This is a genomic window from Sivoneniella epilithica UHCC 1019 (assembly GCF_040830845.1).
Taxonomy (GTDB): Bacteria; Cyanobacteriota; Cyanobacteriia; order Leptolyngbyales; family Leptolyngbyaceae; genus ULC077BIN1.
Genome location: NZ_JBFPDP010000031.1, coordinates 1 through 57,671 on the forward strand (window position 1 = coordinate 1; position 57,671 = coordinate 57,671).

Genomic DNA, 57,671 nt, shown 5'->3' on the forward strand with positions numbered 1-57,671 from the left:
CATGATTGGTTCAGAGGTAGCTGCCGCTCTATTCTCTCCCATCTATCCACCAAAATAAAGTTGACAGCCTACTAGGGCGGGATCGTAGTTAAGCGTCAGCAGTGGGTTTTGAGTAGATGGGCGCGAGGATTCAGAGTCAGGCATGGATCAGTTGCGTTCAAGGGTGCCTTCATCCTACCAATCGGATTAGATTTGCGATCGCCCTTGAGGATAGTCCGCAACCTATGATAGATAGGCTGGATAAATGATTTGATCGCAAAACCTCTATCCCGTCATAAAAAGCGGTAAAATAGTACAAAAATATTACAGTAGAACTTATTACAGTAAAATCTATGGTGCAATATACATTGGCGCAAAGTCCAGAAACCGTCTTCACAGTCGCTGGCAAAGATTCTGTCAAAGCCCGCGAAAAAGCAATGGATCAGTTGATCGAACTAATGGATGCGGGCACATTGCCAACTGAACTCACTGAAGGTTTTAGTCCTCAACAATTTATTGAAGTGAAAGAAACAACGCTTCCTGCCACAACCGATGAAGATGCGGTAACTCATGCCGTGCAAGTTCTCAGCAATCTAGCAACCCTCAAGCTAAAACTGCAAGATTCTCGTACAGAAGCACTGCAAATTCGCGCTCAAATAGACATTCTGTTTAGCGATGAGCCAGTTAGCGAGGAAGAAATTGCTACGTTGAAAGAGGGCTTTAAGGTGCTGAAGACTTACGCCCAGTCAAATTTGCGCTATAAGGAAGCTCGGATTCAGGCAGAGCAAGCCCGAATTGTGCTAGATCAGGCGTTAAATTCGGCTGAACCAGAAAGTAAAACCGCTAAAGCAAGTGCGAAGAATACGAATTAGAGCTTAGATGGGCGGAAATCCTAGCTGATCGGTGAGTTCTTGGCGGATGCGGTAGGTGATGGTGCTGGTGTCGAGTTGCTTCAAGATATCTTGGATGACGATATTGGCTCCTTGAGGTCCCCAACTGCACCCTTGTTCTAAGTAAACCTGAACGGCGCGACCGACAGAATAGGCACCCACTCCGGCGAGGCTGGCTTGGGCGATCGCGGCTCCCGCATAAACCGCCAGACTGCTGGAGCTATCCACGCCTGAAGTAGCAGCAGCAGCACTTTTGCCCATTCCTAAGACTAATCCACTGCCAATTTCCGTTAGCATTACGCTACCAGAACTAAGGATAATTGTTTTCCACAGCTTGCCTGCTTCGTGACGAGTCACGGGTAAGCCGTAAAGCTCTGAGAGGGCGCGAATCATGGCGAGATCGGAGACGGCACCGCCCACGAGGTCTAGAACGGCGATTGGGTTAAGGGCAACGGCGATCGCTTTATATCGCACAAATTTCCAGATTAAAGCTTCGGCTTCCGTGTTGTGCAATTCCACTAAGTTACTTGCCAATCGGGATTCCGCCTGCTGCACTTGCACTAACGCATTCAACGCCATCAGCGATCGCCCTTCTTTGCCCAAGATCGACAAAATCTTTTGTTTTAAGGCGGCAATCTGCACCGGGGGGGATTCCCACTCGTAGGTCATGCGTCCATCGGGTTGCTCGACTCGCACCTGTAGGGGCGCAGGTTCTGCTGCGACTAGAATAATTTCATTGGCAGATAGGAACCGCTGCAAGGATTCACTTTTTCCACCCCTTGCCGTGCTTTTTGCGGCAAACTGCTGCAAGCTGTGATAAATTTCCTGCCGACTTTGATCGGGATACAAATCAACTTTGTTGAACACCAGCAAAATCGGCTTCTGGGCTTGGCGCAGGTCGCACAACGCCTCATATTCGGTGCGAGTAATGTCTCCCGACACCACAAATAAAATCAGATCCGCTTGACGTGCGATCGCTTGCGCCATGTCTGCCCGTCCTTGCCCGTCAATTTCATCTAAGCCGGGGGTGTCAATTAGTTCGATCTGGAGGTTGGCTAAGGGGTGGAGGGGTGGAGGGGTGGAGGGGTGGAGGGGTGAAGAGGGGGAGGCGAGTAAGGCGAGGTCTTTGGGAGTGGGTGACCAGATGATCGCGTGGGGGGTTTGGGTCACACCATTGAGCGGTCCGGTTGGCAATACTTTTTTGCCAAGGAGGGCATTGAGAACCGCCGATTTGCCCCGGCTGACTAATCCAAATACGGCAACACGGGCAATGTGATTTTCTAGCTTGTTGAGGGCGATCGCCAGTTGATCCATATCCACTTTCATCTGTGCTTGGGTGGAGGCTTCAACCGGACGAGTTTTAGCAGCGCGAAAGTAGGCAGTGTACCGATTGAGCGCTTGACGTAAGCTGACACGGGCGCGCTGTAAATATACGCCTTGAGGATCGGCAGGCGACGTAATGGAATTAGCGATCGGAGGGAATTGAGTCAAGGTCGGCAAGGGCAACATGAACACTAGATCCATTGTGATCTAGAAGTTGGAGTTCTGGCTGAGGTAATGTCATGCGCGCCAGGGGAATTGGCTGGAGCAAAACTGGAGCAGCCGTTGGAGGAATGCTTGGAGCCGCGATCGCAGGCGTGACTGGAGTTGGGATTTTAGGTGAAGCAGGCTTTGGCACCAGTCGGTCGATCACCTGACTGGCTAAGGTTTGCAAAAATTTGGTTTGCTGGTTTTGCTGAAAAACAGTTTGCAACACTTGGCTAAACCGCTCGATCGCCAATGGTTTTGCTTCAGTCATCATCAGGTTAGGGGCTTGAGTATGAAAGTATTCCACTAATGCTAGTCCCACCATGCGAGTTAGATAGGCAGCACTCACCGCCTGAATGCCGCCGCCAGCAATGTAAGTGACTGCGTTCGTTTTCAGCAAGCTAGAAGCGGTACGAGTCGAAAGTTCCACTAAGCCCAACTTCAGGATTAAGCCACCCAGAGCCGTCACAACTTTTTGGGCTTGATCGAGGGAAAAGTTTTGTTGATACAGCTTGCCTAAATCTAAAATCATTTGCGTATTGATAGCAGCCGTGGCTAGCACATCCAGGGTTGGAACTGGGCTAGCAAAGGCAGTTGCCGCCGCAATCCATTGAAACTGTTCAATAATAGGCAGGGCGCGAGTTTTACGAACACTATTCAAAGTATTGACGGCTTGAGCTTTGAGAGCGATCGCGTCGTTTAGCGAACTGCTCATCACCAGTTGACGGCTTTCTGCCTGCACAATGCTCGTCAGGCGTTGGGTTAGTTCATCTAGATTCGGCACTTGATCCTCTAACCATTCCCGCACCGTGCCATCGGGCTGATGTTGACGCACTTTTAGAGGTTTAGGAGCAGTCGCGATCGCCACCACATCTGGCAACGCAATACTCCGTGCCCAGTCTTGCATTCGCGCCAAAATCGCCTGCCTATCCTGCGGCAAATATAAGTCCTGCTTGTTGAAAATCAAGACCGTCCGCTTGCGAACGGCTAACTGTTTCAGCAATTGAAATTCTGACTCAGTCAGATCACCCGTAACCAAAAAAAGCAGCAAATCTGCGGTTGTCGCTTGCTTCAACGCCACGGCTTCAGCGCCGACTTCAGCACTACTCACTGCAAAACTGGGGGCTTCAAACAGGACCACGGGGCTAGAAGCATGAATCGCCCAGTCCTCTTGCAACTGCTGAATCAATGTTGTTTTGCCGCTGCCTTTACTGCCCATCACCATTAGGCGTAGAGCGTCTCGATGCATTTCAGTCGAAATCTGATGGGCTTGGGCTTGTAGAAACGAAAGATGCGGCGCAACGGTTTGCAAGGCGGGTTCCGCATCGACAAGCTCTACTTGTAAACAGGTGATCACCTGACTGGCTTCATTTAGCGCCTGCTTCACCGCAGTAGAATCGGCTGTGCGGAGGGCAATTGGCTCGATCGCCAAAGGCTGAGATCGCCGCTGTACCCACCAAACTCCGCCACTGATTCCTAACGCTACAACGGTATAAATGCCCCACTCTCCCATGCTTTGCTGGAGAAACTCCAACACCCATAGCGCGATCGCTAGGGTAATGCCACCAATAACAAGCGGACGTTGCAGTTTTTCAGCCATAGCAGGGGTTCAGAACATCAGTCAAAGCATTCCCATTCTACCGAGGTGGAGGGTGCTTCAGCGCAATTCTGTCTATTCCCACAGATACAAAAAGCAACGCCTCGACAACACAGGGTTTATCAAGGCGTTATTTCTACTTGGTGGCGGGGCATGGATTTGAACCATGGACCTTCGGGTTATGAGCCCGACGAGCTACCAGACTGCTCTACCCCGCGTTAGCCTATTGAGTATAGCGTTAGATTCGAGAATCGTGCAACTGATTTTTGAAATTAATCGGGAATTGGGGCGATCTCACCTAACTTCAGATTTAACGATAAAACTCTCATAGTCTGAATTCGTAGTTATAGTCTCGCAACAACCGCATTCCCATAGCGGCTATTCCTTCCCTTGGGCGGCATTACGATCGCGCGAGACTGGCTGTTTTCGGCTCATATCGAAATTGCTCAATGGTTCCGTCCTTGATTTTTTCAATCACCTGCTCGATCACCTCCAGTGGAACGAGGAACCACTCTCTCGGCTTTACGGGTATACCAAAACGATCCTGCAATTCCAAATCTAATCGAACACTGCTGAAAAAATTCTGAAGGAGAGCCTCAAGTCCCTGCCGATTGATATTCGCCAATTTGAATGTGGCGACGATTTCCACGTCCGCTAACAGATAGGTGGGATCTTTCTTCGCATTGGCAACTCGCTGGTTCACGTCTCCTCCGGTTACGCCGATTTTGTGAATGACCGACCGATGCTCTGCAACGACGGGGTGATCTGATTTGCTCCTCAGCACGTAAATATAGCCAGTCGGCAAGTCGTCCGCTGCTTCAACGTGGGAAAAAAGTGGACCGAAATCTGGGGTGGTGATACGGCGACTGACCTTATCTTTGTTTAAAGCACGCTGGAGCGATCGCAACAACAGGTCGCTCTCGGTGGCGTTGTCGTAAATCACCCGTAGCCTACAGTCTGGACGACCATAATCACTGACAAACGGGTCACCCATATCGACCACCATGACCTTCTGCCCATCGAGGATAAACAGATCGCCTTGATTGACTGCCGCATTATCCTGATATTTGATGGTTTGCCGAGTCCCTATCTCCAAATCACGCTGCACTTGGTCAAAGATGGGTTTGAATTCATCGAAGTCTGGGCAGAGACTCCGTTGGGCGATTTCCTCCGCTGCTTTGATTTCGCTGCGCGAACGACTTTTGTCGCGCAAGCTCCGCACATGGGTGAGATGGGTAACATCGTTCTCTGAGGTCGCATCAATGCCAAGGGAGGCTAGCAGCGTTTCATCGTCTAGGTCTGCTTCGGGGGTGAGGCTGGTATTCGCTTCAGCAGCTAGCAATCTGCGAGAGTCTAGGGGTTCCAAGACGGCACGACATTCCGCCGATTCTCGCAGGCGATCGAGCCGCACGGCATAAAGCCGCTCGAAAATATCATGCTCCTCGACCTGCTGGGGCAGTCTGCCCTGTTCCTCCACAAACCGCTCGATCTCCTCGAAGCCTGCGATGATCCGCTCTTCCTTGGCGGAACGCTGACCGGATGGTTCGGGGGCAAGGTCTACACCCAATTCGCCGAGCAATTCCAAATCATCATCGGTGGTGTATTTAGACGTAGACTTAGGCATTCGTTTCTTCCTTCACTTTGCGTTGTAGGAAGGCAACCCCTTCTGCCATCCGTTTTTCCCAGGGATCGACTGCTGTGAGGCAGGGCAGCCGTCCTTTCTCCTGTTTAAACCGCAGCGCCCGTTTGGTCAATTCCCGTGCTTCTTCCACGCTGAGGGTGATCCGTTTGGCGGCAATCACTTCTGCCACCTGCCGCAGCCGTTCTTCGCTCATGGACTTGGCGAGGACAGCATAGGCTTCGCCAAAGGGATTGATGCGATCGATTAGATCCATGTCTAACTCGGTAACAGATAGGGCAAACTGCCGCACCCCGTCAATGAGGGCGGTGTTTTTCGCCGATTCGCTATTACTAGGGTTGGTGGCAGCAGGGTTGGTAGTATAGGTTCCATCACTTTCATTCACGGTTTGCTTTGCTTGTTGGACGAGGTTGAGGGCAGCGATCGCGTGCTGGCGGATGGCTTCTTGATCCTCTTCCTCTAGATTGGGGAATTTCTCTTTGACAATTTTGCCCATGCGAACTTGGGTTAATTCCTCCGGCACCAGTTCCTCATCGAATAGACCCCGTTCGATCGTGGGTTTGTCTTGAACAAAAGCGGTCACCAGTTCGGTCAAGTCTTCGCGGCAGATGCGCTCGGCTTCCTGGCTCTTGGGTGCGGCTAATCCCTTGATTTCCAGTTGGATTTGACCCGTTTCGGGATTCACGCCCACGTTGCACTTGCTCGGATCGTAGCCACCTTCGCCGTAGTCAAAGCCCGGTGTGGGTTGATTGTCAGGGCGCTTGGGTTTGAACTCGAAGCGCGGTGCGAGTACCTGCTCCATTAGTAGACTGGCGGCGATCGCCTTTAGAGTGTCATTTACGGCTTCGGTAACGGCGGCTTCGGTGGCATCGGGTTCGGCAATCAGGTTGGTGAAGCGAGCGCGAGTTTTGCCCGGTGCATCGCGGGTGGCGCGACCGATGATTTGGATAATCTCCGTCAAGCTGGATCGGTAGCCGATTGTGAGGGCGTGTTCGCACCAAATCCAGTCGAAGCCTTCTTTCGCCATGCCGAGGGCGATGATGATATCGACGCGATCGCGATCGTGCTTGTGGGTGGGGTCTTTGAGGGCGTTGGCGACTTTATCCCGCTTGGTTGAATCGTCGTCTACCAGATCAGCGATTTTGAGTACCTTTCCATCGGGGGTTTTGACAAGTTGAAATCCCGTTTTGGGATCGGTGCCTTGCCATTCGCCCAGTTCTTCGATGATGTGTTCGACCTCGCGGATCTTGTCCTTTGTACTCTCGCGGGAGTTGACGTTGGGAATGTGCAGAATGGTTTTTTCGTTGGGGTTGAGTACCTGCATGATTTCGTCGGTGTAGCTGCCAGAGTAAAAGTAGTAGCCGATGTCGAGTTGCTTGAGGTGTTGGTAGCCGTTGAGTTGTTCGTAGTAGGTGTAAGTAACGGTGTCAAATTTGGATTCGTCTTCGGGGTGCAGCACGGCTTCGGCATCGCCGCGAAAGTAGGAGCCGGTCATGGCGACGATATGCGTTTTGTCGCGGGTCATGATCTGGCGGATGTGATCGCCAAGTTTGTTGTCGGGGTTGGCGGAAACGTGGTGAAATTCATCTACGGCGATCAGGCGATCGTCCAAAACTTCGATGCCAAACTTGTCTACGGCAAAGCGGAAGGTGGCGTGGGTACAGACCAGCACTTTGGCATCACTATCGAGGAATTTTTTCACTGCGTCCACTTTGCCGCCATTGTCTCCCCCTGGTGCGTCGCAGAGGTTCCACCGGGGTTCGACTTGCCAATCTGTCCAAAAACCAAATTGGCTCAGGGGTTCGTTGTGGAAGCTGGAGCCGATCGCTTTCTCTGGCACAACGATGATGGCTTGTTTGAGTCCCTGATTCTCCAGTTTGTCTAGGGCGATAAACATCAGTGCCCGACTTTTGCCAGAGGCGGGGGGCGATTTGATCAGGAGATATTGTTCGCCGCGTTTTTGGTAGGCGCGTTCCTGCATCGGGCGCATCCCCAGGGCGTTGGCGCTTGTGGAGGTGCCATCTTGAGCGTAGGTGACGGAAACGGAGGGAATGGAAGTGGGTTTACTCATAGGATTATTAATGGGTTAGCTGGATGTTGCAGCGATTTGAGTCAACAACTCTTTAACAGTTAGTGTTGATAGGGGCGAATTCACAAAGCCGTGAGCATCGCGAGTCACAATCGCATCCAGTCCTTGAGCAATGGCACTGAAGATCTGAACCGCATCTTCAAAATCGGCGCAATCAGAACTCAACGCTGATTCTAAAACATCCCCATCTACTGGACAAACAGCCATAGCAATTAGCGTCTCTGAGACGGCTTGCCGTGCTTTCTCCAAGCTTTGGGTATGTCTGCGAGCAATGTAACGCGATGTGCAACTAAGAACCCTCACCCCAAACCCCTCTCCCGCAGGAGAGGGACTTTCAAGAGATCTCTGGTTCCCTCTCCTGCGGGAGAGGGCTAGGGTGAGGGTTCTTTTAGGCGGTTTTAAGAAAGTCGCACATTGCGTAATGTAGAAAATATCTGTCAGGGTTGTGGCTGTGACGTAGCCTATAACTTGACCTTTGCCGACTGCTTGAAATAGGTGTTCTGCATCTTGAAAGAATAGCTCTCGCTGCAATAGAAAATCTAGAACGACGTTTGTATCAATCAGAATTTTCATGGGAGATACTTTTCCAGTCGTCGCTCTTCTAACATGTCGGCTACATCTTGATCGGTGGGTGCGGGTTGATCTGTTTTGAGCAATCCTCGCATCTTCTGAATTGCGTCAGCACGTTTGGCGATGCCCCGGAGTCCGGTGAGGGTGTCGGAAGGGATAGCCTGTTGAGGGGAGGTAAATTGTTTTTGGTGGAGAAATTCGGCGAAGTGGAGGACTTCGTTAATTTGGTTCTCTGGGAGGGCTTGGATAAGCTGATAGAGCTTTTCGGCGGCTGTCATGGTTTTATGGGGATGAATGGTTTTTTCTCTGTATTATGGCTAAGTTTTGCGTTTGGCGGGTTACTTTGGCGATGCCTGTTGGCTGGTCATCTTTGTATACAGTTCAAACAGTTTTTCGAGGCGTTCGGTGTCGTTTTTGAAGCGGCGACCGATGTAGATGCGCTCCAGGATTTCGTCGTTGAGATCGTGTGCCTCGCGCAAATTTTCGGGCATGGTGGCGGGGTTGTAGAGATCGGCGATCGTGGCTGGGAAATGGGCTTCACGGGCGAGGAGGATGTCTTCGGCGCAGCGGGTGAGGTCGGCTTTGTTTTGATCGGTGAGGGTGGGGACGGGAAAGGTGTTCCAGCCGAAGGTGTTGGAGTAGCGAAAGTCGGTTTTTAGTTTGCCGCAGACGGTGGCGATCCAGACTAAGTGGATGCGGGAGGCGATCAGTGCCATGTTCCAGAGCGGCGCATCGTAGAGAGCGAAACAAAGGTCGGTTACTGTGGATTTGGCATCAATTAACCCGACCGGAAGATAGTTCCGACTTTCGGACGAAACGCGGGGCATTGAGACGGTCTGCTTCTTCCCGATATTCATCTCACGCATTTGGTGGGAACGCGCAGCCATATCATTCGCACTCTTATCACGGCTTGCCAGTCGCATTGTCCGCACTCCTTCAATGCGTTGCCGGATCGGTTCGATGGTTAATGCCTCATCTAGATCTTCATCCTCAATCCATAGACAATAGCGAGATAAACCGCGAATAAATTCAGCCGATCCATAGATCCGCCGAATGAAGCGATCGCGTTGTTCTTTACTAAGTCCAAGCATATCCACCTCATCAGTGGAAAGGAGCAAGTTTCCACCGTCATAAGGCATATTGCCTCGCAGCATTTCGGTTGTATTGGATAAAGGCTCTACTTGCTTTGAAATCTGAACATTGGAGCTTGCCACTAAATAGGCATTTATATTTGCGGCTTCCTTTGCGATCGTCTCACCGTTATTCTCAACGGAAATCAAATATCGAACTTTGTCAGCATGATTGGAAATCCCGACGATTACTACCGTCACCCCAGCATTGTGACTTGCAAGGTTTGCCCACTTAAAACTGGTGTGCGCGAAAGCGATCTCGTGCGCCGTCTCAAAAATCAGCGTCCACAGAATCGGCACCTGCTGCCCCTGACAAATCGAGTTAGTAGACACAAACGCTGCGGCTGATGTCGTTTGCGTCCCATAATCCGCCGCTTTCATAAACCAGCCCGACACATAATCCAGCGACTTCCACAACTTAGTGCGTCCATCGAAAATGCCTTTTAGATCATTCTTCTGTTCGCTCGATTGCCAAGTCGATCCGAGATAGGGCGGATTCCCACAGATATACGTTTCCCCGCCCTCATTCTCAAAATCGATCTCCGCCTGATCCAGCGGCGTACCAAACAAATCATTCGCAAATAACTTCACCCCCGTCCCCGTCGGCGGACAAAGACTCAACCAATCCAGCCGCAACGCATTGCCACAGGTAATCCAGTTATCCGCCTTCAGCGGCAGAAACTCCGCCAGCGCCAGTTGCGCCCCCCGATACAGCACATCACACTGATACTCTGCAATGATCAACGCCAACCGCGCAATCTCCGAAGAGAAATGTCGCAATTCAATTCCCCGAAAATTCGTCAGCGGAATCTCGGATTTACGATCGCTCTCACCCCGACGACAATTAATCTCCGCCTCAATCTTCCGCATCTCCTTATACGCAATCACCAAAAAATTCCCCGACCCACAAGCCGGATCAAACACCCGAATCCGCGCCAGCCGCGATCGCAAATTCAGCAGCTTCCGCACATTCTCCCCTGCGGACTCAAGCTGCGATCGCAACTCATCCAAAAACAGTGGATTTAGCACCTTGAGAATATTCGGCACACTGGTATAGTGCATCCCCAACGCCCCCCGCTCCTCATCTTCTGCGATCGCCTGAATCATCGACCCGAAAATATCGGGATTGATCTTCGTCCAGTCGAGATTGCCCACATGCAGCAGATACGATCGAGCAATCTTGCTAAAACGGGGCACCGCCACGCCACCCGAAAAAAGACCCCCATTCACATAGGGAAAAACATTCGCCCAATTGCGAATCTGAGCCGCTTTCCGCTCCTTCAGCGGCGTACACATCGCCCGAAACAACTCAGACAACACCTCATGCGTATTCGAGGCATCGCTGGCAGTCATCTGCGCGACAGTCGCCGTGAACAGACCATTACTATGAAAAATATTCGTATCTTCGGCAAAGAAACAGAAAATCAGCCGCGCCATGAAGTGGTTCAACTCCTCCCGGCGCTCCGCTTTGTCCCATTCCGGGTTATCTTTCAGTAGCTCAATATAAAGGCGATTAAGGCGACCCGTAGCCTTGATATCAAAGGCATTCTCCCGGATCTGCTTAACCGTCGTAATCCCCGCCAATGGCAAGAAAAACCCGAAGTGTTCATGAAAGTCTGGATAATTGCAGGCGATCGTCTCCCCATCAACAAGATTTTCCGCCTCAAAGCTTTTGCCATCGGTAGCCAGGATAAACTTAGCCTTGTGCCGAGCCGTCGCCTTGCTCTCTCGTAAGGCTGAGAGAGTGTTTGGCACCTCACCTGACTGGCAAACCTGTAAATGGATATTGTTACGCTGAAGTACCCCACCCGGCAGGTCAGATTGGTTCGAGCTATTGCTTCTGAGTCGCTTGATCGTCGTCGGCTTGTTCCCAAACGCTTCGAGAAAGGCAAAGGGGAACTCTTCTGAGTCAAAGGGCGCTTCAGCAAGCCGGGAAACGGCTTCTTCGATTTCGACTGCATTCATAGTTCGACCACGAATCGCTCAGGGGCTTGATTATTGCTTCTCAACGCAATCTGGAAATCTTACCCTGATTTTCAATGATAGAGGTTGCAATGATGCGATCGCGCCTGCAACTGGCTCCTTTACCTACACCTAGTAGTACTTAGCTAAACGGTGAGCGCAGCAAAGGCAGAATCCACTAGCGCCCGAATAAGGCGGCAAGTTTTTTTGCTTCGATCGCCACATTATGATTTTGAGCGACCAGTTTTGCGCCAGTTTTGCCCATTTGTTCTAGCTGATCCAGCGGCGTATGAATGGCGACTTGCATGGCTTCCTTTAATGCGCTCACCGACCCAGAGGGCACTAGCCAGCCAGACTTACCCGGTTGAACCAGTTCAGGAATTCCTGCAATGTAGGTGCTAATCACCGGGCGGCACAGCGCCAACGATTCCATAATTACCACGGGCAATCCTTCTGCAAAGCTTGGAACGAGCATCACTTGGGCTGCCAAAATTTGCTGTTGAACCTGTTCATTCGTTGCCCAGCCTGTGATTTCAACATGATTTTCTAAATGAAACTGGTGAATCATTGATTCAATTTGCGGTCTTAAAGAACCATCACCCACCAGCACCAGTTTGAAATCATGCCCTTCGGCTGCAAGTTGACCGGCTGCTTCAACCAACAGGAGGTGTCCTTTTTGCTCACTCAAGCGCCCAACACAAACAAAACGCGGCTGCGTTGGGAGAGGTGTGTAGGGTTGTTTCAAAAACATTTCATCGACTCCACAACGAATAACCTGAATTTTTGCCCACTGTTGATAGCTACACCAGCGATACAGTTGACTCCGACCAAAGGAGCAAACGGCAACAACAACAGCAGCATGTTCAATTTTTTCTGTTAAGGAAATCGCTTGAGGCTTATCAAATTCCTCAGGACCATGAACCGTGATGCTGTAGGTTGGACCGCCCAACTCACGGCACAACATGGCGACGGTTGCTGAGTTGGTGCCAAAGTGAGTATGAACATGGGAAATTTTTGCTTGGGTGAACCAACGCAATAGAACACAGGCTTCTGCGAGATAGGCAAAGTGGTAAGCTAAGCCGCGATCGGATGAGTGCCCTACGGTATACGCTAATTTGACCGCCTTTAAAAAGCGCAATGGATGCTTTAAAGCCACATTAATTGTGCTGCTCAGCAAGCCAGAAACACCTTCCTTTAGGACATACCGGGTTTTGTTCGCTTCTTGTTTGTCGGCTTCGTCAATAATTTCAGCCGCCAGCGATCGAATGGAAAAACGGGCAATTGGTACTCCAGCAGCTTCTAGAGCCACGATTTCTCGACGAATAAAGCTGTGGCTGGTTTTGGGATATTGATTCACAAGATAGGCAATATTCATTCGCAAGATCGCTAGAAAGGGAATAGAAAAATCTGTATAAGCTTGTCAAATGCTCTAGGAAGATGACTGTATGGCAACGGATAAATAGGTTAGGACACAAAGCTCCTTGAAAAATAGCAAAGAACGGGTGGTGGTTGGCTTGACCTTTCCTTGTACTGTGATAGGCGGTTAGCCAAAAGTTGCTTTGAGAAGTTGCCCAATGTTCTAACAGTTTTTCTTTAAAGTGGCATCGTGAAATACCGAGACTTAAGGAAACAAATATCTAATCCATCGGGAAAGTTACGGAAATTAAATAATGCTGCAACAATGACTCGATTAAATGACTGAATAATTGAGGAAAATCTTTTATGAGGAATCATCTATCGTAGTCTAAGCACTCTCAACAGAAATTTTGGTGACTACTTCTCTGCAACAACGGCGATCGCCCCTTGCATCGGCTGACTATCAACAAACACGCTTAAACTCGCTGCCGCTTTCTACCTCACCGCATCAGGGCAACTTTGCCACAGCCCTGGCTGCCCACAATTGGCAAGCGTTACAGCCCGCAGAACTAGAGATTTTTCAAATTAATCTTGGCAAATTATGCAATATGACTTGCCGCCATTGTCATGTGGATGCAGCCCCCGATCGCAAAGAAGTGATGGATCGAGAGACGGTCAACGCTTGCCTTGCGGCGATCGACCAGATTGCTGTACATACGATTGATTTAACGGGTGGTGCCCCAGAACTTAATCCTCATTTTCGCGACTTAGTCGATGAATGCGCTCAACGGGGCAAAAAGGTGATCGATCGCTGCAACCTTACCGTACTTTTGTTGCCCACGATGCAAGACTTGCCGCAGTGGTTAGCAGAACGCCACGTTGAAATCGTTTGCTCTTTGCCCCACTATCGTCAGCGCAACACTGATGCTCAGCGGGGAGATGGCACGTTTGAAAAATCGATCGCAGCCTTAAAGCGATTGAATGCTGTGGGCTATGGGCAAGGCGATCCAACCCGTTGCTTGACCCTGATGAGTAACCCAGTAGGAGCTTTCCTATCTAGTTCGCAAGCAAGCTTGGAGCAGGAGTGGAAAGCGGGATTATTGAAGCATCACGGCATCACCTTCGATCGCTTGATCAGCTTAAACAATATGCCAATTTCGCGCTATTTGGAATGGCTAGAGTCATCAAATAATTTGCAGCGCTATATGGAACTGTTGGTCAATTCCTTTAATCCAACCACGATCGCCGGACTCATGTGCCGCAACACGCTTTCTGTGTCTTGGGATGGTCGGCTGTTTGACTGTGACTTCAACCAAATGCTGGAATTAGACTGTCAGCCAACAAATGGGCAGCCGACCAATGGACAGAGAATGCATATTCGCGACTTTCATCTAGAGTGGCTGGCGCAGCGAGAAATTGTTACCGGGCGGCATTGCTTCGGCTGCACGGCTGGGGCAGGAAGTTCTTGTGGCGGCTCAATAAAAGAATCGTGACTCTTTTATTGCCCGGATCAATCGCTGAGAAACACGCTAGCCTAGAATCACTGTGCTGTTGGACGAAGCGTTATGAAAATGCTGCCCATTGTGTTGATCTCACTGATTGCGGCTACGTGGGTGGGCGCGATCGCAATTCTTTCTGTGCAAAACTTTACGCCAGTAAAACTCAGCTTGTTAGCGTTTCAGTCGGTTGAAATTCCACTGGGGCTAGTGCTGGCGTTTAGCGTAGGCATTGGCATGGTGGGTATGGCGATCGTTCAACTGATGCTCACTTCTTCTTTGCAGCGTCCTTATGAAGAGGATTGAGTGCTAGTCTTCACTCCCGGTCAAATCATAGACCCGTCCATCAATCAATAAACGCGAAATGCCTTTGGCTTTGAGATGAGAATAGGTTTTCTGTAAGATTCTGCCATCTGGAAGTTTGATCACCCGCTGCGTTCGAGGATTGGAATACCGTTTAGCAATTCGGTGATTGTCAAATACTGGCAGAATTTTGTTCTGGGTCTCTTCTTCAGGAATTTGCCCTAAATCGCCGAAGTCTTGCAGAAGTGGCGCGATTAATTCTGATGCGCGATCAATCACTAGATAGCAAGTGCGAGGAATCAAAGCCTCTGCTAAGGGCAAAATTTGGATGATGGCTCCATCGGCTAATTTGCTTGTTGCAAACAGAGGTTTCGACAAATCATCATCAAAATCATCATCGTCCTCGTCCTCGTCCTCAAGATCATCATCAAGGTCATCGTCCTCGTCTAAGTCAAGAATTTCTTCTGCAAGAATTTCTTTCAATACTTCAGACTCAGACTCAGACTCAAATCTTTTCCCTACACTGACTTTAGGAGAAAGATCGGGCAAAGCAGCTTTTGCAACAGGCAAATCAAATTCGCTTTCGTCTTCGTCAGGCAACGGTTTTTGCGATCGCCGTTTCAAAATAGGACCACTTTTCAGATCAGGTGGCTTAATGGCTAAAGGCGGTTCAATGGACTCGATTCTAGTCGGTTCAACCGATTCGACTATTGCCAAATCCGCTGTAGACTGCCCATCGGTGGGGTGCCTTTGGATAGTTTCAGGCACAACAGGCTGCTCTGCGATCGCCCTTTCCGGCTCAGTAACCGCTATGTTGACCGTTTTTGAAATATTGGGCGATTGAACACTAGGCTCCTGTTGCTCTGCTATGGGTGCTTGCAGCAGCGGCAAATACTCGTTTGAGCGAAGAGCTTGACGCTTTTGCTGAATCAGCACTTCATACTCGTCTGCTGGTAAGGCGCTTTTTAGAATACGGCTAATGGTGGAAGTGCTAACGCTATAGCGACCTGCCAAGGTTGAGGTCGTCTCACCCAACTGCCGATAAAGTTCAATGACTTCGTTTTTTTCAGAGTCGGAAAGTTTTTTAGCAATCATTTAAAGCAAGCTGTGAAGAAGCGGCGATCGCCTGCTTCATTGTATTCCGAATTTACAATCTAACAGGAGGTTGACAAGCGAATCCTACCAAATTTACGGCGGCTTTAGCCGGATGGGTGTTTCGATTAAGCACGGCGGCGAGAACCAGCCCGACGAGAGCGGATGGAGAGATCATATTCTAGCGCAGCCCCGATTCCAAACAGCACACCACTAAACACCCAGAATACTTCTGGTAATCCCCCGCTCTTATAATCCGCCAAGCTTGTTGTCGCATATTTAAACCAAATATCCGCAATGTATAAACAAAAAGCCGCCGCCGCAATCATCCGCCAAGATTGGGAAAACCGTCCGCCCCAAAACGCCAGCAACAAGGTGGTCGCCAAAACCAGCAGCAGCACATCACAGAGCAGATAAAACCAGTTGAGCGGCAGTGCCAAAGGTGTCAACTGTTGTTCCAAACTCAATGCCCACTCTGGTGCTTGCGGTTTTTGGGGCGGTGCGGCTGCTGGGGCTGCCGGGGCTGCTTGTGCCATCACCTTTGCCAAGACGTTTTCAGCGACAGCAGAAAGATTGAAAACAGGAAAATCTAACGGTTGAGCGGTTGAAACGATCGCTAAGACAGATCTTTCCAACGGAAAGCCTGGAATGGCTTCGAGTCTAGGGGCTTCAGCCACATAACCCAGGTCTAGCTGTGCGGCTGGCTGCTCCGCAGGTTTGGCGGTGGATAGCACAATGGCGATCGCGATCCCAACCACTGCGATCGCCACAATCACTCCTTTCTGCCAAAGCTCCAAATTTAACCGCCTAGAAAATACTGCCTGAAACATCCCCCAGACCAGAAAAATGTAAGCCAAGACAAAGAAAAAGTCTCCTGGAGAAACCGCCGCCTCTAGCCCTAAAACTAACTCCCAATAGCTAAACAATAGATTACCAAGAAAGTAAAAAAACGTGCCTAGCCCAATGCCCAGCCAAACCCCGCGCCCACTGACAATTTGCGAACTGCGCCAGTTCCGAAAACACAGCAACGCGGCAACGAGGAAAGCAACTGCTTCAAAAATGGAGGTTCCCCAGGAATACAACAGCGATCGCTCCTCTTGGGGAGCTTTTACACCAAATAACAGGAAAAATAATAAGGCTAAGACCGCCCAGCCAATCTCAGCTAAGACAATAGTTTGAACCGATAGAAATGGTTTGTCCGAGGACTTGTCTGCACTGCTCATAGATTAATTCCTGGGGGTAGCTGCGTCAGAAACAGGACGACTTGCAAAAACAAAGCAAAAATAAAAACATATCCAGCAAGAGTCGCATAAAGTTAGAGGTTTGTAGCACATTAATCAAAGATTCTTTAATCTGTCGCCACACTCTATCGCCAATCTATCGCCACAGTTTGCCCAATGGAGATTGATTTAACCAGGTGGAAACTTGACTTTGCTCGTTGGAGGGTAAATCTTGCAGTGCATCAATTGACCGCTGCGCGAACGTAGTATTTCCAAAATAGGACTTACCGACCCGATGGAGTTCTTGCAACAAAGTATTAAGATGATGCTCTTGCCACGCGGGTAGACTAGCCGCATTCAGGGGATCTACGGTAAGCAAATACTTGACGGCATCGGGGGTCACTGCTTGGGGAAAGCGCCACTGCTTAAACACTTCAGAAATATCTTTTTGAAAAAGACCCGCTTGTCGATTACCTAATAGGTCTTCAATATCGATAAATACGGCTTGCAGCATGAGCAGGGCACCTTTGACATAAGCAGGATTTAGAGAGACTTCATGGTCAGCTTCAGTGGCAAACTGCTCGAGTCGAATTTTGCCCCACACGCTGTAGCGATCGGGTTCTTCCAACAACACACAGGCTTTTCCCTGGTTATCCGTTAGGTCACGCCAAAATGCCTTTGCATCTTCTTCCTGAGCAGCATTAAAAACGCTAATCAATCGGAAAGTTTGCCCCTGATAGGTCAGGATGGGAACTTGCTGATCCCGTTTGGGGTGCTGAACGCTAGAAATCTCAACATCCTGCCGCTTCAGAATAAACATGACGCTAGCAATTACTCCTGTCAGGGCTTCATTTGCTTGTTTTGAGAGATGGGCAATCTTATCATATCGGTAGGGAACTAGTTATCATATCGGTAGGGAACTAGTTAAAAACAACAAGGTGGGTTGAGGCTTATCTCAAACCTTACCTTAAGAATTTGCCGTTTTTCGGCTCAAAACTCAGAACATCCTCAAAATCTTGGATGCATCATGGTGAACCCCTCCAAAATTTTGCTGATTGTAACGTAAGACACTCTCTAGAGGACGCAAAAGACACTCTCTAGAGGACGCAAACTAAACAGCGATATTGTAAGCTGATACTCTAAATAGAGTATGTTTATTCTAACTTTGCTCTAAAGAATGGATCCTTAGCTCAGTGGATAGAGCAATCGCCTTCTAAGCGATCGGTCACAGGTTCGAATCCTGTAGGATCCGTTGAAACTTGCTAATCTCGCACTACAACTGGAGTTCCTACACTTGCCCAATTGTAAATCCAGCGGGCGTGGTTAACGGCTACGTTTGTGCAGCCATGGCTAACAGGAGTTCCAAAGTTGTTATGCCAATTTGCTCCATGGATAGCGTAGCCACGATGATAGAACATGGCATAGGGCACATCGGGAATATCATAATCCTCGCCACTCATGCGAGTGGTGCGATAGCGCGTTTGGATTGAAAATACGCCAGTTGGGGTTGGGGTGGAAGATTTACCTGTGGAGACAATTACGGCATAAACGGGGCGCTTTCCTTCCCAAGCAATGAGGCGCTGCTTGGATAAATCAATCTCAATCCAGCGTTCTCCAGATTGCTTTAACTTTTTAAGTTGCGAGATTGGTGTTTGTTGGGCAAGTTGAAAAGAAGGGTCTTGTGCCCAAATGAGGTTGGATGATAAAGGCTCTAGCCCGATCGCAATCAGTGAACTAATCCACACTCCACAGCAGTGACGAAAAAACTGGCGATTCACAGGCTTAATTGATAGCTTTGTGCCCATCGTAAGCCAAGAAATGAGACAGATGAAAGGGGGCGATCGCAAAGCTTAAGGATTGCTAAACGAGTTGACGGAGAAACGAGTGGGTGGAGTTTTGAGTTTTGAGGTCTTAGTTTTGAGTTGAAGAAATTCATTCAAGGCTTCAGAGGGTTTTGCTGATTATGCTGGGTTCTTTGGATGAGGTTTTTTGCTCTCAGGGCGATCGCCTCCCAGTTTTCTTGTAATAAAGCAGTTTTGGGAAATAAATCGCTGGATAGCCCAACTGAGATCGCGCCAGCTTGCAAAAATGCAGGTGTATTTTCGAGCGTGATCCCTCCGGTGGGAATGAGCGGAATATTACTCAACGGCGCGCGTAATGCTTGAATATAGGCAACTCCACCCATTGCTTCTATCGGGAAAACTTTGACACTCGCTGCCCCCGCTTGCCATGCTTGCACAATTTCAGTGGGAGAAAGGGCACCAGCAACCAACGGGATTTCTTGCTCAGCGGCAGTTTTGATCATGCTGATATCGACGTGTGGGGTAAAAAGGAACTGCGCGCCTGCCGCGATCGCCTCTTGCTGCTGAGCCACTGTTAGCAAGGTGCCTGCGCCAATCCAGCACTGAGGCAACTCAGCACGCAATTGGGCGATTAACTCTGGAGCGCGATCGCTATTCCAGGTCACTTCTATCAACTGAATGCCTCCAGCCGCAACCGCCTTCGCCATTTGAATGCCCTGTTCCAACCGACCACTGCGGACTACCGCAATCACACGCTGCTGCCAAAGCAACGACAACCAAAGTTGAGTATTCATATTCACCCCCTCTCAAATGACAAATTTCCTATTTTTTGGGGAATCCTGGCTAAATCGTCAATTCAGTAAAGCGAGAGGATTTTTCAACTTAGTTCACCAACTTTTAAGGAGCAATTAGTAAAACTTAATAAAATAGAACTATCTTGACCGACTTACTACAAGAAAACGCTTGAATCAAGAATCTTTAATATCATAGTAACTACCTTTAGGAATCATTCCCTGCGGTGACACGCAGATAAAAAACTAGAGAGATTCCACCCATTCATCGACATAAACAACGAACTTAATTGATTTCATTCCAGCCGCTGGTGGACTGACCGTTACCCTCTTTAATAAAGCCGAACAATGACTCATCCATCTTCCCCTAACCCATCGGAATCTTCAGACCTGTTGGAAGGCGATCGCAATCCGCATGACGAAGCCGTTCGCATCACTGCCTTGATGGAAAATCTCAATAATTTGAAAAGTAAGCTAAACAATTTCACGGTAATAGATGAGCTAGGTCAACCCATCGGTGAAATTCAAGACTTAATCTTAGACGACACTCATCAGCTTAATTTAGTCTTTGCACCATTGGGCACAACAGAAAACAATGCATCCGTTTTACTCAATGGTCGTCGGATTAAAAAGGTGAGCGTTCAGACTCATGCCGTCTTTGTGAATATTGTCAAAGCTGATGTTGACTTTTTGCCACAATATACGCCTTTAGAATCCAGCGATTCCTATGGAGATCGTTTCACGAACCGTGCCGAACCAAACCCTTCAGCACCTCTACCTTCTAATCAACCCCCGTTATCCTATGACGCAGCGGCGGCGGCAACCTTGATGGGAGGAAGCGCGATCGCCCATCCTGCACCCGAAGAGACCCTATCACTGCCCGAAGAAACCCTATCACTAGAAGACGATTCATTCACAGCAGATTCACTGTTCACCGAATCCACAGATGATTTCGCCTCCCTAGAAGACAACTCATTCACAGCAGATTCACTGTTCGCCGAATCCACTGATGATTTTGCTGCGACAGAAGAAACCCTATCACTAGAAGACGATTCATTCACAGCAGATTCCCTATTCACCGAATCCACAGATGATTTCGCCTCCCTAGAAGACAACTCATTCACAGATTCATTCACAGCAGATTCACTGTTCGCCGAGCCTGCTGATGATTTTGCTGCGCTAGAAGAAGATTTATTTGCATCCGATTCAGTGATGCCCGAAACCGTTGATGATTTTGCCACCTCCGTCGAAAGATCATCAATGGAATCCTTAGAGTCGCTAGATAACGATTGGCTTTCAACCACTCCATCAACCGATCAAAACGATCTAGCAGCTTCTCTGGAACTCCCTGAACTATCAGAAATAGAACTTTTGCCGCTAGAAAACTTTTCGCTAGACAACGAATCTACTGCCGAATTCATCACCACTAATTCTCCAGAGGATGATTGGTCTGAGTTGGTCAGCCCTACAGACCAGCTTGTTTCAGGCTATGGTTCTTCCTCTGAAAACAGTCCTTTGCCTGATTTGTCTAACGACGAGTTAGAATCTCCAGCATTCTTGCTAGATGAATTAGACGAAACATCAGAACCTGGATTTGCCTTATGGGAACAGGCATCTCAAGATTCATCAACGGCTGATTTATTCACTGATGCGGAAGTTCAAAATGAATTTGAGGACTTGTCCGCTAGTAGTTCCTTGGCAGATAGCTTTTCGGTAGACACCATTCATGAAAATGCCGAAGAGTTTTTGCTATCCGCCGATTCTGGCGAAGCTGAGTCTACTACTGATTTTACGCTTGAGAGTTTGTCCGATCTAGATGCATTCTCAGAAGCAGCGTCTTTGGAAGATTTTGGATTCCCAGATACAGCACTGGCACCTTTAGAATCTTTAGAAGCAGTATCTCTGGAGGATTTTGGATTCTCAGATAGCTCAACCGCTGACTCAGCGAGTGAGTTACCCGATTTGGATTTGAATCTCGGCGAAAATCTGATTGATGCTGACTCCGGATTATCGTGGGTTGACGAAACAGAGGACGAACCAGGATCAAATGAGTTGTTTGAACTAAACCCTGATGACTCTTTCGAGCCGCCTCAAATGGATACAGGCAGCGGGCTTGAGTTGGGATTGGCAGGCGAATTAGCTGATCTAGATTTGTCGCTAAACTCGACAGATTTAGAATTTGAATCAGATTCAACAGAGTTAGGATTTGAATCTAACGAGATCGCTGACCTCCCTAATCTAGACTTTTCTCTTAGCGATGACTTCTCAAATGATCTTGCCGATCAGTCAACAGTTGATCAGTCAAGATCAGACTTAGATTTGAGCGTGGGTGAGATACCAACCTCGTTTATAGAGGTATCCGTAGACGCGATCGCCCCTAGCGTTTCTGAAGACCTTCCATCAGAGACAGAGGCTCTATCTGACTTAGCCTGGGCATCGCCAGAAAATGCACTGAATGCAGATAATCTGGCGAATTTAGAGCTTGATACCGTCTTTGATGTGGATTTATCTCTGGAAGATGAGTTTGGGACAGACTTTGCGATCGCCGAAACCAATAACCTAAGTGAATTCACTCTTCAAGACGATCGCATTGAACGCGAACCAGAAACCACTGCCAGCCTGAGTACGATTGAATTTACCGATGATCTACCTACAGCCGATCTGCCTACAGACAATCTAGCTGACACATTTGGTAGCGTTGCCGATCTATCCTTTGCGGAAGCGGGAGAATTAGAGAACCTGACGAATTTGGGCGGTGAGTTTGAAACTGGAAACTTTGCCCTCGATAGCTTGTTTGATAATCCAGGTGATACTCCACAAAGTGTCTCAGACGAGTTTAATTTTTCTACCTCCACCATGGGATTTGTCGATCCGGCAGCAGGCATGGCAGCAGCATCTGGCATCTTAGCAGGATTAGCCGGATTAGGGGATCGGGCATCCCGCGATCGCTCAACGCTTCCGGTAGAGGAAACATCTGCTTTAGAGGATGCAGATAGTAATGCAGATATTTCAGACCTGAGCAATGTTCCGGCTCAGGACTCACTGGAGTTGGGCGTTCCCCCATTAGATCCCACGGTAGATCTCACAGTCTCAGAAAAACCTATAGTAAGCGGGACGTTTAAGTCTCCTAAAGTGGCGAATGCTGTAATAGACGCGATCGCCCAAACCCTGCGCCATCGCTGCAAAAGTATCCGTATTGAGATTGAATTGGATGACAGTAGCCTCACCCAATCCTATCAAGCTTGGCTGGATGAATGTAGTGATCTCTAGATTCGGTCTAGGATCTGAAGACGGTTCCTTTAGGTTGGTAAATGGCTGAAAATATTGATTGTGCCATGATGCAGCGTTGTGTGATCTTGGCACGGCAAGCAGCAGGCAAAACTGCCCCCAATCCGCTAGTAGGCTGCGTGATTGTGCAGGACGGTGAGATTGTGGGCGAGGGTTTTCATCCCAAAGCCGGTGATCCCCATGCGGAAGTGTTTGCCCTCAGACAGGCAGGCGATCGCGCTAAGGGCGCAACCCTCTATGTCAATCTAGAACCCTGCAATCATCATGGGCGCACTCCTCCCTGCTCAGATGCGGTGATTGCGGCTGGAATTGGGCGAGTTGTGATTGGCATGATCGATCCCAATCCCCAGGTTGCGGGGACAGGCAGCGATCGACTGAAACAGGCTGGCATTGAGGTTTCTGTTGGCATTGAAGAATCTGCCTGTCAAACCTTAAACGAAGCCTTTGTGCATCGAATTTTGCACCATCGACCGTTTGGTATTTTGAAATATGCCATGACCTTAGATGGAAAAATTGCTGCCGTGACTCGACATAGCGCCTGGGTGACTAGTGAAGCGGCTCGTGGCGAGGTTCATCAACTGCGGGCAACTTGCGATGCCGTAATTGTGGGTGGCAATACTGTGCGCGCAGATGACCCCTTACTCACCAGCCGCCAACCGGGTCAAACCCCGCTACGAGTGATTATGAGCCGCACATTGGATCTTCCAATCTCTGCCAATGTGTGGAATACCAGCGTTGCTTCTACTCTGGTCTTAACCCAAGTGGGCGTTCAGCAAATGTTCCAAGCTGACTTGAAGCAACGGGGGGTAGATGTGGTAGAACTAGAACCTCTCACCCCAAGTACTGTCATGGCTCACCTCTACGATCGCGGCTTTTTAACAGTGCTATGGGAATGTGGTGGCACTTTAGCCGCCCGTGCGATCGCGGAAGGGGCGGTGCAAAAAGTCCTTGCCTTTATTGCCCCCAAAATCATCGGCGGGGTGACAGCGCCTTCTCCTGTAGGGGATTTGGGGCTTAAAAAAATGACAGAAGCCCTTACCCTAAACCCAGTTAGCTGGCGCGCGATCGGCTCAGATTTACTGATTGAAGGATATTTGCCTAAAAATAAAACCAGACTCTCACCGCATTGATCCTGATCTTAGGCAGGGGACTCAATAACAGCACCTTAGCTTTGACTGACTACCCAACTTGAGATGTTAGGAGCTTAGGCATTTGGGAACTCTAGGAAGTAGCCATCGTAAAGAGTTGTCATGCTTGCAAGGGTTTGGAGTGCGTCGCTAATTGGGGTTGATGCTGTCAAAGTGGGAGTTGAAGTGGATATTGCTGGAGGTCTGCCCGGAATTGTGGTGGTGGGCTTACCCGATACCGCTGTGCAGGAATCCAAGGAGCGTGTGCGAACAGCGGTTAAGAATGCTGGCTTTGCCTTTCCAATGCGGAAAATTGTGGTGAATTTGACTCCGGCAGATCTGCGGAAAGAAGGTCCTAGCTTTGATTTACCAATTAGCGTAGGCATTTTGGCAGCGGCAGAACAGGTAAAAACAACGTTGCTAGATGATTATTTATTCATTGGGGAGTTATCTTTGGATGGCAGCGTCCGTGCAGTCAGCGGGGTTTTAGCGATCGCGGCGGCAGCCAAGCGCATGGGTATTAAGGGATTGGTGATTCCGGCAGATAATGTGCGTGAAGCCGCCGTTGTCAAAGGCATATCGGTATTTGGCTTTAAGCACTTGTCGGAAATTGGGGATTTTCTCAATAACCCCGATCGCTACCTAGCGGCTGAAGTGGATGGGTTGGCAGAACTGGAGCGCGATCGCTTTTGTGGTGCCGATTTACATGATGTGAAAGGACAAGCCCATGCTCGTCGCGCCTTAGAAATTGCGGCGGCTGGAGGACATAACCTGGTTTTTGTAGGACCTCCTGGCAGTGGTAAAACTATGCTGGCGAGACGATTGCCGTCTATTTTGCCACCCTTAAGCTTTGAAGAAGCGTTGGAAGTCACCCAAATTCACTCCGTCGCTGGACTGCTGAAAAATAAGGGTTCTTTAGTCACCACGCGCCCGTTCCGCAGTCCGCATCATTCGGCATCCGGTCCCTCTCTGGTAGGCGGCGGCAGCTTTCCGCGACCAGGAGAAATTTCTCTGGCGCACCGTGGCATTCTCTTTTTGGACGAATTAACAGAATTTAAGCGTGATGTGCTGGAGTTTTTGCGGCAGCCTTTGGAAGATGGGCACGTCAATATTTCTAGAACCCGTCAGTCTGTGACTTTTCCTGCCCAGTTTACCCTGGTTGCCAGCACAAATCCTTGTCCCTGTGGGTTTTATGGCGATACGATCCAGCCTTGTACCTGCACACCGCGATCGCGAGAGCAATATTGGTCGCGGCTATCGGGTCCACTCATGGATCGAATTGATCTACAGGTTGGGGTGAATCGGCTTAAGCCAGAAGAGATTACTCAACAACCCACGGGGGAAGACTCCGCCACGGTGCGATCGCGGGTAGAAATCGCGCGATCGCAAGCACAACAGCGATTTCAAGGAACCGCTTTACGATGCAATGCGGAAATGCAATCCCGAAATTTGCGCGAATGGTGTGTGCTAGACGATCCCACCAAAACCTTGCTAGAATCCGCGATTCGTAAGTTAGGGCTATCCGTTAGAGCCAGCGATCGCATTCTCAAAGTGGGTCGCACCATTGCCGATCTCGCCGGAGATGACGCTCTGCAAACGCACCACATCGCAGAAGCGATTCAGTACCGCACTATCGATCGCCTGCAATAAAAATCAGCCCAAGCTTTGTGGATTGAAATAAATCTATTTCTAGGAACATCAATGACGCGACATCATTTTATGAAGCAGCAAGAACTAGAGGAGTAGCGATAAAGTCCGCTGCATCCAAAGTACATAAATCAATTTCGCTGGGATCTTCAAGTTCTATAACTCGGCTAGCTTGAGCAGAGATTACCTGTTCAAACAAATTACGTACTCCTCGCGCATTACCAAATGTTGTTGGGCAACGATTCACTAAATCATGCATCAGTTCAACAGAATAATAAGTTGCTGACTCATTCATCAAATATCCAGAGGATATACATAGATTGTCCAGGATTTCACATAATTCATTGATTAGACTTCTTGCGAAAGTGAATTGAGTTAGGGTACAAGACTTTGAACACCTAATCCACTTTTACGATGCAATACGAACAAGCAAAAGAGTTGCTCGATCGCGATTTCAAGCGACTGTTTGGGGTTCACCTTTCGACCTTTGAGGCGACCTTTGAGGTAATCGAGCAGCGAGGGCAAACCAAACAGAAAGCGGGGCGCAAGTAAGTTAAGCGTCCGAGATCAAGTTCTGGTCACATTGTAGTATTGGCGAGAGTACCGGACTTATTTCCATATTGCTCAAGATTGGGGCGTGGCAGAATCAACGATTTGCCGCACGGTACAACGGGTCGAAACCAGCCTAATTCGTTCTGGCAAGTTTAGATTGCCCGGAAAAAAGCATCTATTCACCAATCCTGACCCACCCAAGACGATCGTGGTGGATGTGACTGAATCGCCTATTGAGCGCCCAAAGCGTTATCAAAAGCGTTTTTACAGTGGCAAGAAGCAGTGACACACGCTCAAGATTCAGTTGATCGTGGATCAGCATACTCAGCAAATTGTGTGTACCGCCTATGGCAAAGGGAGACGGCATGACTTCAAGTTGTTTGTTCCTAGTCAAGTCAGAGTCCACCCCCAGAGTGAAGGAAGGGGGAACAAGGGATACCAAGGCTGGCAGAAGCTTCATTCCAAAGTGCGGATACCGAAGAAGAAGCCAAAAGGGGCAAGTTGAGTGCAACAAACAAACAGTACAATCGCACCTTAGCGCAACAGCGGGTGGTCGCTGAGCATGTGAATCGGTGCCTCAAAATCTTCAAGATTCTACCTGAGCGCTATCGTAATCGTAGACGGCGTTTTGGCTTACGCTGCAATCTGATTGCCGCACTCTACAATTACGAACTAGCTCTGGCTAGCTGACTTTTGCAAGAGTTCTATTCATTATTAAGGTGAATTGAAAGGCGCACTCCGTTCGGGATCAACAGCTTAATAGTTTGTTGTCTTCCAACTGTCTTGGCTACCCCAATACTTTATGACATCAAAGTGTTAACGATAGATAAAAAGTGTTAGCCGACAAAAGAATGTTAATGACGACACTAATTTGTTATCGATGACAAACAAAGTGTTATTGTACACAAAGAAAAATCGGGATGGCGGGATTCGAACCCACGGCCCCTTCGTCCCGAACGAAGTGCGCTACCAAGCTGCGCCACATCCCGTTAAGCGACTAATCATAACAGAATTAATCGCATCTCATTTTAGCACTCTCAAAGTTCAACATTAGAAGGCTGAAGAGTCTTGTGTCGTTTCGAGTTCTGGAATAACTGCCCATAGATTTCTGGCAAGCATATGAATAATAAAAAGGGCAGACTAGGCTGCCCTCAGAAGTTCAGTCAATCTTTTTAGCAAGACGCTGAGGGCAGTAAAATTGTGCCCTGATTTTAAGGCTGCGGTGACTGAGGATTGCTAAACAGAGCGATCGCTACTTGGAGGGCTTGTCCCACTGGAGATGAACGCACAGGGTTTGGCGATTGGGCGCTCCATTTTAGCAAATGATCTCGAAAGGCTTCATCCCGTTTAGCCCGTTGGGCGACTGCTTGACTAATCACCTTGCGCTGAATGTCTTGGGTGCCGATGCCTTCTTGCTGGAGATAGTCTAGTAATCGCTGAACGCTTTCAACCAATTGATCCGGTGTTTGGGTAACCAAAATATACTGAATCTGACGCACCACTTCTTGATACAGATAGGCGCGGCGATCGCCCGTTGTTTGGGGCGATTTCTCAGCCGTGGCAGGAGGCGTGGCAGAGTCTCCTAGATCTGTTAAGGCAATTCCCAGCAAGCTCAAAATTTTGGGTCGGTGGGTTAACAATCGCTGTTTCACTTCTGGATAAAGCTGAAAAATCCGTCTTGCCAGCACTTTAGAATTCACCGTGCGATTGGCAGAAAGTTTGACCCAATAATTATCCTCCACCGGTTCATAGGATTTTACCTTCAAAATCAGTCCTGGATCTTCAGCCGCAGCTTGGACTAAGGTGAATGCCAGTACTTCCCAATTCACCGACTCGGTAAAATATAAATCTACGCCCGTATGGTCATCCTGGTAGTAGGCACTCATTTCGCCCGGTTCAAATTCGCGTCCTTGGGGAACGCGATCGGTTGGCTTTTTTTCCGTATGGTTGAACTGGGTATAGAGATAGCGACACTGCACCTTAGAGAAATCCACTGCTTCCGGGTGCCAGTTGTAAATGCAGCACCCCGTCAAAATTGCTCCATCCACCGTGGTTTGGATCAGATGACTTTCTAGCAAGTAAGCACCGGTTAAATCTGCTTCGCTCAGACTGGTGTGGCTCAGATAGGCACCGCTGAGATCTGCCCGTTGCAAATCGGCTCCCCGCAAATTAGCTTCACTCAAATCAGTGCGGAGTAAGTAGGCATCTTGCAGATTTGCCCGCAGTAGATGAGCGCCTTGCAAGCTGGCTTTGAGTAAATAGGAGCCAGATAAGTTGGCACGGCTGAGGTCGGCACTGGTGAGGATCGCCTCGCTTAGATCGGCACCTGCCAACACAACACGGTGCAGGTCGGCTTCGCTCAGGTTTGCTTGGCGGAGATAGGCTCCACTCAAATTCGCCTCGGTTAAGTTGGCACCCCGCAGGCTTGCTTCCCGCAAATTTGCTTCTTCTAAATGGGCTTCTCGCAGATTAGCGCGATCGAGATTGGCATTGGATAAATTGGCACGGCGGAGGGTTGCTTCCATCAGTTCTGCTCCAGCTAGGTTGGCGCTGTTGAGCTTTGCCCGATCCAGGTTGACCTGATCTAGTTTTGCAGAAGTCAGGTTCGCACTGGCGAGATCGGCTTCTTGCATCACTGCCCAGTTTAGGTCTGCGTTTTGCAGGTTGGCAAGGCGCAGGTCAATCCTGCTAAGATTTGCGCCGCTGAGAATTGCCTGATTTAGGGCTGCGCCATTTAGCGAGGCGTTGCGAAGATCCGCTCGTCGCAAACAGGCTTCGGTGAGAGTGGTTTGGTTTAAAAATGCCCAACTCAGATTTGCCTCGGTTAGGTTTGCTCCAGTCAAGTTTGCGCCGCGTAGATTAAAGCCGCTCAGGTTTGCACCGCTGAGATCTCTGTGGGAAAAGTCGCGTTCTCCTTGACGATAGCGCTCTAGGATCTCCTGGGGATTCATGGGGAAGGGGGATTGATGAGTGGCGAGTGGCGAGTAGCGAGGGGCGATTTAGGGGAGCCAGCGGGGTTGGATGCCAGCAAAGGGAAGAGGTTCAGGTTTGAGGTTTGAGGTGGGAGATGCGGTGTTAATGGGGAGGAGCCAGAGTTTGCTGGTGGCGATCGACTTCCCGGCTTGATTCGGACTAGATGCTGCATCCGATTGGGGGGGGGCTGTGGTCTGGTCATAGAGAATTGCCAGTCCATCGGGTGCAAGGCTGAATTGAATGTCTCGTTGATTGGGCAAGTCTACTAGAGGGGTAAGTTTAGTGGTTTTCAGATCGATCGCGGCTAGGTAAGGGTTCTCTTGATAAGTTTCCCCTGAAATCAGTTCAGATAACAAGCTGTAAAGGATTTGTTTGGCGGGATCAAATTGAGCCGCAAAAATAGAGCCAGTGGTTCGCACTAATTCTTTTTGTATGCCTTGATTGGTTACCAGAAACAGCGATCGCGTCCGGTCGGTGTTAAATTTCACCATGGCGGCGAGGGAGCCATCCCTTGAAAATGCTAAGACTATGCCAAATTTGGGCAAAAAGTTGAGCGGGGCAGCGTTGGGTTGGAGCGGTAAGACGGCGAGTCCCTGTCCTTGGGCGATCGCGAGGGAGTCGCTGTCGGGGGTAATCAAAAAATCGCCACCGGGTTGACCCTGCAATGCTTCCGGTGGCTTGCCATCCCGTAAAATCCAGGGTCCAAAATCGGCTGGGTCGGTGCGGCTGACTCGCTGCACCACAATCACTTTGCCATCGGCAGACAGATCAAACTTTAGGTTTTGGTAAGCAGTGCTGTCTAGGACTAACTCGGTAGTGCCCGCTGCCGCGATCGGGAAGGCAGTAATCGGGTTGCCATCGGTTTGGGCACCCACTTGAGCAGGGGGCGATTCCACTTGAATTCCAGTGGCAACGCGATAGAGCTTTTGCTCCAGGATGCCTTGAGCTTGGGCAGCGCGAGGCGTAGCAGCAATTAAAATGCGATCGCCCAAGGGATAGGGTTTGAACTGATTGACGACAAAATCAGCCGACGTGAGAATGACATGCTCTTGTTTCGTCAGGTTATCCAACACCAATCGCCCGGTTTCTTCGCCTTGGGTGCCAATGTAGGCAAAGGCGCGATCGCGGGTGCGGAAGGATGTTTGAAATGGCTGAATCGGGGCGCGTTGACTACCTTTTTGAGTAAAGTAATCTTGAGCGTTTTCTAGCCGCACCTGATACTCACTGCCATAAGTGGCTGGCAGCGTTAGGGTATAAGCCATGCGTCGCCCTGCCCAACTCACCTTTCCGGGTAAAGGGGGATCAATCTTTAAATTCTTTTCGACACTGGCATGATCCATCGGACGACTAAACCCTAGGATAAAAGCGGTGTCGTCTGCCCCAACTTGCTTGTTTTGCCAGGTAAAGTCACGAACACGCGGAGCCGTGCGATCGCCGCCCCACAGCAGCAGCCCAATTAGCACGAGCAGGACGACTAAAAGGACAATGGCAACGCGATCTAGCGGTTGCAGAAACGAGGGAGATGATTTGAAAGAAGGCGATCGTTGCATAGAGCAATTGTAGAGGGATGATTTCAGTTTAGGAAATCTATTCCGATTCAGCGTTAAGATCCAACATACACGCAGAACTAGCAACAGATGGGAGTTCCCTTTAAAGATTTAGGCGCAGATGTTCTATTGGTCGAGGCATTGCTCGAACCTTCTCTGTGTGCCCATGTGGTGCAAATTGCGGAGTGCTATGAGTTCAAATCACCGCCACCCGGAGCCAGCCTCACGGGAGAACGGCGCAGCGGAGAAGTGTTGCCCTTGGATAACTGCGACCCTTTGCTGGAATCGACCAATCAGCTTTTGTTGAGCAAGCTGCAAGGAATTCGGGATCTGCTTGCCAAGCGCTATGAGGTGCCTTTTAGCCATGCGGAACTGTATTCTATCGATCGCTATCGTCCAGGGCAAAGCTACAAGCGCCACTCTGACGGATTGCTGCTCTCCAATCGCTATGAAGAGCTTGCTAAAGGGTTACCTGCGCGGGATGTTAGCATTGTTGGCTTTTTGAATGATGCGTTTGAAGGCGGCGAACTTCTGTTCGATCGCCAAAGTATCAAAGTCAAACCGACTGTGGGTAGCATTGTCGTGTTTCCTGCTTGCTACACTCACCCTTACCAAACGTTGCCTGTTTTGCGAGGCTGCAAATATACGATGACCTGTTGGTTATTTCATTAGACAAATCAATGCGAGTGGTTGCCTATATCTATACTGATCCGTTGTTGGAATCTGCGCCTGATCCCACGACGTGGGGCTGGGAGATTGAGCAGACCTATCAGGATTTAGCGGTTGGCGCAGGAGCGTCAGGCGGAAAGAAGTCAGCAAGAAAGCCACTGGAACAGGCGCGATCGCAGTGGCAGCAGCTTATAACAGATTGTCAAACGATGCCGACTGGATGGGTACTGGTGCGGCAGTTGGAAGAATTGGGCGAGTCCATGCAATCGGTAGGCGATCGCCTAGCCCAGTTGGAATCGTTGGGGATTGGGTTGATCTGCCTGGATCAATTGCCTGCTGACGCTGAAGGGCGATTACAGACCCTACCGCCGGCTGAAAGCCTGCAAGCAGAAATGCTGAAGCGGCTGCAAGAGATGCAAATGGCACAGCGTAGCCGTCGCATTCGTCAGGGACATGCCCGTAATCGAGTGAAAGCCTTGCCGCCGCCTGGTAAAGCGCCCTATGGCTATCGGCGGGGCAAAAGTGGTTATGTCATCGATCGCAGTACAGCCCCAGTGATCAAAGATTTTTTTGAGCAATTTTTGCTCTATGGCACAGTGCGCGGTGCCGTCCGCTACTTGGCAAAACGCTACAGCAAACGGATCTCGGTTTCCACCGGGCAGCGCTGGTTAGCGAATCCCGTTTATCGTGGCGATCTGGAATATCAGGATGGCAACCGGATTCGCAATACCCATGATGCAATTCTGTCGCGGGATGAAGCGGCTCAAATCGATCGCCTGCTGCGCCGCAATCGTCGATTGCCTCGTCGGTCTGCCAGTGCGCCGCGATCGCTGGCGGGGTTGGTGTTTTGCAGTGAGTGCCAGTCATCCATGACGATCGCCCAAGTCACCAGTCATCGGAAAGATCGAGACTATCTTTACCTACGTCCCACCCAGTGCGCCCGCAAGCCAAAGTGTAAAGCGATTGACTACGATGCCGTCTTGCAAACGACGATTACAAGGATTTGCGAAGATTTGCCCAAGGCGATCGCGGGAGTGGAGTTGCCCGACCTGATCCGGATTAAGCAGGGCATTGGGGGCGCGATCGCGGCAAAGCAAGGATTGTTGGATCAGCTTAAACCCTTAGTTGAAACTGGCGTGTTGGATCAAGAAACGGCGGATCTGAGGGCGTATAAGGTGCGATCGGAGATGGCAGAACTAGAAAATCAGCTTGCCCAGTTGCCGCCAGTAGACTTAAAAGCAACCGTGCAAACCGTTTCCCTGCCCCAATTCTGGCTCGACCTTTCTGAAACCGAGCGCCGCTTCTACTTCCGTGAATTTCTCCGCCAGATCGACCTCATTCGCCAAGACAAAAGCTGGAACCTGAAACTCATCTTTTTCTTTAGCCCACCTTAGACACAGGTCTCCTTAAAGTCGGCGACATACAACAGGATTGCCCGAATGCCACGCCCCTTCTGATATAGGCGTGCAAAGTAAAAAAATATCCGCTGGGTAAAGTCTCGCTCACTGTAAGATTGCGTTTCCACATGCACCAGAAATCTGATATCCTCTCCTGCCTGTTGCACTTCAACCAGCAAATCAACGATTTTATCTTTGCCTGTAGTTAGGTCAGCCAATGACGTACATTTTTAAGCAGGTCGCTTTCATTTCATCGGAATCGCCTTTAGGAGCAGTGTAACCATCAATAAGCTGACGACCACAAGCAACACAAATGTGATTTTGTTGCCCTCGCATCTTCCCATTCTTACGGATATGGCTGGAACCACACTCAGGACATTGCATCAGATTTAGCCTCAACTCACATCACTATTATGTAACGCCTAAAGTTCTAGCTTCAGAAAGTTACTCCACTATGATCGCTGCTTTAAGTTGGGTGCAGTATTGATTCGAGCATTTAGCAATTCCTGCAAAATTCATAGCCCTCTTTAAAGTGTTAGAAACTGCAACATTAACCTAAACAATTAATGCAAAAAAGCAGATCTTCTTGGGAAATCATCATAATAAAGGAGTAAGGCGATCGCACAGCAAAGAAAGCGCGATCGCTAATGCTAGCAGGCTAAATCATCCACTTCACCTAACTTCACTGGAGGCGATCATGAGTATGCCAAAATTAATTGATAATATCATTCAATATTTCTCCGCTGCAATCTCTCGCATTTTTGGTCCTGATGACAATTCCTATCCCGAAACAGGCGTTCAGCCATTTGATGGAGAGGTCAACAAAAAATCACACCTATCGGACTAAAGTGCTGCAAAGGATTGGGCACGCTTTTTTAAGCTCGAAAATATTCAGAAAATCTAACCAGTCTGAGTCAAGGCTTGCCCAGCCTGAGTCAATGCATACTTATAAGAAGGCAGATTAATCTAGCTGAAAAAACGCGATGCTGCGTTGATAAGAATTACATCCCAACTTCATATGAGGACGCTAAATTAAAAAAGTCACCGTGAATTTGGTTAGGACTAAAACCCCATGAACTCCTCTTTAAAGCTGCCGTTGTCGTTAATCGCATTTGCCGCGATCGCTGCTAGCACTGGATGTACAAACTCGCTGGTTGGAAACAACGGGATTGAACAATCCGCGTCCGCTGAACCCAAACAGATCTCGCAAGTTGAAGTACCCCGCCCGATCAACCCTAATGCACCCGACTACGTAGCCGACATTGTGGCACAAGTGGGTCCTGCTGTCGTGCGGATTGATTCCAGCCGTGCAGTTGAACAACCTCTAGATAACCTGGATTTTGGTTCACTGTTTGGTCAAGATCAACGGGGACGGCAACGCGAACAATCACCATCCCAACGGTTGCAACGGGGCACAGGGTCGGGCTTCATCACGTCAGCAGATGGGCGCATTTTTACGAATGCTCATGTTGTAGCTGGGGCAGACACGGTTAGCGTTGTTCTGAAAGACGGGCGGCGATTCAAAGGAGAAGTGGTTGGCTCAGACGAAACGACTGATGTAGCAGTGATTAAAATCGATGCATCTGGACTGCCCACTGTGAAATTAGGAGACTCTGATCGCCTCCTGCCAGGGCAAGCCGCCATTGCGATCGGGAATCCCCTTGGACTCGATAATACTGTTACCCAAGGCATCATCAGCGCTACCGGGCGATCGGGCGCAGATTTCGGCAGTTCTTCCCGCGTTAACTTTATTCAAACTGATACCGCCATCAACCCTGGCAACTCTGGTGGACCGTTAATTAACTCCAGCGGCGAAGTGGTGGGAATGAATACGGCAATCATTCAAGGCGCATCTGGAATTGGATTTGCGGTTCCGATCGCGACCGCTCAACGGGTTGCAGAACAACTGATTGCAACTGGCAAAGTGGATCATCCCTACTTAGGGATTCAAATGGCAGAACTGAGTCCCGAACTGCGTGAGCAAATCAACCGCCGAGAGGGTGATGTGCGGGTTGAGCAAGACCAAGGAGTCATTATTTTGGCAGTACAGCCCAATTCGCCGGCAGCACAAGGAGACTTAAAAGCCGGTGATGTGATTGAAACAATTAATGGCACCGCTGTCCAAGCATCTAAGCAAGTGCAGCAGCAAGTTGAATCCGCCCAAATTGGTAACCCGCTCCCCATAACGGTAAAGCGGAACGGGCAATCGGTTAATTTGACCGTGAAACCTGCTCCTATGCCAAAGCAAAATGGCTAATCATCGGTGCTTTTCGATTTTGCTCAACGCATTGCCTGATCAATGAACTTTACGGGGGCGATCGCGTGGAAATCTCGTTGAACCAACTGTTGGCGAGGGCAGTGGCGATCGCGGCGATCGCTCACCAAGATCAGCTAGATAAAGCCCACGCCCCTTATATCCTGCATCCCATTCGCTTAATGATGCGCGGACAAGTCATTGAGGAACAAATCGTTGCTGTCCTCCATGACGTGGTGGAAGACTCTGACTGGACGCTCGATCATCTGATCGCTGAGGGCTTTCCACCCGAAATCATTATCGCCCTGGATTGTCTCACCCGCCGCCCCGCAGAAACCTACGACCAATTCCTCGATCGCGTTTTGACCAATCCTCTTGCCACCCACGTCAAACGCTATGACCTGGAAGATAACATGACTTTGACCCGATTAGAAAATGTGTCCGAGAAAGACCTGCAACGGCTCCAGCGTTACCACAGAGCGCATCAGCAGGTCATACACCAGATCCAGAAATGGGAAGAGACAAGGCATTAGGCGTAGTCGTTGCCAGCTTTAATCTAAAGATTCGGTACAGTTGCTTATTTGGATGTATTTCTCCTTTTTGGTTGAACCATACAGACACCGCCGTAGTCTAACTGGTTGGTCAAATTACTCTCCTGGAGGAAGATTGTGAATCCGAAACTCCTCATGTGCCTATTTTTAGGGATCAAGTCCGCATTCTTGTTCCCGATGGTTTCTCAAGCGGCAGTCAGTGCATCACCTTCCAACCAACCCAATCGTCAATCAGCGATCGAGATGGATGTAGTCAATCTAAGCCAAAGCGCCTCTCAGTCAGTGCTGATTGCAGACAGAAATGACAACAGGCGGAATAACGACAACAGGCGGAGTAACGACAACAGGCGGGATAACGACAATGCACGGCGCTTAGTTCCAATTCGTGTGCAGCAACCCATCCGTTATCGGACTCCGATTCGTGTGCAGCACCCCGTCCGTGTAGTGCGCCCTATCTATGGACTACCGCAGGTTCCAGTGCGCTACCCAAACCGCAATAATGATTCAGGTGGAGTTCGTGTTCGGATTGGCTTCTAGTGCATCTCAGCGGCATTCTTGATGGTAGATGGGTGCAGAGGTAATGGGTAGGGTGGATGGGTGAATAGGTGGTAATCCACCCTATTGGCTTCCCCACTCTCCCTAACCTCCCAATCGGGCAGAGCTTGATGGTTTTTCACAGTTGTTGTTATGAAAGCGCTCAAAGAGATTCTTGCCCCTTATCCGGTTGATCAGTTTTTGAGCCAGGATTGGACACAGCAGGCTGTTTACATCCCAGATGAAAGGGGGCAAAAATTTCAGTCGCTGTTTACCTGGAAAGATTTAAATAATCTGCTGAACTTTCATCGGCTTGAAGATCCCAACTTGCGCTTTTCCCTGGATGGAAAATCCCTTCCTGGATGCGATCGCACCATCTGGCACGATCGCATCCAGGAAGGTGCAACGCTGATTATTAACGAAATTGATGAGGTGGTGCCAGCCGTCTCTGCCATGACCACTGCCCTCCGCATCGAAACAGGACATCAGGCACAGGTCAACTTATACTGTTCTCCCGCCCAGCAACAGGGGTTTGACAATCATTACGACACCCATGACGTGTTGATTTTGCAAATTGATGGCGAGAAGGATTGGTTTGTTTTTCGAGATACGGTGCCTGCTCCCCTCACCTTTACACCGGATCAACTGCCGCCCGAAGCCCCGCCCTATCTGGAATGTACTCTCAAGCCAGGGGATGTATTGTATATCCCACGTGGGCACTGGCACTATGCGATCGCGGGCGATCGTCCCTCCTTACACCTCACCCTGGGTATCCATTGTCAGACGGGGATTGACTGGCTGCTCTGGGTTGTGGGTGAACTGCAAAACCAACCCACATGGCGACAAAATTTGCCCTTTGTGAACCATGGTCAAACGCAAGGTCAAACGCAAGCCCTGGAGCAAGCTTTAGCAAACCTCAGTCAACATCTGCATGACTGCCTGCAAGAACCTGATTTGAGGCAACGCTATCAGGCGCATTTGACACACCAAGTTCAACCGATCGCTCCCTTCTCGCTGCCTGCCCAATTGGGGATTGAGATTTTCCATCAGGGGCTGGAAACACGCTTTGTCCGCCCACCATTTTTACAGATGCAGTTGACCCAATTGGGCGAGCAACACCATCAAATCGCGATCGGCACCAAGCAAATTACCCTGAAAGGATTGCCAGATCTTTTGCTGCCCAAGTTGCTTGAGCCAGAGGGCTTCAGCATTTTGGAGATGGCAGATTGGGCACCAGATCTAGACCTAGAGGCAGATGTGGTGCCACTCTTGACGCGATTAGTGACAGAAGGGGTGTTGTTAGTAGACGAAGCAGCAGTGTAGCTCAATCAGGGCGTTCCAGTGTGGCATCAACCCTCTCGACCAACCAGGCACCGAAGTGACTAAGAAACATCAAAAGCCCCTCTCGGTTGTCAGAGGGTTGAATGGCTAACTCTAATGCTTTTCGCATCAACGGTTCTTGGGCTGGAAAATAACGAGCAAAGCATTCGTAGCAGGGGTAAAGATCGCGGGTAAAGGTGCCTTCAGTTGCCATCACCAGTTCAAACCCAGTCCGCACCATCCGTCGTGCAATCCAACCACACTGGGCTTTGATGTGCGCGTTATCGTGAGGATAATCGGCAGATGCCTGGCGCAAAAACGTCTGCGTGTCAGCTAGATCATCAGCCAAATCAAAGGCATGATTGATCAGTGCCGCTCCAGGCTTGAATCGGGGCAAGTGCGATCGCACATCCTCCCCATAAATACACAATCCTTGCGTCTGTAGGGTCGCTTGCCACTGCGATGTGGGCGCTTGGATCTCTACTGCCGAAACCAGGGCTGTCTCAACCTTGAGACAAAAGGGGTAGCGTTGCATCAGGGCGGTTCGTAGAGGTTTGAGTAAAGCCTCCAGATGATCAGGTTCAAACTCACCCAAAAGCAGCGCGACACTATCCAGGTCTGATACCGCTGGAATCGCCAGTCCTCGCGGCACAGAGCCACGCAAATAGAGACTGTGAAGGCGATCGCCCAGTTGGTTCACACAGCCATCACGCAGATCACAAACTAAATTGAGCCAAGGTGGTTGAATCTTTTCCCAACTACATTCATTGATTAGATAACCCTCGGCATCCGTAGCCATCCAGCGCCCCAGCTTACGAATTGGATTCATCGCCGCTCATTCCATACAAACTTGTTTGCGACCGAGAGAGTTCGATGTCTGGTCATAAATCAATCACTGGAGATTCATCTGCTAAGCGTGGGTATAGGGTATGAGCAAAAGAAAAGGACAGGTAGTTGCGATCTGCCTGTCCTTGTTTAATCCAGTTTTTCTGGAAAGTTATTCAGGCGCGATCGCGGAATTTGTCGCACTAGCTGAGCCATTGCTGGTAACTGCTGGCGTTACAGCCGCTGCGTTGCTCTCCCCAGGATTTAACTCTGCTGCTTGTGCAGTAGGTTCTGTCTCTGTGGAAGACGACTGCACAGTCGTTGTAGGAATTTGCCGCAGTCCTGTCATACCTGGAAAGACTCGGCTGGGTAACCCTACCACTTGATAAGCAGCAACAACTTTTCCTTTCTTATTCAGCTTACGACCCCGAACTTCGGTGCGATCGACCAAAAGAATACGATCGCCTTGCCGCTCTGCTACTACTTCAGTCGTCCCTCTCTGCTGGTAAACGTAGTAAGACGTATTGCGACCATAGTTCCGATCATCGTCATCATCGTCGTCATCATCATCGTCATCGTCGTCAGAGGTACGCCCTACACGACCTCTACCGTTATCATCATCATCGTCGTCGCCAGAACTACGCCCTGCACGACGACCTCTACCGTTATCGTCATCATCATCATCATCATCGTCATTGTTGCCCCTTGTCTCTATCAACACATTACGATAGCCAGGAAAAATGGTGATAGATGAACTGTTAAAGACTGTTGTTGAAAAAATAGTCGTGCTAGATGATGACGTTGTTGTTGTCGTCGTTGTAGAAGGCGTAATCACTGCCCCTCCTACTGTGGTTGAGACTCCCACTACAGGAATAACCACAAAACGAGTGAAGTTAACATTGTCGCGGCGATCGCTCACTGTGAAGAACGTATCACCACTACTTTTACCCTCAAAACTGCGGCTTCCTTGCTCAAACTTAAACTCTGTATCTTTTCGTGAAGTGCCTGAATAAGCGATCGAGTTGCCACCCGTAAACGCGACAAAGCCCGTTCCCTCACCTTTAATTTGGTAATCCACGCTGCCGGTAACCGTATTCAAATTCAAGCCATCTTTCTTGATATCAAAAGGTCCAGTCAAGGATATATCTAAAGTTCCAGCCCCTTCAATCTTAAACGCCTGAGAATTTGAAGTGTTTACACTTTCTATTGTGAACTTAGTTGTATCGCCAGCAAAATCTAAAACTCTGCGCCCTGTTGCTGGATCAACGCCATAAGCTGTCACCGAGTCATCTACTTGGGCATTCTTGCCTTCAAAGTCGAACTTAATCCGTCGCCCCAAAAACACAGGCACCAAGGTTACTTCCGTCGCCGCCGGACGCAATTGCAAATCAGACGGTAGCCCAATAAAATCCCCTGTTAAATTCGCGGCAAACGGACCCACTTCCAATAAACCAGTTTTAGAACTAAAAACACTGCTGGAAGAATCCGATAACACAACATTCACTCCAGGAATAAAAACGAGTGGTGTGGTGCCCGTTTGGTTGGGGCTAATCAACGATCCGGTGCCAAAGGAACTAGGTGTAAAAGCAGTTAGCGTAAAATTAAGGGCTGTGGGAATATTTTGGAAGAAAACGGGGTTACCTACTCTAGAAAAGGCAACTCCTGACAATGCGCCTTCTAACCGACCGCTATCGCCACTATCAGGACGGCTATTGCCATTAGTATCAGTAAACTGGCTGGCATTGGGAAGAAAACGAGAGGTTGTCGTCGTGCCGTTTGGAGTGACAATTCGCAGCGTTTGAATAACAGTATCAAATAGCACAGGTGAACCTGTACGATTCAAGGTGTTTGCATTGCCAGCATTCAACTGGGTGAAAAAGGCAGCATCTCCGCTTACTTGTCCACCTGTAATCGGAATATCAGCTTGGGCGGATGTGGCAACTGCGAGGCTTCCAGCCACGATGCCTACACAGACAGCGAATCGAGTGAATTGAATCATCACGATAAATTTCCTCCTAATCAATTGGCGAATGAATAGTGAACTAGACTTACAATGAAACCCGCACCCGTTGTAACCAGGACTCACCGACTCAGGGGTATCAGTATTTAAGAGTACCCGTAGTTGCTTTAGAACTATCCAGTCCAGAAAAAGTTCCCCAACTTAGCCTGAACTCAGAATGTAAATGTAGTTCTTAAAACTCCCACCGTAATCGTGTCGTTGTTCGGGTTGTTGTTGGGGTTAAAAATGATCATCACACCGGGGGTGACGCTGATATTGTCATTCACCCGATATCGATAAAAAGCTTCTACGTGAGTGGTTCTTCCCGGTTGGTCGCCTGGTCCTGCGGCAAACACATTCCCCCGATTCACAAAATCTGGCACATTTCTACCAATGGGCAAATCGCTGCTGGTAATGGCGGGGGGTTGCCCGACATAGATGCCGCCTAAGTTGCCAGGAGCTAGCAGATCAGGGAAGTTGAGAAATGCCATCCAGTTGAAGGTTTCGACATTTCTAGAAAAACCTTTCAACTCGGAGTTGGTGTAGCCAACCCAGCCACCTAGAGTGAACCGAGGTGAAACTCGCCAAGAAGCCGTTGCTCCAAGGGCATTGGTTTGAATAGGGGCGCGGGTAAAAGGGTTGATCGCGGTGGGCAACGCGACTTGATCATCGCCAGTGCCAGTGCCCAAAAAGCCAGAGGGTGAGTAGGAATTGGCGTAGTGCAGAGCGATGTCGATCGCGTCAGTTGGGGCGATCGTGAATTGGGCACCCACCGTTGAGCCACCGTTTTGACCGCCAAACAAGCCACCATTTGCTGGGTCGCTAGCTCGGTTTGCAAAATAGACTCCTTGCAGCGAGAAGCGGCTACCAATCTGCCAGTCAAATCCTGCCCCTGCATTATCGCCATTTCCGCCACTGGAGCCAAGATTCAAAATCGGATTGCGCTGAGCTAGAAAAGAAATCGGTCCCTGCCCTGCACTTTCAATCCGGTTGCCGCCGCGAAACACGTTAATCATGTTCACGCCCTTTGCTCCTGCAATGATTGCAAAGTTGTTGCCAACCAGTTGCCGAAACGTTAAGTCGCTGAGTTGCACAGCGCTTGCCGAATCGCCCTCATAGCCTAAGAGAGTATTATTAGTCAGCAGTTGCGAGAAACTTCTGCCGCTGCCAGCCTGCAACCCGGTAAACAGCAAACTGCGTTCACTAAAAGCGGTGTAAAGACTAAGCTGTATGTTGCTGATGACGTTGATTTGATCAGAATTGTCATTAAATCGGAACCCTGCCAGTTCAATGTCTGGGCTGTTTTTCCCTTGGACTCCGAAAATAACCTGACCGGATAGCTTAGTCGTGGTTGAAAACTGCTGCTTTTCTAAGGTTGCAGTTCGCACTTCTAGGGACTCAGTTCGTCCCCGTAGTGCTGCTAGCTCCACGGAAAACTCTTCCATCATTTTTTTGAGCTTTTCCAGGTCTTCCCTAGTGGCAAGGTTCGCGGTTCCAGCCGCGATCAGTTCCTGGATTTTGTCGAGGCAAGCATTCAGTCCCGCTGCAAATTCATAACGGCTCAAGGCGCGATTACCCCGAAAGGTTCGATCAGGATAGCCGACGATGCATCCATAGCGCTCTACTAAAGACTGCAAGGCTTGAAATGCCCAATCGGTAGGCTTGACATCAGTAAGCTGGGAAACGGAGGTCACTTGATCTAATCCAGCGTCATTGGCTTCTAAGCCATCGGTTGGCTCTAAGTCATATGCGCCAATAGGGTTACTGCTTTGACCTCTTTGGGTTGGATTTGTTTGAGCAGTGACAGTGCTAGTCATTAAAAAGCCCAGTACAGCAGATGCCAACACTGGGGTTACTGTTGTCTTACCAAAAAAATTCTTCATTGTGCCTCACTCCTTGTCCATGGCTTGGATCAATCATGCACCTGAACATAGATCTATCCAATCACACCATGGATTTTGCAGGAAAATCTTGACTAAATCTTTATCTTTGTGCCAGTTATTCAGAGAAAAATCATGAGAGTCAAACCCGCTCTAGTCCGTTAACTGTGATGTTTTGGGTGTGCTGAAAACCCAGCATGTTACTTTGCGATTGATTGCCAAAAACGTTGCGTGAAGTTTGGGTGAAGTTATGGGGGCTATAAAGTGGGGGGCGATGCCAATATAGGTCGTAGCCAAGTGAACTTAGATATTCAGTGATAGCGGTGTCTAGTGGTTCCGCTAATTCCACTAGATATAGGGCTGGCTGGCAACGCTGAAGGGTTTGGCTGGCTCCTCTCAGTACGGGCAGGGTCATTTCTGCAACATTTAGCTTGAGCAAACGACATTGGGCAATGCCGAAACTGTCGAGGGTGGCGACTTGCACTTGTTCTTTTGGGGCATTGTTAGCCGTAGGAAATGTTTGGGTTGCTGCTGGCTTCGCGATCGCGTTCAAAGGCAAAAAGCCAGTGGTTTCTCCGAGGGCAATTGGGTAGCTGTGAGTGTTGGTGATGCTGTTGAGCGCTAAATTTGCACAGAGCATTTGAAATTGCATTCGCAGCGGTTCGATCGCAATCACCTTTCCCTGCAAGCCGACTGTTTTCGCAAAAAATACAGTATGCGCTCCGATATCGGTGCCGACTTCCACGACGGTATTGCCCAGTTGCACCAAGGATTGAAATAGGCTGACTGCACTTTCTGTCCATTCGCCGTATAAATCGAGCGATCGCCCAATGCCTAAGTCGCTGACGTTAAACATCATCATGCCGTGGCGACATTGCCGAATGCGGTTGAAGCCGGACAAGGATAGGATAGGGGGCGCGGGGGGGGAATTAATGATTGGGTTTTGAGTTTTGGCTTGCGGTGAGTCAGCCGGAGTGGGTTTTGAGTTTTGAGTTTTGAGTTTTGAGTTTTGAGTTTTAGAGATTGAGAGATTGGATTCTTTGATGAGTGGGTAGGGTCGGGCTAGTTCTTGCTGTAGGGCGGCGGCGACTTGGGCAAAGAGGTCTTCCCATGCGGCGGGTTGGTTTTGGCGAAACAGGCGCATGGTGGGATACCAAGGGTTATCGTCGCGATTGCTGAGCCAGCGCCAATCAGCGACATGGGGCAGCAATGTCCAAGTGGGTTTGCCCAAGGCTCCGGCGAGGTGGGCGACGGCAGTATCGACGGTGATGATGAGATCTAGCTGGGCGATCGCGCAGGCGGTGTCGGCAAAATCGGTGAGTTGATCTTGTAAATCTTGGAGGCGTGGGATGTTCAGCAGGGCACGATCGGTGGCGGGCTGTTCTTTTTGGAGGCTATAGAGTGCAATTCCTGGCACCTCTAGCAGCGAGAGAAAATGGCTGAGGGAGCAGGAGCGCTTGCCAGAGGTGGAGTTGCTGGGGTTGGTTGCCCAGACGATGCCGATTTTGAGCCGGGTGTCGGGCGGCACAGCTAGACGAATGGTAGTCTGATCGGGCGGCGACAGGTAAGGCACATTAGCAGGAATCGTGTCGGTGGTGGTGCCGAGAATGTAGGGCAGTTCCAGTAAAGGTGCATGGGTGTGGATGTCGATATTTTCCTTGTCGCGATCGACACAACGGCTGACACCGGGAACCGTGGATAGCAGCCGCAGCAATGGTTTTTGGCAGGCGATGATCACTTCGCCGCCTCGTGCTGCGACTAGGGGCGCATACCGAGCAAACTGAATAGTGTCGCCAAACCCTTGTTCTGCGGTCAGCAAAATCACTTTGCCATGCAGATCTTCCCCTGTCCACAGGGCTTGGGTATAGCGGAGATCGGGACACTGCTTGGTTTTCCAGCGCCAGTGATATTCTTCAAAACCGCGCCGAAATTCACCAATTTGCAGCAGAATAATGCCCATGTTGAGGTGAGCATCGGCAAAGTCAGGTCGCAGGCGCACGGCATCTTCAAAGCAGGCGATCGCGTCCTTAAACCGCGCTAAATCCACTAGCACACAGCCGTAGGTGTTGTAAGCGTCGGCATTGTTAGGCTGAAGGCGGATGGATTCTTGGCAATAGGCGATCGCCTCGTTGAATCTGCCCAACTCGCGCATGGCGTTACCCAAGTTGATGTAGGCGTTGGCATAACTGGGGTTGAAGGCGATCGCCCGTTGAAAATGGGTTGCTGCCTCTTCTAACTTGCCCTGTTGCTTCAGCGCAATTCCTAAATTGTCATGGGCATTGACATAACCGGGATGAATCGCGATCGCCTGCCGATAATGCTCAATTGCCTCATCCAGTTTATTTTGCTGATACAGTGCCACTGCCAAACTATTGTGAGCGCTGGCATGGTTTGGCTCTCGCTGCACCGCTTGGCGATAGCAGGCGATCGCCTCTTCTGGCTTGCCCTGACGATAAAGCGCCATGCCTAAGTTGTGGTGAGCATTAGCATAGTCAGGCTGCACCGCGATCGCCTGTCGATATAAATCAATGGCTTCTAAATCTTGCTTCTGTTCATATAGGGCGATCGCCAGATTATAGTGAGCCTTGGCATTATCGGGCATCAGTGCCAAGGCGCGTCGATGATGGGCGATCGCCCCTTCCACTTTGCCCAACTTCAGCAGCACCGATCCTAAGTTGCCGTGAGCCTCAGCAGAATTGGGCTGGATTGCCAAGACCTGCTCGTAGTAATTGACGCTGTCCTGAGTTCTACCCGCCTGATCTGCCAGCAACGCCAGCCAAAACAGCGCTTCCACCTGACGCGGATCGTGCTGAACAATCTGGCGATAGGTTGCTTCTGCCTCTGCCAAATTTCCTGATTGATAGTGCTGCTGCGCTTGTAATAACTGCGCTGCGATCGTATCTGATGCCGTTAATGCCATCACTTACCTCAGCCAATAACCCTGTTTGAATTTTAGCCTGCTAGACGGGAAGCCCCGCGCTCTACCTGCACTCAGATGAGCGTCGGGTAATTCACAGTTGAAATCATCACAACGCCAAAAGCTGACCTGCTAGCGGCGATCGAACTGGGGTGGCAGTTCAACTGGCGATAACCGACCCGGCGCAGACGTAGCTGGAGTCGTCAATCCAGGAACGCCGAGTCCGGCAGCGCCACCGGGCGATGCTGGTTGTCCAGGTGTGCCCGATTTTTGACCCGCTTGTTTTTGGGACTCAGCGATCGCCTTGGCGACTGCGGCGGCGGTTGCAGCAGCAGGGTCTGTGGGGTCAACTGTTTCTAAAGTGACGGCGCGCATCACTTGCTGTCCGGCGGGGCTGGTCACTTGCAGCATCACCGTAACGCTGCCCGGTTTAGGGCTGAGAATCAGCGGAATGCTGGCGACAAGGGGCACACTACCCGGTGCCGGAAGTAGCTCCACTTTCGTGCCAGCGCTCCCGTCCACTTGCCAGGAGAGTAGCAATCTAGGCAAGGGTTGATTGGGCAAAATCGGAATTACATATTTCGCCGCAGCATTTTTGCCATTGAGTTTAAACTCCAGGATGCGGGAAGGCTTGGGCAGAATTTTGATTAGGTCAGTTTTTCTCGCAGCAGGTTTGACGTTGAGCGTATTTTTAGGACTTGCAACCAGTTCAAACAAATAGTCTCCAGGCAAACGGGCATTGGTGGGTAGGTTTTGGCAAATCAACTGCTCTTGCAACACACAAAATTCTTTGAGGGAAGCAGGCACTCCTTGGCTAAAGTCATATTGTCTGGCAGGACGGACGATCGCGCCTTCCGGAGTGCGTCCAGTCAGTTGCAATGATTGCAATTGGTTGGGATTGGCGATCGCCCAATTCAGCCGAATCTCCGCTGGTTTAGGTCGGGTGGCTGGATTGGCAGCCCGATCGCCCACTTGACTAATTTCTTGATAAACAGGCTGAGTAGAAGTCAAGCTCAGGATTTGGGGTTGGGGAATGGCAGCGATCGTCACAGGATTGGTTTTGACAGTTTCAGACAGTTCCCCCCGTCCCGGTTTAGACGACATCACCATCTCAAACTGATAGGTTCCCGGCTTCCGAGCGCTGGTGCGAACATTGCGGCAGTCCAAGCTAACGGGTGTTTGAGTACACAAGGGTTGCAAGACCGAGGGGATTCCCTGGCTAAAGTCATACACTTCTGGACGAGTCAGAACTGCGCCTTCGGGTGATAGCCCCGTAATTTTGAGCGACTCTAGGCGATCGGGTTGGCTAATTTGCCAGCCTAACCGCACCGCATCGCCGTTGATCGCAGCGTAGGACGCCTCTTCTGAAAAAAACTGGGCGACTTTCGGCAACGGCGGCACTCGAAACAACAGCCACCAGAGCAAATAGGCGATCGCCAGCAACCCTAAAATGCCCAGCAGCAACAGCGGCAAAAACTGCCACCACGGGCGTGCTTCCCAGAGCAAAAAACCGGGCAGGTTATCCACCGTCAGCGGCAACTGCCGAGAATCTTCCAGGTCAACACTAAAATTCAGTACCCGTCCGCCGCCAAAAATTGGTCGTCGCCACCATTTTTTGGGCTGCACCTGCACCTGTATCCCCACTGCTGCTTTTGGAGCAACCTGCACCTGGGTATGCTCCAGGGTATAGGTGCAAAGATCATCTTCATCTAGATTATTGATTCGTAGGAACACATCCCGCCGCGTGTTGCCGATATTGTTCAGCCGCACCTGATACAACCCTGCTTGTCGTCGGACTCGACTAATAATGGTACGAAGTTCTGCCTGAAGCAGATAGGTGGGCGGCACCTGTAGATAGACTAAATCTAGCAGCACCAGTTCAGGACTATTTTCGGAATAGAGCCGCAGGGTGGGAATGTATGTTCCGGCTAGGGCATCGAGGGGCGGCGTGATTACGAAGGAAATTAGGCTTTGCTCCCCCGGATTCAGGTTGAGGCTATCGGAATTCACCACTAAGCCGGAGCCTTGCACCCCTTGGGGATAGGTGATGAAAAACCAGGCGCGAGGCAAATCGGTGCAAAGTAGGCGAAACCGATCCACGCGATCGCTGCGGTTATGCACCATGACCTGCAACGGTAGCGCCCCACCGGGTTGAATGATCGCGGGTTGCGTAGAGGTCGTGGTGGGCTGCAACGCAAAGGTCGGATCACTGGTGTGAACGGCATCTTGGGTCGCCGGTAAAATCTGAATTTGCTGAGCAAACTGAAGGGGAGTGTCTTCGGGGTAGTGTTCTTGAGCATCCACCACTACCAGATAGGGATACAGTCCGGGAAGGGCATTAGTCGGCACTCGAATCGGGAAAACCACCTCTCCACTTTGGTCGGGTCCTAACGCGAGACGCTCTCGCAGGGATAGGCACCATTGCTGCAACAGAGTGGAGCGATCGTCAATCGAAACGTCGATGATGGCGCTCTGGGTGCCTTTGTTAGAAATGGTGACGCTGAAGCTAAACACTGAGCCAGGAACTACCCTTTCTTTGCCGGAGGAGTTGAGAATTACCGCCAAGGGTTTGCTAGGAGCCAATGCCGGGTTGCTGCTTTCCGCGATCTCGCTGCTGTCCTCGGTGCCATTCTGCCTGAATGGTTCTGAATTAGATGTCGAGAGCGGGCTATACCGTTCACTAACCATGTTTTTCAGTCCTCTCTCACCATTGCCTATTCCCTTCAAGCTAGCGGCAGTCAGAGTTAGACTGCTTCACTCGATAGAGATTCACTTCGGTATCGTCGCCACCCGTGACTATTAGGATGTCATCTTTCGACCGAATCACATCCACCGAATTAATTGATTTGCTCGATTGATCAAGTACCTGACCCGAGATCGCCTGCCCCCAGCGATCGCCGCTGGTCGTTAGGCTCCAAAGGATCGCGCGACCATCCTCACCCGCACTGGCTAAGTAACAGCCATCTGCGCTAAACGCGACGGAATGAACCGCTTTGTCCAGTTTCCACTCATCGACCACTGGGCAATCGAGGGTGCTGTTGAGGCAAGCGCGCAGGTTCCAAATTTTGATGGTGCCCTGGTTATCGGCACTGGCGAGTAAGTAAGGCTGAGCGGCTGCGGTCGCCAGACTCAGAATGTAGTTTGCTTCACCGCTCGTTCCATATTTAATGGATCGCACCGTATCTTTTTTGAGATCCCACAGCACCAGTTGATTGAACCGTCCAGCGATCGCTAAATGGCTGCCCGCTTCACCCACTAACTTTAAGGCATTGACGGCAAATCCCATTTGTTTTTGCCGTTGCTGGATCGGTTGAATGGAGGCGATGTTGGGGTCTAGGCTCCACTGCACCACCAAACCGCTACCGTGCCCACTAAACAGCGTCCGAGAATCGGGAGTGAATGCCAGATCGAATACGCGATCGTCTGGCTGCCTTAAAAAGGTATGTAGCGGTTCGCGATCGCCCACAGTCGCATTCCAAAGCTGAATTTCACCATTTTCCAATCCCGCCGCCACCAAGTCATTATTAATCGGACGAAAGCGCACCACCCGCACCGCTTTCTGAGTTTTGGCGATCGTCCCCGTATGCTCGTTAATCAAAGGATTTTCAAACCCATCAGTACGCCAGCCAAGAATTGCCTGGTCATCTGCACCACTGATAATCTTGTCACCAACGCCGTTAAATTGCACCGAGTTTAGCGGCGCTTTATGCCCCCAGTAAGGGTTCGCTGGATTAAGCCAGGATAACCACCACAGCAGCCACAGCACTCCAAGCACCCCCAACGCTTGCAGCCAAATAGGGAACACGGGATGCAAGATGAGCCGCAATAACTGCGTATCGTTGTGGACATCCAATCGAGCATCAGCCAATCTTGCTTTGGTTTCAAACAAACACGTTTGAGGAAAACCCACCCAACGCCGCCGCTTCGTCACCCATAAATCAAGCTGAGTCGATTGGTTCATCGGCAACTCTGCTTGGTCAGGGATAATCTCAAGGTGACATTTTGCCTGGTTGTCTTGGGGCTGCACCGCGATCGCCACCTGATGCGGCAAATTACTGTGATTGGTAAAGTAGAGGGGATAAATGACCTGAGTTTTTTTCCAATTAGGCAACCCGGCACCCTGCGGCGGCATTTGCTGCTGAGGATAGGGGCAGCGCACCTCAACCCGACCAACGGGCAACACATAAAGACTGCCACTGGCAACCGAAGTCGGTTCATTCACGCGGTTTGCCTCCACCGAAAACCCATAGGTTTGGCAGGGCGCTTCAGTTAAATTAGGAATCCGGCAGAGAAAACTCGTTTTTGCCTTCCCGTCAGGCGTGAGTTTTAAGCGCCGCTCTGCGCCTTCGGTGAGCCAACTCAGCGGAATACCGACACAGCGGACGATCGCTTCTGCCACTAAGTGTTCTGGGTTTTCCAACTCAACCGGAATTTCGATCAATTCATCCGGTTGGGCTTGAAAAGTGCGGACAGGCAAGGCTATCTTCAGCGGCACATAGGCAGTTCCCGGTTGCAATATCAGGCGCAAAATCTGGCGTTCTTCTTGCCGCAAATCCATCGAAAAAATGCGGACAGTCAGGTTCATTAAGCCGACAAAACCGGGCTTTGGATTATCGATGATTTGTACCGAAAATTGGGTGCGATCGCCCGGAGGATTTTTGGTGGAAATATCTGGCGAAACCACATACCAGTATGGATTTCCATAACTCTCGACTCCCGCCGCCTGAATATCTAACTGAAAGGACGCAAATTGATCGCTCTGATTCACTACCGCTATTTCAAAAGTGGCAGGAATTCCCCCCGGCTGATAGGTGATTTCCTTGGTTGAAAGTTGAATGCGAATCAGATCTTTAAGCATAGTAGGGGGAATTACGAGTGACGAAATCCGAATGACGAAAGGGAAAAAACGGGAAGCATTTGTTGCATATTAAGAGAACTAGGGAAAATTACGAGTGACGAAATGCGAGTTATGAAAGGAGAGTAAGCGGTGCGTTTCTTAACTGTCAGTGAAATTATCAGATGAAGAATAGCATTCGCCATTCGGCGTTGCTGAATGCAGACATGAGTTTCATTGGTAGGGGTAGCGCCTTGTGCCTACCCTTGCTGGGATAAGGGCAACCACAAGGGATTGCCCCTACGAATTTCATATCTAGATTCAGCAACGCCCGCCATTCGTCATTCACCATTCGCCATTCGTCATTCGCCATTCGCCATTCGCCATTCGTCCTATACTCCAAAGATCTGATTAATGCGATCGCGAATCCAGGCGATCGGATTGTGTTTAAAGGTATTTTCATCTTTCAGTAAACCGTGGCTGCGGAGGCTTTCTTGGCGTTCTGCTAGTTCAACTTTATAGTCGTTTAGCTGATGGGTGACGGTTTCTGCAAGTTCGGGGTGTTCTCGCAATAGGGTTTGAAATCCGGTTTGATTGACTGCAAACAGAACGGTGGGTTCTAACGTGCGAACGGTGGCAGTGCGAGGGATGCCCAATAGCAAGGACAGTTCGCCAAAGAACGATCCAGCAGTTTGGGTTCTTAAGGATTTTTGCAAGGTGTTGACGTACACTTCAACGCTGCCACTCAGAATGATGTAAAACGTGTTGCCGGGTTCGTCTTCCCGACAGATTACTTCTTGGCTAGCAAATTCAATTTGATAACCCAACTGAATCAAGCGTTCAATTTTATCAGGGCTGAACGATTGAAAAGGCGGCACAGACAGCAATAGGGCATGAAGATTTTGCGGTTGAGGGTCGATTTGCAGCCGCGATCGCCGCGATCGCGCAATTAAATCAGTCACATTGGCATTGCCATTGGATCGGGTCACCACTGCCATTGCTTTTTTGGCGTTGTCTGTTTCATAGCGCAGTTTTTCGACCAGTTGCTTCATGGATTGTTCGCGATCGGAGATAACACTGGTCATCTGGCGAAACAATCCCGCGAGTTGACCGAGTTCATCCGATCGCCGCGCCACCTTGTCTAACCTCCTCAAATCGGCTGCTTCGGCTTCATCCGTCCCATATTGATCATGCGTAATTTTGTGAGTCAACCGCGCCATGGGCACAATTGGCTGAATCACCATCCGGTTTAACAAGGTATTAATTAATAGCAAAACCACTGCAAAGATCGCCGCAAAAACTCCCATCATCAACAAAAGCTGCTGATTGTAACTCTGAAAGACTTCCTCAGCAGTCACGTATACCGTTTGCGCTGCCACAATCTGGTTCATTTGCCACCCAAATCCATGCTCTGATCCATAGGTGGCAATTTGACTCTTAGGGGCGCGGCTAGGCGTGCTATGACACTGCAAGCAGCTTTGTTGCTTAATTGCCAGCGGACGAGCAACATAAAACAAATTTTTGCCAGCGACTTGATGAAACCCCGATAGCTCCTTCAAATCAGGATTTTGGCGAAATTTTTGCACGAGGTCTGCCTCAAACGCATTGGCAAGATCGCGCGGATTGGTCGGATTAAGGGTCGCATCTTTGTAGAAATAATCCTTAAACCCCGGACGTTTACGTAAGTATTCAAACGATTGTCTGGCAGCATAGGACGGAACAGACTCACGAATAAAAGCTGATGAATCATTCAACCGATCCTTAAATAGGGGTTGTACCTGATTGTTGGTATAAGAGCGAACCGCATCCACCATTTCCATTAACATGGTTGCCTGAGTTGAAACTTGTTGTTCTGCCTGTCGATGTGCCGCAGAAGAAAGCAATAAACCGCTGAGAAACATGCCGCAGAGAAACACGATCGCCAGCACTACGATAAATTTAAGACCCAGCCTCAGTTTTTTGAACATGGCGTTTTTAATACCGTTTTGAGTTTTGAATGGTAGAAGCTTTACTCAGTCACGGTCTCAACCTCAAATCTTTACCCCGCACTCAGTACTTAGAACTCCGCACTCATTTGTAGCTGAGTCAACTGTCGTCTTTTCCAGGAGAAATGCAGCAGGTTAATTCCTATTTCTTGGGCGGTGCGAATGGTTTCGCGGGTCAGAGAAAGGGCTTCATCCAAACCCCATGCTTGGGATAAAGACCCGATTGATAGGACAATGCTACCCCAATTGAACAGGTGAACTGGATACCCTTCAATGCTGGGAAATTGAGCAAATAGAAAGGGCGATCGCAGCGGATGATCTCGCCCTAGAGTCCCCGTAGAATCGGTCGTAATGCCGATTTCTTGAGCAATGGCTTGCACGGTCACAAGCAGGTCTTGAATTTGCCGATTCAAGGCGGCTTCCACAGCAGCTAGCTCTACTTCTAAATCTCGCTGCATTTGAGCGGCGTTTGTTTCTTGAGCAAAACTGGCGATCGCGGTTTGCAACTGCTGCCGAATCAATCCTAATTCAGCAATTTCTGACTCTTCTAGCGACGTTTCTATCAGGATGACGGTTCCGGTGGCAACATGGCGCTGCAAGGTCTGTTTTTCGGCAGCATCCAGCGTCAAAAATTGCTGGCGGGTGAAGTAGAGTAAATCTGCTGGAAAAGACACCGCATCAGCGACAGCAAGATTGATCGGCGCAATCATCGTGCCTTCCATGATGGGATACTGCGCGGGTAGCGATCGCACCAGAGATTGTAGGGAATACGCTACGGTTTCATCCATTTGGCTAGCTGCCTTTGTCAATACCTGAGCCAGACACACTTGCTGTATGGGGCGAGCTTGCGCCCATTGGCGATACCGCAAATCGAGGGTATTGGCGATCGGGTTGAGTACATCGGCAGCAGGAAGCAGGCGCACCTCACCCGGAATCAGTTGTACTCGGCATAGTTCAACTTCATCGCGGCTAGGAAGAGTGCTGGTTTCATCAATCCGAAAGGTTTCTTGAACGAGGTCGCGATCGCCCTGTCCTTGCAGCCGATCGGGATCAACATATCGCAGAGTGATGTAAATGGTGAGCGAACCACTGAGGGGGGCGGGTGAGGCAATCCGAAAGGCGATCGCTTGGGGCACCACAATCGGGTTGCCATAGCCATCGATCGCCACTCCCTGTTGAATTTGTAGCCAGCGCCCATCTCGATGCTCGGTTGCAATCTCATCGGGAGCCGCAATTAAGCAAACGCCTAAGCCGCTGACAATTCCTGCCTGATTCAGCGATTGATAGTGGACATTTTGCCGTTTGCGGTGATACTCATGGGCAAGCCGCCAGCGTTCTGCGGTTAGCAGCAAACCGTCATTCACTTGAAGCCGCTGAAACGGTTCAATTGGCAGCGAAAGGGACTGTTCGACCATGACTAAGGCTCCAACGCGATCGTAGACGGCTGCACAAACAGATCATAGGTACAAAAGGCAGGTTTTTCCTGCTCGATCACACCGCGCACTAGCGCTTCATCAACCTGGCTCACATCATCCGGGCGCAGGTAGACTGTGAAATAAAACGGTCGCCCACCCCCCAAAATCGCATCTTCCCCAATGCGCGCCGCCCCTGCCACAAAACCGGGGCTGAAGAATTCGGTAATGCCAATGTGCTTCTCTTCCTCTGGCAGATGGTCATCTAGGGGCAAGCCCGTTGCTAGATGCAGATAAAAGCGCAGTCCCCGGCGGGTGCCGCGCCACCGATAGATCGAGATCGCATTACGAATCAGATAGCGCTGTCGCTCTAGGCTGAGGGTAGGCATCAGTGACCAGCCGACCCAATGGGCTAAAAACGGTAATAACGCCGTAGGAGCAGTTAACGGATCTAAATGTGCCCAGAGGGTATCCAGGCTTTGTACGGCAGGCTCAAAGCTTTGTTCAAAAATTTTGAGAAACCGTCCAACAAAATCAATTTCTCCATAGATGGCAGGCAAAAAGCTGGGATATAGCGTATGGGGACGAATGTAGAGATTAAACGCAGCCGTTTCAGCCTGTCTGCGCTCGGTTTCATGTTCTGTAGTATGAGCCGAAAAGTGTCCTTGATAGTTCAGCGTCAGGGTTTCTTGGGAATGCAACGCCTGATGCTGTTCAAAAAAATCTGCTGGAATTTGAAAATACAAAACCGCTTCCGTTTGCTGTCCTGCGCGTATTTCGGTGCCCTCGGTGCCAATCCGACACCAGTCTTGGGGAAAATTTCCTTCTACTTGCAACGTCAGTTCTAGGCTGCGATCGCCCAAGTTGCGGATTTGCACCACCATTTCGCTGGGTTCCCCCGGACGGATCACCAAGTTCAGGTTAGAGGCGATTGTATCTGCCCCCATCCAACTTCCTGGCTGCGCCCCTGCACTCGTCAGCAACGCCTCCGAAATCTGCATCGGCGTGAGCATTAAACTAATGGCTTGGGTCGAGCGCGGCATTACGGGAAGGGGTAAGGGGGTAAGACGATTGACGAGAGGTGAACTCAAAACTCAAAACTCAAAACTTTCCTAACTCAGCACTCTTCTCCTCATCCAATTAAACTAATTGCATGGCTAGATCTCAGGCGGTTGTCTGCCCAGGAGCAGATTAGCCCAAGGGAGCCGGGATCAACAATGCCAGTGGAGGAGAGCGATCGAACCCAGGTGTCTCCTTGCGAGTGGAGTTCAAACAGCAAGATGGCTCCTAAGTAACGGACTCCAACGGTTTGCTGGAGCAGGTTGACGATATCGGAGGGATAGACGGGGCAGCCGAACGTCCACCCGTTGCCGCCTAGCCCACCGGTGAGCGGATTGAGAAACCGATAGAGGGCAACCTGCAAACTGCGAAGAATCACTTGTTGGGCTTGCGGATGATTATATTCTGGGTCTAGCCCCACTTCTGCTTGCACCGCGACTCCAACATAATTCGGTTGTTTTAGCTGCACTTGTACCCCTAATAGGCGGCGATCGTCTAGATAGGCAAGCACTTGATCTCTTAAAGGTTGGGTTAATCTTAACTGATCGGGATGAATGCCTTCGCCGCGCTGGATGCCGTCGAGGTTGGCTTGCGGCACCACCAGCAGATTAACTACGCCTGGTGTGGGATTGCGGCTCGATTGGGGCAAACAGCAGGTACGAGCGACGGCACCACCGCCCCCTTGCAGCGTTAGGGTTTCAAAGTCTTCGGGGGTAACGGCGCGATCTCGAGATCGCAGCAGTCGCGGCACCCGAATCACCGCATCTTCCAGAGATTCCGCATCGGCACCGTTATAAGCGGCGATATGATTGGTGACGCGATCGACATAGGGAACTGCGGTTTTGGGAATTTGTAAGGTTCCCCGTTGCACATTGCCCTGTTGTCCGCCGCCCGTGCGATAGGCTGCCATCCGCAACAGTGATCCCTTGGCTGGAATTGCGCCATACTGCCGTTCTAGGTTTTGCAGCGCGATTCGTGAAACGATCCCTTCGGGAATCGCTTGATCCCTGATCTGTAAAGCACTTTCGCCGTTCACCTGCGTTCTAGCGCGAAACTGCACCTGCTCCCGCAACTGGGCTGGCTCTCGAATTAAGGGACCAAACTGAATAACTCCGGTCAAAGAATCGAGCGTGTAATGGCGATCATGAGCGCCCGAATCGGCAAAATCGGTGACTTCTTGCCATAATTCCGGTAACCCATTGGGCGGCATCACCAGCAAGTGTTCTCCGGGTTGGCGCGGTAAAATCGAGCGGCTTTGTAGTTCAAAGGTTTGTCCGGGTGTGCCGTCGCTCTTACCAATCAGTTCATCGTAAATCAGGGTGCATTGGCTGGCGGTGACGGTGCCACCGATCGCCCGAATGGAAAACCCCACCAGTTGCGGCGATCGGTTATAGCCAGATTGCAACCCGTCCGGCGGCGTATACACACAGCGCAACCAGCGCCCTTGATAGGTGGCAAAGTAGGTCGCCGGAAACTGGAGCGGTAAATGCAACACCACATCCGCTTCTTGAACGGGGTTCAGGGCGGGTTGCCCCATATCGTCGAAACTAAAGCCCCGTGTGCTGTCATCTATTTCTTGCAGTAATACCGATTGCCACCCTTCCCCATTCCATGCTTCCCAACGGCGCGGCGGATGATCGGGGTTAATGCCTGTGGAGGTTGCTGCTTCGCCCCGCAGTTTCAGCGCCAGCACGTTTCCCTCGATCGGTTGCTCCGGGTCAAGCACTAAATAAAAACAGTTTCCGGGTTGGGGAAGTTCGGCAAAAATAGACTGTTCTCTCCCTTCCCAACTGCCATCGGCTTGCTGAGTCCACAGGTGAGTCAGGCGATCGCGCAGCATTTGCGGCACTGTTTCCACCCGGTCTGCGGTGAGAAATTGGGTAATGCGCGGTTTGCCAATTACGAGCGGCTGATCCGTGCTAAAAACGATCGCCTCCTCCGTCTCAGTCCGAATCGTGGCGACTTCCGTTCCAGCCGCAATTTGATAGGCTTGGGGTAGCTCTGCACTCAGGTAAAACGTCAGTTCAGTTCGCGCCGCCGCCGCCGCCTGTAGCTGCACCCCCAACATTTCCAAAAACACGACAAAGTTCCGTCGGGGCACCTGATTGAACCGCATCAACATTTGATCGGTCAACCAGGCAAATAGCTCCACCAGTGTGATCCCCGGATCGCCGGGGTTATAATTCGTCCACTCTGGGCAATAGCGCGGAATCCGTAGAATGCACTCGTCTACCAAATCCTTAAAAGTGCGATCGTCTAGATCGGATTTTGGCAACTTCGGTAAAAAATCAAAGTCCATTAGAGGCGAGAGGATAAGGGGCGAGAGGCAAGAGGCAAATGACGATTGGCGAACTCAAAACTCAAAACTCAAAACTCAAAACTTTCTAACTCACGGGCTGCAAGTAGAAGGGATAAACTAAACTGCGGGTTTCGTGGCTGTCTCTGGGATGGTAGGCGATCGTAATATCCACTCGACCGCGTACCGGATCGGGATCGGCGCGCACATCATCCAGCACAATCCGAGGTTCCCACTTTTCTAAGGCTTCTTGAGTATGCAGGCGTAACAGCAGCAAGGTTTGGGTATTCATTGGTGCAAACGCTAACTCTGCCAACCGCGACCCAAAATCAGGACGATAGACCCGCTCCCCAAGTTGTGTTCGCAGAATAATTTGAATTGATTCTTCGATGTTGCGAGTGGTGGCGCTGATTTGTACCCCGCCTTGCACTGTTACCCGTAATGGAAATGCCCATCCTTGACCTAAATGCGCTTGATTTTGTATTCCTTCTGGCATGGAAAAAATATCTTCCTTGAGGATGAGGTCAACGAACCCAGATATCAGCGTAAAAGCTGCCACTAAATCCTTGTTTTAACCCATAACCTTAGACAAGTTGGAATATTTAATGAAACTTTTGAAGATCAGGAAAAGAATTGAAGACTGAGGCAAAGCTAAACTTATGCCTCTAGCTACTCACTATTTCTACTAATTGCTTTAGAACTTGTAAAACTCGATTACTGACGCGATCGCAGGTGTTGCAGCTTGTGCTTCTTCGGTTGTCGGTTGGGCTGGCGTTGCCGCGATCGTCGGTTGTTCAACCTGATGCCCCGTTGCATCTAAGTACATCAGCCAGTAGCAAAAGATGAATCCTGCCAACGCAAAGCGATTCAATAGAGACGTGCTTGATGAAAATGTACTTGAATATGCCATTTCGTCTCAACAACCCAATGTACAAACGCAAACTGATGCAGGAATTGAAACCAGGCTCAACTCAACCAGAGCTAGGCATTGAGCGGCGATCGCTGAGTCCATCGAACAGATAATTTCTAGAATACCGCATTGCTTTTGCGACTCAAACCGTTACATGGATTCACGCAGACTAGCGTAGCCGATGCTTTCCAAAACGGCGCATTTTTCCCAAGAACGCCAACTAAATTCGCAACGAATCTTAAAAACAGAAAA

46 protein-coding genes, 3 tRNA genes and 1 pseudogene are annotated in these 57,671 nt (G+C 50.0%); 17 read left to right on the plus strand and 33 right to left on the minus strand.

Features of this window, described 5'->3' with window-relative positions:
- The first annotated feature begins 332 nt into the window (after positions 1-332).
- A complete protein-coding gene (locus tag AB3R30_RS17490; protein ID WP_458650496.1) occupies positions 333-851 on the plus strand; it encodes a hypothetical protein in 519 nt (172 codons plus the stop codon).
- A gap of 3 nt (positions 852-854) precedes the next feature.
- On the opposite strand, the gene AB3R30_RS17495 is transcribed toward AB3R30_RS17490, so the two are convergent.
- The 9 genes from AB3R30_RS17495 to AB3R30_RS17535 all read right to left on the minus strand — a co-directional run bounded on the left by AB3R30_RS17495 (position 855) and on the right by AB3R30_RS17535 (position 12,758).
- Entirely contained in the window at positions 855-2,360 is a 1,506-nt protein-coding gene (locus AB3R30_RS17495) for a DUF697 domain-containing protein (protein ID WP_458650497.1), read from the minus strand.
- The gene (locus AB3R30_RS17500) at positions 2,335-3,996 is read right to left on the minus strand and encodes a slr1306 family protein (RefSeq protein ID WP_458650498.1); all 1,662 of its coding nucleotides are present in this window, start codon (positions 3,994-3,996) and stop codon (positions 2,335-2,337) included. Before AB3R30_RS17500 ends, AB3R30_RS17495 begins: the two co-directional genes overlap by 26 nt.
- A 138-nt stretch (positions 3,997-4,134) precedes the next feature.
- Positions 4,135-4,211 (minus strand) — tRNA-Met (locus tag AB3R30_RS17505).
- 182 nt (positions 4,212-4,393) lie between these two features.
- On the minus strand, positions 4,394-5,617 hold the full coding sequence (locus tag AB3R30_RS17510) for a GIY-YIG nuclease family protein (RefSeq protein ID WP_458650499.1): 1,224 nt from the start codon (positions 5,615-5,617) through the stop codon (positions 4,394-4,396).
- Entirely contained in the window at positions 5,610-7,703 is a 2,094-nt protein-coding gene (locus AB3R30_RS17515) for a DEAD/DEAH box helicase (RefSeq protein ID WP_458650500.1), read from the minus strand. Before AB3R30_RS17515 ends, AB3R30_RS17510 begins: the two co-directional genes overlap by 8 nt.
- A gap of 15 nt (positions 7,704-7,718) precedes the next feature.
- Complete coding sequence (locus AB3R30_RS17520; protein ID WP_458650501.1) at positions 7,719-8,294, minus strand: type II toxin-antitoxin system VapC family toxin; 576 nt, start codon at positions 8,292-8,294, stop codon at positions 7,719-7,721.
- Positions 8,291-8,569 (minus strand): DUF2281 domain-containing protein, encoded by a 279-nt coding sequence (locus tag AB3R30_RS17525; RefSeq protein ID WP_458650502.1) that lies wholly within the window; start codon positions 8,567-8,569, stop codon positions 8,291-8,293. The genes AB3R30_RS17520 and AB3R30_RS17525 overlap by 4 nt, the downstream gene beginning before the upstream one ends.
- A 60-nt stretch (positions 8,570-8,629) precedes the next feature.
- A complete protein-coding gene (locus AB3R30_RS17530) occupies positions 8,630-11,386 on the minus strand; it encodes a class I SAM-dependent DNA methyltransferase (RefSeq protein ID WP_458650503.1) in 2,757 nt (918 codons plus the stop codon).
- Between the two features lie 175 nt (positions 11,387-11,561).
- Positions 11,562-12,758: a glycosyltransferase gene (locus AB3R30_RS17535; RefSeq protein ID WP_458650504.1), complete on the minus strand. Its 1,197-nt coding sequence runs from the start codon at positions 12,756-12,758 to the stop codon at positions 11,562-11,564.
- A gap of 388 nt (positions 12,759-13,146) precedes the next feature.
- Between AB3R30_RS17535 and arsS the strand changes: the two genes are divergently transcribed.
- Both arsS and AB3R30_RS17545 read left to right on the plus strand, forming a co-directional pair.
- Positions 13,147-14,232, plus strand: coding sequence for an arsenosugar biosynthesis radical SAM (seleno)protein ArsS (arsS, locus tag AB3R30_RS17540; protein ID WP_458650543.1), 1,086 nt, complete (start codon positions 13,147-13,149; stop codon positions 14,230-14,232).
- A 72-nt stretch (positions 14,233-14,304) separates the two neighbouring features.
- A complete protein-coding gene (locus AB3R30_RS17545) occupies positions 14,305-14,541 on the plus strand; it encodes a lipopolysaccharide assembly protein LapA domain-containing protein (RefSeq protein ID WP_458650505.1) in 237 nt (78 codons plus the stop codon).
- Positions 14,542-14,544: 3 nt separating this feature from the next.
- Here the strand turns inward: AB3R30_RS17545 and AB3R30_RS17550 are convergent, their stop codons facing one another.
- The 3 genes from AB3R30_RS17550 to AB3R30_RS17560 form a co-directional block, all read right to left on the minus strand.
- Entirely contained in the window at positions 14,545-15,633 is a 1,089-nt protein-coding gene (locus AB3R30_RS17550) for a hypothetical protein (RefSeq protein ID WP_458650506.1), read from the minus strand.
- Between the two features lie 125 nt (positions 15,634-15,758).
- Positions 15,759-16,853, minus strand: a complete 1,095-nt coding sequence (locus tag AB3R30_RS17555) for a hypothetical protein (protein ID WP_458650507.1) — start codon at positions 16,851-16,853, stop codon at positions 15,759-15,761.
- Positions 16,854-17,007: 154 nt separating this feature from the next.
- Complete coding sequence (locus AB3R30_RS17560; protein WP_458650508.1) at positions 17,008-17,670, minus strand: Npun_F0813 family protein; 663 nt, start codon at positions 17,668-17,670, stop codon at positions 17,008-17,010.
- 359 nt (positions 17,671-18,029) lie between these two features.
- On the opposite strand from AB3R30_RS17560, the gene AB3R30_RS17565 reads away from it, so the two are divergent.
- Positions 18,030-18,102 (plus strand) — tRNA-Arg (locus AB3R30_RS17565).
- Between the two features lie 10 nt (positions 18,103-18,112).
- Here AB3R30_RS17565 and AB3R30_RS17570 read toward each other — a convergent pair.
- A complete protein-coding gene (locus AB3R30_RS17570; RefSeq protein WP_458650509.1) occupies positions 18,113-18,655 on the minus strand; it encodes a L,D-transpeptidase in 543 nt (180 codons plus the stop codon).
- A 131-nt stretch (positions 18,656-18,786) separates the two neighbouring features.
- On the minus strand, positions 18,787-19,446 hold the full coding sequence (locus AB3R30_RS17575) for a bifunctional 4-hydroxy-2-oxoglutarate aldolase/2-dehydro-3-deoxy-phosphogluconate aldolase (RefSeq protein ID WP_458650510.1): 660 nt from the start codon (positions 19,444-19,446) through the stop codon (positions 18,787-18,789).
- Between the two features lie 345 nt (positions 19,447-19,791).
- On the opposite strand from AB3R30_RS17575, the gene AB3R30_RS17580 reads away from it, so the two are divergent.
- From AB3R30_RS17580 to AB3R30_RS17590, 3 genes are all read left to right on the plus strand, one after another.
- Positions 19,792-22,713 carry a hypothetical protein gene (locus tag AB3R30_RS17580; RefSeq protein WP_458650511.1) on the plus strand — a complete coding sequence of 974 codons (2,922 nt, stop codon included), beginning with the start codon at positions 19,792-19,794 and terminating at the stop codon, positions 22,711-22,713.
- Positions 22,714-22,754: 41 nt separating this feature from the next.
- Positions 22,755-23,861 carry a bifunctional diaminohydroxyphosphoribosylaminopyrimidine deaminase/5-amino-6-(5-phosphoribosylamino)uracil reductase RibD gene (ribD, locus tag AB3R30_RS17585; protein ID WP_458650512.1) on the plus strand — a complete coding sequence of 369 codons (1,107 nt, stop codon included), beginning with the start codon at positions 22,755-22,757 and terminating at the stop codon, positions 23,859-23,861.
- A gap of 120 nt (positions 23,862-23,981) precedes the next feature.
- Positions 23,982-25,508: a YifB family Mg chelatase-like AAA ATPase gene (locus tag AB3R30_RS17590; protein ID WP_458650513.1), complete on the plus strand. Its 1,527-nt coding sequence runs from the start codon at positions 23,982-23,984 to the stop codon at positions 25,506-25,508.
- Between the two features lie 67 nt (positions 25,509-25,575).
- On the opposite strand, the gene AB3R30_RS17595 is transcribed toward AB3R30_RS17590, so the two are convergent.
- Positions 25,576-25,800, minus strand: coding sequence for a hypothetical protein (locus AB3R30_RS17595; protein WP_458650514.1), 225 nt, complete (start codon positions 25,798-25,800; stop codon positions 25,576-25,578).
- A 119-nt stretch (positions 25,801-25,919) separates the two neighbouring features.
- Here AB3R30_RS17595 and AB3R30_RS17600 point away from each other — a divergent pair, with 119 nt between their 5' ends.
- The 3 genes from AB3R30_RS17600 (at position 25,920) to AB3R30_RS17610 (ending at position 26,747) form a co-directional block, all read left to right on the plus strand.
- On the plus strand, positions 25,920-26,057 hold the full coding sequence (locus tag AB3R30_RS17600; protein ID WP_458650515.1) for a hypothetical protein: 138 nt from the start codon (positions 25,920-25,922) through the stop codon (positions 26,055-26,057).
- A gap of 85 nt (positions 26,058-26,142) precedes the next feature.
- Positions 26,143-26,343, plus strand: a complete 201-nt coding sequence (locus AB3R30_RS17605) for a hypothetical protein (protein WP_458650516.1) — start codon at positions 26,143-26,145, stop codon at positions 26,341-26,343.
- Positions 26,344-26,501: 158 nt separating this feature from the next.
- Positions 26,502-26,747 carry a transposase family protein gene (locus AB3R30_RS17610; protein ID WP_458650544.1) on the plus strand — a complete coding sequence of 82 codons (246 nt, stop codon included), beginning with the start codon at positions 26,502-26,504 and terminating at the stop codon, positions 26,745-26,747.
- Positions 26,748-26,972: 225 nt separating this feature from the next.
- Here the strand turns inward: AB3R30_RS17610 and AB3R30_RS17615 are convergent.
- The 3 genes from AB3R30_RS17615 to AB3R30_RS17625 all read right to left on the minus strand — a co-directional run bounded on the left by AB3R30_RS17615 (position 26,973) and on the right by AB3R30_RS17625 (position 30,580).
- A tRNA-Pro gene (locus tag AB3R30_RS17615) sits at positions 26,973-27,046 on the minus strand.
- A 222-nt stretch (positions 27,047-27,268) separates the two neighbouring features.
- The gene (locus tag AB3R30_RS17620; protein WP_458650517.1) at positions 27,269-29,008 is read right to left on the minus strand and encodes a pentapeptide repeat-containing protein; all 1,740 of its coding nucleotides are present in this window, start codon (positions 29,006-29,008) and stop codon (positions 27,269-27,271) included.
- Between the two features lie 48 nt (positions 29,009-29,056).
- Entirely contained in the window at positions 29,057-30,580 is a 1,524-nt protein-coding gene (locus AB3R30_RS17625; protein ID WP_458650518.1) for an Ig-like domain-containing domain, read from the minus strand.
- An 87-nt stretch (positions 30,581-30,667) separates the two neighbouring features.
- On the opposite strand from AB3R30_RS17625, the gene AB3R30_RS17630 reads away from it, so the two are divergent.
- Entirely contained in the window at positions 30,668-31,249 is a 582-nt protein-coding gene (locus tag AB3R30_RS17630; protein ID WP_458650519.1) for a 2OG-Fe(II) oxygenase, read from the plus strand.
- The gene (locus AB3R30_RS17635) at positions 31,234-32,640 is read left to right on the plus strand and encodes a recombinase family protein (RefSeq protein ID WP_458650520.1); all 1,407 of its coding nucleotides are present in this window, start codon (positions 31,234-31,236) and stop codon (positions 32,638-32,640) included. Before AB3R30_RS17630 ends, AB3R30_RS17635 begins: the two co-directional genes overlap by 16 nt.
- Here the strand turns inward: AB3R30_RS17635 and AB3R30_RS17640 are convergent.
- Both AB3R30_RS17640 and AB3R30_RS17645 read right to left on the minus strand, forming a co-directional pair.
- The gene (locus AB3R30_RS17640; protein WP_458650521.1) at positions 32,637-32,861 is read right to left on the minus strand and encodes a hypothetical protein; all 225 of its coding nucleotides are present in this window, start codon (positions 32,859-32,861) and stop codon (positions 32,637-32,639) included. The two genes, AB3R30_RS17635 and AB3R30_RS17640, sit on opposite strands and share 4 nt — an antisense overlap.
- Positions 32,857-33,027, minus strand: a pseudogene (locus AB3R30_RS17645) (IS1/IS1595 family N-terminal zinc-binding domain-containing protein); the annotation flags it as partial. The gene AB3R30_RS17640 and the pseudogene AB3R30_RS17645, both read right to left, overlap by 5 nt.
- 202 nt (positions 33,028-33,229) lie before the next feature.
- Here AB3R30_RS17645 and AB3R30_RS17650 point away from each other — a divergent pair.
- The 5 genes from AB3R30_RS17650 (at position 33,230) to AB3R30_RS17670 (ending at position 37,305) form a co-directional block, all read left to right on the plus strand.
- The gene (locus AB3R30_RS17650) at positions 33,230-33,490 is read left to right on the plus strand and encodes a hypothetical protein (protein ID WP_458650522.1); all 261 of its coding nucleotides are present in this window, start codon (positions 33,230-33,232) and stop codon (positions 33,488-33,490) included.
- Positions 33,491-33,715: 225 nt separating this feature from the next.
- The gene (locus tag AB3R30_RS17655) at positions 33,716-34,900 is read left to right on the plus strand and encodes an HhoA/HhoB/HtrA family serine endopeptidase (protein WP_458650523.1); all 1,185 of its coding nucleotides are present in this window, start codon (positions 33,716-33,718) and stop codon (positions 34,898-34,900) included.
- Between the two features lie 65 nt (positions 34,901-34,965).
- Entirely contained in the window at positions 34,966-35,430 is a 465-nt protein-coding gene (locus AB3R30_RS17660) for a phosphohydrolase (RefSeq protein WP_458650524.1), read from the plus strand.
- Between the two features lie 135 nt (positions 35,431-35,565).
- On the plus strand, positions 35,566-35,985 hold the full coding sequence (locus tag AB3R30_RS17665; protein WP_458650525.1) for a hypothetical protein: 420 nt from the start codon (positions 35,566-35,568) through the stop codon (positions 35,983-35,985).
- Positions 35,986-36,135: 150 nt separating this feature from the next.
- On the plus strand, positions 36,136-37,305 hold the full coding sequence (locus tag AB3R30_RS17670) for a JmjC domain-containing protein (RefSeq protein WP_458650526.1): 1,170 nt from the start codon (positions 36,136-36,138) through the stop codon (positions 37,303-37,305).
- 1 nt (position 37,306) lies between these two features.
- Here the strand turns inward: AB3R30_RS17670 and AB3R30_RS17675 are convergent, their stop codons facing one another.
- From AB3R30_RS17675 to AB3R30_RS17735, 13 genes are all read right to left on the minus strand, one after another.
- A complete protein-coding gene (locus tag AB3R30_RS17675; RefSeq protein ID WP_458650527.1) occupies positions 37,307-38,131 on the minus strand; it encodes a hypothetical protein in 825 nt (274 codons plus the stop codon).
- A 168-nt stretch (positions 38,132-38,299) separates the two neighbouring features.
- Positions 38,300-40,129 (minus strand): hypothetical protein, encoded by a 1,830-nt coding sequence (locus AB3R30_RS17680; protein ID WP_458650528.1) that lies wholly within the window; start codon positions 40,127-40,129, stop codon positions 38,300-38,302.
- 170 nt (positions 40,130-40,299) lie between these two features.
- Entirely contained in the window at positions 40,300-42,009 is a 1,710-nt protein-coding gene (locus AB3R30_RS17685) for an iron uptake porin (RefSeq protein WP_458650529.1), read from the minus strand.
- Between the two features lie 139 nt (positions 42,010-42,148).
- Entirely contained in the window at positions 42,149-44,926 is a 2,778-nt protein-coding gene (locus tag AB3R30_RS17690; protein ID WP_458650530.1) for a tetratricopeptide repeat protein, read from the minus strand.
- Between the two features lie 129 nt (positions 44,927-45,055).
- Complete coding sequence (locus AB3R30_RS17695; protein WP_458650531.1) at positions 45,056-47,611, minus strand: COG1470 family protein; 2,556 nt, start codon at positions 47,609-47,611, stop codon at positions 45,056-45,058.
- Positions 47,612-47,651: 40 nt separating this feature from the next.
- Complete coding sequence (locus AB3R30_RS17700; RefSeq protein ID WP_458650532.1) at positions 47,652-49,781, minus strand: WD40 repeat domain-containing protein; 2,130 nt, start codon at positions 49,779-49,781, stop codon at positions 47,652-47,654.
- Between the two features lie 157 nt (positions 49,782-49,938).
- The gene (locus tag AB3R30_RS17705; RefSeq protein ID WP_458650533.1) at positions 49,939-50,130 is read right to left on the minus strand and encodes a hypothetical protein; all 192 of its coding nucleotides are present in this window, start codon (positions 50,128-50,130) and stop codon (positions 49,939-49,941) included.
- Positions 50,131-50,149: 19 nt separating this feature from the next.
- Positions 50,150-51,724 carry a c-type heme family protein gene (locus tag AB3R30_RS17710; RefSeq protein ID WP_458650534.1) on the minus strand — a complete coding sequence of 525 codons (1,575 nt, stop codon included), beginning with the start codon at positions 51,722-51,724 and terminating at the stop codon, positions 50,150-50,152.
- An 89-nt stretch (positions 51,725-51,813) separates the two neighbouring features.
- The gene (locus AB3R30_RS17715) at positions 51,814-53,157 is read right to left on the minus strand and encodes a hypothetical protein (protein ID WP_458650535.1); all 1,344 of its coding nucleotides are present in this window, start codon (positions 53,155-53,157) and stop codon (positions 51,814-51,816) included.
- 2 nt (positions 53,158-53,159) lie between these two features.
- Positions 53,160-54,197 (minus strand): phage tail protein, encoded by a 1,038-nt coding sequence (locus tag AB3R30_RS17720; RefSeq protein WP_458650536.1) that lies wholly within the window; start codon positions 54,195-54,197, stop codon positions 53,160-53,162.
- Between the two features lie 89 nt (positions 54,198-54,286).
- Positions 54,287-56,512, minus strand: a complete 2,226-nt coding sequence (locus tag AB3R30_RS17725) for a putative baseplate assembly protein (RefSeq protein ID WP_458650537.1) — start codon at positions 56,510-56,512, stop codon at positions 54,287-54,289.
- 85 nt (positions 56,513-56,597) lie between these two features.
- A complete protein-coding gene (locus tag AB3R30_RS17730; protein WP_458650538.1) occupies positions 56,598-57,068 on the minus strand; it encodes a GPW/gp25 family protein in 471 nt (156 codons plus the stop codon).
- Between the two features lie 135 nt (positions 57,069-57,203).
- Entirely contained in the window at positions 57,204-57,419 is a 216-nt protein-coding gene (locus tag AB3R30_RS17735; protein ID WP_458650539.1) for a hypothetical protein, read from the minus strand.
- Positions 57,420-57,671: the final 252 nt, after the last annotated feature.

Coding starts and splice junctions, on each gene's coding strand:
- AB3R30_RS17490 (WP_458650496.1), top strand. CDS start 333: ATGGTGCAATATACATTGGCGCAAAGTCCAGAAACCGTCTTCACAGTC.
- AB3R30_RS17500 (WP_458650498.1), bottom strand. CDS start 3,996: ATGGCTGAAAAACTGCAACGTCCGCTTGTTATTGGTGGCATTACCCTA.
- AB3R30_RS17510 (WP_458650499.1), bottom strand. CDS start 5,617: ATGCCTAAGTCTACGTCTAAATACACCACCGATGATGATTTGGAATTG.
- AB3R30_RS17515 (WP_458650500.1), bottom strand. CDS start 7,703: ATGAGTAAACCCACTTCCATTCCCTCCGTTTCCGTCACCTACGCTCAA.
- AB3R30_RS17520 (WP_458650501.1), bottom strand. CDS start 8,294: ATGAAAATTCTGATTGATACAAACGTCGTTCTAGATTTTCTATTGCAG.
- AB3R30_RS17525 (WP_458650502.1), bottom strand. CDS start 8,569: ATGACAGCCGCCGAAAAGCTCTATCAGCTTATCCAAGCCCTCCCAGAG.
- AB3R30_RS17530 (WP_458650503.1), bottom strand. CDS start 11,386: ATGAATGCAGTCGAAATCGAAGAAGCCGTTTCCCGGCTTGCTGAAGCG.
- AB3R30_RS17535 (WP_458650504.1), bottom strand. CDS start 12,758: ATGAATATTGCCTATCTTGTGAATCAATATCCCAAAACCAGCCACAGC.
- AB3R30_RS17545 (WP_458650505.1), top strand. CDS start 14,305: ATGAAAATGCTGCCCATTGTGTTGATCTCACTGATTGCGGCTACGTGG.
- AB3R30_RS17550 (WP_458650506.1), bottom strand. CDS start 15,633: ATGATTGCTAAAAAACTTTCCGACTCTGAAAAAAACGAAGTCATTGAA.
- AB3R30_RS17555 (WP_458650507.1), bottom strand. CDS start 16,853: ATGAGCAGTGCAGACAAGTCCTCGGACAAACCATTTCTATCGGTTCAA.
- AB3R30_RS17560 (WP_458650508.1), bottom strand. CDS start 17,670: ATGTTTATTCTGAAGCGGCAGGATGTTGAGATTTCTAGCGTTCAGCAC.
- AB3R30_RS17570 (WP_458650509.1), bottom strand. CDS start 18,655: ATGGGCACAAAGCTATCAATTAAGCCTGTGAATCGCCAGTTTTTTCGT.
- AB3R30_RS17575 (WP_458650510.1), bottom strand. CDS start 19,446: ATGAATACTCAACTTTGGTTGTCGTTGCTTTGGCAGCAGCGTGTGATT.
- AB3R30_RS17580 (WP_458650511.1), top strand. CDS start 19,792: ATGACTCATCCATCTTCCCCTAACCCATCGGAATCTTCAGACCTGTTG.
- ribD (WP_458650512.1), top strand. CDS start 22,755: ATGGCTGAAAATATTGATTGTGCCATGATGCAGCGTTGTGTGATCTTG.
- AB3R30_RS17590 (WP_458650513.1), top strand. CDS start 23,982: ATGCTTGCAAGGGTTTGGAGTGCGTCGCTAATTGGGGTTGATGCTGTC.
- AB3R30_RS17595 (WP_458650514.1), bottom strand. CDS start 25,800: ATGAATGAGTCAGCAACTTATTATTCTGTTGAACTGATGCATGATTTA.
- AB3R30_RS17600 (WP_458650515.1), top strand. CDS start 25,920: ATGCAATACGAACAAGCAAAAGAGTTGCTCGATCGCGATTTCAAGCGA.
- AB3R30_RS17620 (WP_458650517.1), bottom strand. CDS start 29,008: ATGAATCCCCAGGAGATCCTAGAGCGCTATCGTCAAGGAGAACGCGAC.
- AB3R30_RS17625 (WP_458650518.1), bottom strand. CDS start 30,580: ATGCAACGATCGCCTTCTTTCAAATCATCTCCCTCGTTTCTGCAACCG.
- AB3R30_RS17630 (WP_458650519.1), top strand. CDS start 30,668: ATGGGAGTTCCCTTTAAAGATTTAGGCGCAGATGTTCTATTGGTCGAG.
- AB3R30_RS17655 (WP_458650523.1), top strand. CDS start 33,716: ATGAACTCCTCTTTAAAGCTGCCGTTGTCGTTAATCGCATTTGCCGCG.
- AB3R30_RS17670 (WP_458650526.1), top strand. CDS start 36,136: ATGAAAGCGCTCAAAGAGATTCTTGCCCCTTATCCGGTTGATCAGTTT.
- AB3R30_RS17675 (WP_458650527.1), bottom strand. CDS start 38,131: ATGAATCCAATTCGTAAGCTGGGGCGCTGGATGGCTACGGATGCCGAG.
- AB3R30_RS17685 (WP_458650529.1), bottom strand. CDS start 42,009: ATGAAGAATTTTTTTGGTAAGACAACAGTAACCCCAGTGTTGGCATCT.
- AB3R30_RS17690 (WP_458650530.1), bottom strand. CDS start 44,926: ATGGCATTAACGGCATCAGATACGATCGCAGCGCAGTTATTACAAGCG.
- AB3R30_RS17695 (WP_458650531.1), bottom strand. CDS start 47,611: ATGGTTAGTGAACGGTATAGCCCGCTCTCGACATCTAATTCAGAACCA.
- AB3R30_RS17700 (WP_458650532.1), bottom strand. CDS start 49,781: ATGCTTAAAGATCTGATTCGCATTCAACTTTCAACCAAGGAAATCACC.
- AB3R30_RS17705 (WP_458650533.1), bottom strand. CDS start 50,130: ATGGCGAATGACGAATGGCGAATGGTGAATGACGAATGGCGGGCGTTG.
- AB3R30_RS17710 (WP_458650534.1), bottom strand. CDS start 51,724: ATGTTCAAAAAACTGAGGCTGGGTCTTAAATTTATCGTAGTGCTGGCG.
- AB3R30_RS17715 (WP_458650535.1), bottom strand. CDS start 53,157: ATGGTCGAACAGTCCCTTTCGCTGCCAATTGAACCGTTTCAGCGGCTT.
- AB3R30_RS17720 (WP_458650536.1), bottom strand. CDS start 54,197: ATGCCGCGCTCGACCCAAGCCATTAGTTTAATGCTCACGCCGATGCAG.
- AB3R30_RS17725 (WP_458650537.1), bottom strand. CDS start 56,512: ATGGACTTTGATTTTTTACCGAAGTTGCCAAAATCCGATCTAGACGAT.
- AB3R30_RS17735 (WP_458650539.1), bottom strand. CDS start 57,419: ATGGCATATTCAAGTACATTTTCATCAAGCACGTCTCTATTGAATCGC.